Here is a 57,671-nt window from a genome sequence, read left to right as displayed (position 1 = left end):
ATGTCGAAGTATCACTGCCTCAAATGCATGCTTTTCCAGCCCCATTTCAACTAAAGCGTGATAACCTTTTGTTTCTTTCGGCCTATTAACTGCTCGCTCTACAGCACCAACAATGCCGTGACGCTTAATCATAGGCCATGTCCTCGATGCCTTAGTGCTTTTACCATTTTTTGCGCTCAGTACCTTTTCATAGGCATATACAGCTTGTAATGCTTCTACCTCTGCCACAGTTTCGGCCCCATGAGCTTCTGCTCGTATTTGTAAGATACGCTCCACAGCCTGCTTTGCTATATCTTCTCGACCATTTGCTTTCGCATTAGAAATAAGGTTTTCACACTTTTTGATTGTGTCAGCCCGTTTTACTATGTCATCCACTTTAAAATCCAAAATCTATCACAAATGAAGCCAAATATTTTAATACACTATTGTTAGATTACATTGATAATCAATACACACCTACCATGTAAATATCATATTCCTACGCCCTACAGTTTTAACCCCCAAATTTATAATCGGGAGGGTTTTCCATCCTTTTTCTTTTTCATCTCTTCTTCACATGCAGCCATAGCCTCACTAATACCTTTTTCCGTGTGATCACACGCTGCATATATCATTTTCCGGACTGCTTCTTTAGTAGTCTTTTCTATAAAATAGCCATAGATTGCATAAGCTATTTCTGATTTATCACCATAATAGAAAGTAATGTCGTTTGACTTACGGTCAATCCAACGATCATTTTCCGTGGTTACCTGCTTTACAAATTCTTTTGAGGCTGAGAAGTGGTTCGCTATCTCCTCTACTGGCCAAATATTATAGAAGTGTGCAAGAGCAATTCTAATCTCTTTACTTTTATACAAAGCTATTACGTCATCTTTCATTATCTATTCATACTCACTATCTGTTTTTACTTTCTTTGGAAGCTCTGAAAATCAGCTTCTACTCCTTCATCACGTTTTACAATATCAAAAAACGCTTATTTATTCTTCGAAACTCAGGTTTCCATGCGTATTTGCCTCCATTTTTATTGCCCAAAATCCGCGTTTTGCAGATTTTTGGCGCACTGACCCTAGGGCAGCAGATATTTTTTTCCAATTAACAAGTTGGTGAAGCCTGCCAAGAGGTACAAGCGCTGAGCGTTTTTTTCTAAATCTCGATAGCGTACTTTTCCATACCCGAAGATATTTTTTATATATCGGAATGGGTGCTCTACTTTTGCCCTAATCTGCGCCTTTATTTTTTCTACCTTTCGCAACTCAGCACGCCCTGGACGATGTTTCAAGCGACTTCGTTTCTCTGCAATGTGCCACTCCACCTCTTTAGATTTAAGCTCTTCGCGCTTTTCCGCACCCGTGTAGCCAAAGTCTCCCTTTTTTTATATCTCCATCACTCATACTCCAATAATCTCCCAATTATTTAAAAGTGATCATATACAAGCGCACTGCTACTCTTCTACGATTCGCTTCAGGTCTTCGAACCTTAAACCTAAAGGAGCATTAGAAAGATAAGTATCGATCCGTTTTAATTGACCTGGCTCTGCTATATGCATCATCTCTTTATGTTGTTGCTCTTTATAATTTTGAATCATTCTAAGCTTGGGGGTAGATGAAATAAATTTTCTAGCCTCCAGCACCTCTTCAGCATTATTGTGATAGTAAATGTAATCTACCTTTCCTTTTTTTAATACATGATCCAAAACAATTAAAGAGCCGGGAGGCTGCTGCTCAGGGTGAGATGTTTTTGTTAATGATACATCAGTCTTCAGACCATTGTACTCAATCCATGCATGTGAAGTTACACCCTCCCAAGTACCATCATTCACCCATCCAACTACAGGGATAACAGAAATCTGTTTTTCCGCCAAATAGCGAGTCATGAAAAAGGCTAAATGATAGCACCCTTCTGTGAATGACTGAGCTTGAATGAGCTTTTCTTCCAGTCTCTCAGCTAAATTAGCTATCGTCGCTTCCTCTTCAGTTAGATTGGATAACCAATTGATATGCTGTTGTTTTATTTTGATGATTTCATTCGCTCTTCTTTTTGCTTCACCCAAAATGCTTTCCTTTATATTATCTAAATCAGAATTTTATTTACTTTTATATGTATACTTTGAAATTCATATTTGAAAGCATATCCCAACAATTTCTTGATTTTGACAGATATAACCCGCCCTTTTTTTCACATTGACGTTTCTACGAACAAGGCAACCGTCATATTCCAATCTCTATATGTGTGACACTATGTGTTAAAACAAACTTCTCCAGCCTCTTCTACTATATTTCCAAAATCAGGAATGCTTATGCTGGCACACCATTTATCATCTGTTCTCCGCGGGTCTTCATCATAAAATATGAAGTACCTATTCCCATCAATCGGAGCATCCCCCTCTTTATTACGATCTTCAAATGATACATTTCCGTGAGAAATGGCATTCCTAAGACGCCTAATAATATATTTACATTTGTCTTTATCAGATTTATTTTCAAACTCACGAGTGGTAACAATAAGATTGAATTTACTTATAAAATCACAATACTTTGAGCTTGGAAATTTTGTAAGAAGATTACTTTCTCTACCAATAACAAAATATATGTACGCCGACGCCAAAATTGATCCGGGATTAAGTAGTGACCAACTCATATTTTGTGGCAAGGAACTAAGTCTTTCAACTCTTCCATTTTTAATAGCAATAGCCGAATCCCAAATATACCTCCAGGTACTATTAAAACTTTCTTGGATTACTTTTCTATCAGCTACAAATTTATCCATATTCCTACCTACCCCTTACTTTTCTTCAACAGTGGCAAGATGGGTTTTTTGGGGGACATCAGACACAACAGCATGACCAAAGGTCGTCATAAGCGGGACTCCTGCGGCCTTTAGGTCAGTCACAGTGATGACCTTGCCAGATTTCATCACCGGCATATCTAAGAAGCCGTTGTCTTCAGACCAAAAGCGAGCAGATACAGGGTGAAGAAGATCCATATCAAGCTCACCATCTGGATACAGAATAAACTCTAGCTTCCATCCGGCAGGGATCTCGGGCCATTGATAATCTGGGCTCACTGCCTGTGATAAGCGCCCAATAATCTCTTCTGTGTCCATCTTCCTAATATCCTCTAATTTTATTGAGCTTCAGTAGATCTAATCAATCCAGTTACCTTTAATTTACTACTACCGGGGCTTATCTCTTCAACATATCCAACTGCTCGGTCAACGCTTCGGAAAACTTTAGCTCCAGGGCGTCCGGTAAGCATTAGAAGATAGCGCGGTCTACTTGAATCGGAGGCATCTATTATCCATAGATGAAAGCAACGTGATTTGGCGGCCTTCTTCGGTTTAACTTCCTCTAACTCAAATTCTATATCTCGACTAGATGCGACTAACGTTTTTAGTGCATTCTGTTGTAGGCCATACTGAATTGATTCAGGCATTTTGCTTCCTTTCAAAATGAGTTGCTGTTATCCAAAGTCAACGTGATACTTTGCCAGGAAATCAATCATCTCTGACTCATTGCCGCTATCATAAAACCGGATCATTTTGGTATTGAACTCAAGCTTTGCTTTTGCCGGCACCAAAATAGGGGAAATACCCTCAGATAGCAGAACCCCATTCATCATCAGCCGACCAGTACGCTTATTCCCATCCCAGAAGAATTGATTGCGAGCCATCTGCAAAAATAGGGAGCAAGCCCGTACCTTAGTGTCCTGAATCGTCCCCAACTTGCCGATCATTTCGTTCCACTTGGCATCCAGGGTTTCTGCCTTTGGAGGGGTGTATTCAGTACCAGAGATTCGTACATTGCCAGTTCTAAAGCAGCCCCAATCCAGGGCCTCTTCTTTGGCAACCAGGTCTTGAAGACTGCACGCTACCTTTTTTGTTACTGCGAAGCGTTCAGCCTCGATCAGCCCAAATAGCTTCTCCCAGCTGGCCTTCTGGTTTAGCACCAGGTTCTGCTCGCTCAGGGTATGCCCACCAACTGTAATCCCATCTAACAGCGTTTGGACCTCTGGCAATGTGAAAGGTGAATCTTCCAGTGCGGCAGTATCAAACACGAACTGCGTCATATAATGCTTGCACTGAAAAAGTAGTTTCTTATTCATATAAAAACTCATCGTACTTTAACCTTCAGTTGCTTTTGGGCACTCTGACCTTATTAAATAGATCGCGAAAAATTTTTTCCAGCTCTCTTTCTCTTGGCCTAATCTTTCGATCCAAGGTTTCTTTCCCTTTAATCCCGCTTACGGCCATAAGATCTTTATATCCACAACCAGCCTCATACATATTTTTGATAAAAGTATCTCGGAATGATGATGGTTTAGCGCCTTGAATTGATGTTTTCGCAATTAACTGTTTCAGCTTGGAGTTCATAGATACTGGCTGACGGTCACTAGATCCTTTACTCCTAAGAGATAAACTAAATTCTTTATCTCTATCATTAAGGAAAAAATAGCTTTCGGGATCTGAATGCCGGTACCATGATTTGTTACTGCGAAATAACCGCCTATCGACCCGGCTTTCCATGTAAGCTTCAAAAAATGGGAGTACGTGATCTTCAGTGTGCAATTCCCTGGCTTCGCCATTGTATGAGACTGATTCCGGCAGGGTCCAAATCCTATAAAACTCTCCACTTTGTGCCATCACATGCTGCAACTGCAACAAACTCAACTCTGAAGGCGTTAGCCCCCAGTAAACAGCTCCGATAATCAACGCGGCATTTCTTTGCCCGTGTGGAGGGGCCGCATTCATATCAAGTAGAAGCTGTAACTCCTGCTCAGTAAATAATTTTTCTACCGCCATGACTCTCAAAGTGTCCATTATGAATATCACAGAAGTGATTATTTTCTATATTTGTGATACATGCTAGCACCCTGATCTACATATCACAATAACTTGTATAGTAACAATTGTGATAATAGGCGCTTAATTTAACGTGAATTTCTTGGCTCTTTGCTAAGCAAAACCGGGCCTTGATGGGAATGTTTGCTGACGGGCTGCCCCGGCGGAGAAATCGGGCACTGACACGTGTCAGTGCGTAAGTTTTCAGGGGTAAGGTACCAGCCTTGCGTCCATGGGGAGAAGCTCCACCAGCTTCGATGCCTCCAGCTGGACCTATATCCGCTAACCCACTGAAATACAAAGAAACTTCCTATTTGGCGTCAACCCGTAATTGCACGTTAAGTGCAAAATACCAGCGCCCACGAGCCCGGTATTCAGTGCCGCGAATTATTGGCATATCTGCCCGGGTTACCGCAAAAATGAGAGTAAGAGAACACCACCTGCGGCGCGGCCCCCCCGCCCTGTCCAGGGTTGCCCCTGCCGACCTTAAAGTAGCGAAAAAGCCCCGCAATCAGTTGACCAAATAAAGCCATCATCGCCTCAGCCTCCATAAGAAATGAGAATTTCCACGAGAGTACCGCAGACAAATTGAACTTGCAGAAATAGCCCCTAACCTTGAAATCAACTTAAAATCCGCACGCAAAATCGCCAGCTGTTAACTTGACTTTCAAGTTATAACTCGACTGCAAAACTGTTGGGTAGAGGGTTGTAGCATTTGCAGGCTGGCAGCTCCGGCGAAAAAATTGGGGCATTGACACGTGTCAGTGTGATAGTTTTTAGGTTATCGGTTAGGAGCCTGCGGCAGCTAAACTCGGCCTGAGTACCGTTTCATGAAGCTGGTAAAGTTTCGTTAGCCAATATAGAAAGCCCTGAGCTTTTCTCTCTAATAGGTGGCTGTGTAGTGGTCAACTATTTCCGGATAGTAAGTTAAATTTTTCTTCCGCTTTTGCGGGAGGTAATCCGTCATTGCGTTGGTGGGGACGCTCCCAGTTGTAGTAAGTCATCAAGTAATGGCTGATGTCTCGGCTCGCTTCTGTGATAGAGGTGTAACCGCGAGAGGGTATCCATTCTCTATGAGCCATAAAACTTGGATCTATGACTCATTTACCGGTCGTTTTGTGAGTCATAGCCCTTTCGGTCCCTAACTGCGACAACTTATGGGGGGACGAACACGCCAACTTATGGGTGCACACTCACTCTATCCGAAGCTTGCTTTCCATGCCTTGCTAGGCAGTATGATATAAAATCGGATAATCAGGGGGTTCAGCTCAAGCGTAGAAAACTCAGAAAGGGGGTTTACTACCACCATGCTGGCCGTATAGACCGGTGCGAGCGGAAATGACTTAAGTGTTACATTTATGGGCATTTTGACAGTCACACCTGCTCCCTTTAAAAGCATTTGCGGAATACTGCGTGGATCATTCCTATTGCGTCAAGTATTGGTCAAAATGATTTAGAGAGGCCTATGCGTAGGCAATTCCGGATAATTAAACGTGGTATTAAAGCGTCTGGCATACCAGCCTGGCGGGCAACTTAAGATAACAAGCGCATTTAGGCTATGGTAGTCTTTCTGTATAAGATGCCAGAATTAATTCTACACCAATACCAAATAATTACTGCTAGTGATGAAGAGGACTCCAATCAATACGGGCAGTAAACGAGTACCGAATGAGATTGACAGCTCAAGGCTAGATTCCAGATATTACTTCAACGCCACATGATAAAGGTCTTATGACATGGAATATCATCATATTAAATACGAGCAAATTGGCCCTGTAGCCATCGTTACTTTTAACCGTCCAGAGGTTAAGAACTGTATTGGTACTCGCGCTCACCGTGAGCTGGTGGATGCATTCGATCGCTTTCGTACCGATGACGGAGCAAAAGTTGCGGTAATCACCGGTGCTGGCGATTCTGCATTTTGTGCAGGGGGTGATTTGAAAAGCAATCTTGCTGCAACCGAACCCACTAATCACCCGGATCCTGACGTGGCTGTTTTATGTCCTGTAGAGCCCGCTGATATTGCCCGGCATAACCGAGGAGAAGCTCCAGGTATTTTAGGCCCATCCCGCTGGACCGATATTTATAAGCCTATCATTGCGGCTGTGAACGGAATTGCTTATGCGGGTGGCTTTGAGTGGGCATGTTTTGCCGATATGCGGATTGTAGAAGAACACGCATCCTTTGGAATGACTTGTCGTCGTTGGAATATCGGCTTAGCCGATGGTGGTACTCAGCGTTTGCCGCGTATTGTTGGTATGGGGCGAGCGCTGGAGTTAATCATCACGGGAAAAGTTATTAATGCTGAAGAAGCTTATCGCATTGGATTGGCCAACGAAGTGGTGCCAAAGGGAGCCGCATTAGATCGTGCCGTAGAGTTAGCACAGTATATCTCTACCCTTCCCCAGCCAGCGATTCACTCTGATAAAGAAGCCGCCATTCGTGGTTATGGAAAGGATCTTGATGAAGGTCTACGAATTGAGGCTGAGTGCTTCAACCGATTATTCAGCGACTCTGAATCCAGAGCAGAGCTATCCGAAGGCTTGAGACGCTTTAACGAGCGCGATCATCCTGACCGAGTACGGGGACAAGCCAAAACACCCGGCATTGTTCGTAGCGAAATGGAGTAATTGTGATAAGCCAAAAGAAGGCTGTATTCAAGAGGATGTATTGTTTAGGGGCTTAGATACCACGAATATCTCGGACAATATAGTAGAGGCCCATAGTGGCTATATGGGCCTCATTACTTTGGTGAATCAGTGGGGTTCTTATCGTCACCTTTATGATCTGGACAGGCGCCCTCTTCCCAAGGCCCAGTCTTTATTAGACGCATGAATCGGATACATGTTGTTTATTTGCTGTTACGCTCAACCATTCGAATCCATATCCTTACTCCAAGCCATGGGCAAAAACGCATCATCGAGACTGACATTCAGATTGTGGGTAGAGTAATTCGAGAGTACTTTTAGACTGGTTCCAACTATCACCTCTAGAACCGTCTCTTTCGTATAACCTGCTGCAAGAAATGCCTCAACCTCCTCTTCTGTGGCCCATCCACGTTTCTCATTGATAATGACACTGAATGCTCGGAGCGCTTCGAGTTTAGGGTCATCGAGTGTTTTACCGCTACGCAGCGCCTTGATGACATTTTCATCTACACCGGCCATTTTGCAAACGGCGGTATGCGCAGCCATGCAGTAGGTGCAACCGTTTAGGCGGCTGTTTGTCATCAGGATTATCTCTCGCTCCGTTTCGCTCAAGCGAGATTTATCAAATAATCCCATAAGTGTTAGGTAGCTCTCTACCATTACAGGTGATTCGGCCATGGTTGCCATTAGATTGGGTACAAATCCCATTTTCTTTTTAGCGGCTTCTAGAGTGGGCTTAGAGGCTTCTGGCGCTGTTTCAATTGTGTAACGTGTAAAATTGACCATGAGTCTTACCATATAAGTTGGGTTTTACGGTGCTCGATATCGATTTACATTGAGTGCTTCCACCTCTTTGGCGCTAGTCAGCGCTAAAGAGGTGGAGGTGTTTACATACTATGCAGTTGTAGACTGACTCAGCTTTTCAAGTACGGGAAATAAGTCGCTGGGTTCGGGGCGACGCGTATAGTCAGGATTCACCTCCGCATATGCGATTGTTCCATCGGTATCTATGACATATCTTGCTGGCATAGGTAAGTTCCACGCGCCGTCACGATGGATGGTCGGGAGTTCGACTTTGAACACTTTGTGGAACTCAATTACATAAGGTTGTAATGTCCAGCGGATACCAAACTCTTCAGCAAGCTTTCCACTTTGATCAGTCAGAATTGGGAAGCTTAGCTTGTTATCCCTCTGAGATTTGCGGCTTTCAGCGGGCCCCTGCATGGAAATAGCAACCAGGGTTGCGCCACGCGCTTTGATCTCTGCAGCAACTTCTTCTAACGCTTGCAGCTCAATATTGCAGTACGGGCACCACACGCCTCGATAGAACGTTAGAATAACGGGCCCTTTGGCAAGGAGTTCTTCCAGGACAAGGTCGTTACCTTCTGAATCTGGCAATGTAAAGTATGGGACTTTCTCCCCTACTTTAATCGAACGTTCAACTTGGCCACTAGCAGCCAATTCCCTGGATGATCTGGCAAAGGCTTCAAATGCTCCTTCCGGGGCCTGTTGTTTAAATACTTCTTTGAAAGCATCTAGTTTGTCTTGAAGAGACATAACCTATTCCTCTAATGGTTTAATGTTTGGAAGCGCGAGCTTTGGGTAAGCCTTCGATGTGACCTGGCTAATTCTCCAATTGGTCTCTATGCAGGTACTTACGCCAAACCACTATTGGGAAGATTAGTTACTTTGATTTGCGCTATAAACATGCTATTTTGATACTCATTGTATCCATTAGGGACACAATCTGTGTTTCAACAAGCCCATTTGAACGAAATAGTTGTATTTATTGCCGTTGCCGAACATGGAAGCTTTACAAAAGCGGCGGCATCATTGAACTCAACCAAATCAGGCGCTGGTAAGGCAGTGAAGAAGCTTGAGGAGGAATTGGGTCTTAAGCTATTCAACAGAACCACACGAAGTATCAGGCTGACAGAAGAAGGCAAAATATTTCTAGATGCCGCAAAACATGCGTTAGAAACAATCAATGAGGCCAGGCTTTTGCTGCATGCCAGGAAGGATGAGCCTGCTGGACGATTGCGTATCAATTTGCCAATAGGCATAGGCCGAAATATTGTCAGTGCGTTAAAGGGGTTCACGCAGTTGCATCCCAAGGTTACGGTCGAGGTCTCTCTTTCAGATAGCCTGGAGGACGCTATTAGAGGTGAATGGGATGTCGTCGTGAGGATTGGTGAACTGGAAGATAGTTCTTTTATCGCAAAAAAAATATGTGAAACCAGACGTATCCTGTGCGCTTCACCTGAATATCTTTCACAAAAGGGTATGCCAAAGACTTTGGAAGATTTAAAGGAGCATGATTCTCTTGTTTTCCGCGCACCTACAGGAAAATTGAGAGGCTGGTTGTTCCAAGAAGATGGAGGCCCAATTACTGAATTTTCCCCCTCACCGCTAGCAATATTCAGAGATGGACGAACTCTGATTGACGCAGTGGTAGCCGGTATGGGAATAGCTCAGGTATATGATAAAGCGCTTGGCTTTTCTGTTCAAAATAGTGAAGTTGTTGAGTTATTCCCAGAGAAAGCAGTTCCAGGACCGCCTGTTAGCGCACTGATTCCCAGTGGTCGAGCGATGCCGGCAAAGACCAGAGTCTTTATCGAGTTTCTAAAAAAGGAACTGAGTTAAGCCCCGGATTACTAGGTGGACTAGGAGCAACCTAAATTCCAACTAGTGCTGTTTCTATTGTTCTTTACTGCCCAGCTCTCGATAGTTGGCGGTTCTTTACTGTTGCAAGGCTTCAAAGTTCGATATTACTCTCTGTAACATCCAATATTAATTAATGTATCTTTGAACCCAGGCTCCAATAACATTACCGACATATTCAGCATCTGATTTTTTCATAAGCAAATGATCGGCTTTGTCTAAAGAAATAAAACTTTTAGGATGGTTCGCAGCAGCGAATATTTTCGCCGCATGCTCAATTGAAACAGTGCTGTCTAGTGGTGAATGCATTACTAGCAGCGCTTTCCTTAATTCCTTAAGGTTAACCAAGACGTCTGCTTCATTTATATCATCAATGAATTGCTTCTTTAGCGTAAACTCTCGGCCAGCCAGAACCACTCTTGCCTGACCTGTTTTATTGATGCTATCGAGTTCCTCTTTAAACATATGCTGGATGTGTTTAACATCACTTGGGGCAGCTATAGTAACAACAGCTTTAGCTGTCTTTATCATACCAGCGGCTTTCAAAACGGCAGCACCTCCAAAACTATGCCCAATTAACAATTTTGGTGCCTCGAAGCGGTTTTCGATTTCACTGTAAGCACTAAGTAAATCTTCAACATTGGATGAAAAATTAGTATTGGAAAAATCTCCATCACTATTACCCAATCCAGTGAAGTCAAACCTTAATACTGATATTCCTTTACTCGTTAATGACTTACAAATATTGCTTGCTGCAATAATATCTTTTGAGCAAGTAAAGCAATGTGCAAAAATTGCATAAGCCTTTGGGATTCCAGCAGATTCTTCTAACTTACCCTTTAATTCTACGCCATCACGATTTGGGAAGTTAAACTCCATGACGTTCTCCAATTTCAATTACTTATAGAATACTCTAATCTCAACAAGGAAAAACCCCTGTCTATCATAGAAAGGGGTATGTGAATATGTGATAGTTTTTTATATGTCAACTGATATAAGGTAGACCTGTATTTGCTTAGGCATCGATAGAATCTTCAGGCTTTATATAATCCATATTGGTTGTTCTAAGGCATTTACTTAATCCAGGTTCAGGCCTGCGACAATATTGCTAGCTAGACAGTTATCTTTCACTCTTCATGGGCCTATCGATAAGCTCTATGAGAGATTGATATTTTACCTCACTAGGCGGTACCTTTGAGAGTTGGGTTAGCATCTAAAGTCTGCGGCTTTGAGCCTTCAAAAACATACAGAAACGTTGTCGGGTCTGGGCGTCTCCGATAATTGTCGGTCTCATCACCGAATATAACCGTACCATCTTCATTCAGTGCTATCACTGTGGCCATAACGGTATCCTTAGGGTACCCAGGCATTCCTGCAGGGGAACCGTCAATATCTTCAATGCCTAGGGCTTTAGCACCCATTAAGTTGTCATCTTGAAGAATTTCAAAATGACCAGGTAGGTCAAGCTTGTCGGCTAACTTCCTTGAGTTATCGTAGCCTTGGTTAGAGATAAACTTTACCTTCACATCATATTGCTTAAGTGTCTCAGCATACTTCTTCACTTCTTTTAACTGGTTCATACAAAATGGGCACCAGTTGGCTCTAAAGAACACTAATAGTGTTTTAGATTCGTCAAAAGAAGTGGAAGACACAGCCGATTTATCTAATCGATTAAAGTTCATTTCAGGCAGTTTTTGGCCTTTTGATATGGCCTTGCTCTTTCTGCGGTTGTAAACGGAGAATGACCAGACATACCAATGAAGGGATACGAAGCCCAGGGCAGCAGCTGCAATAAGAACGTACTGAGACAAGGACATTGGAGCCTGGTTCGAATAAGTTGAATAAGCAACCAGTGCAACTCCTAAAAAGTTAACGGCTTGAATAACTGGCAGCCTTTCTGATGTTCTTGAAATGCTGAACACGTTTGTTAAGACCATCAAGAAAAATGGTAAAGGTAGGGTCGCTAAAAGTGCGCCGACCCAAACCGGATCGCCGCCAGACATATAGATCATGATGCCGGACCCTACTCCGCCAAGCATGTTTAATAGAATCATTGGTAAAATAAGTTTTGCTTTCATTTCAAGCTCCTGAAGCGTTGGGTTAATGTCCAAAACTTGCGATCTATCCTAGTACATCACATTGACTCAATAATTAGTTCAAATAGAGAAATAATGTTGCGAAAACGGATACAATCGGATTTATTTTATCGATCTATTAGTAGTGGCTGGCATGAGTAACTTACACTCAGTTCTAGCAGGATTTTAGTGTTTCTTAACAAATAAAGGAGCTAGTAAGCTGGAAGAAGGTGTAAAGATGTAGACAAGATCAGACCACGATCTGACAGATCGTCTTGAATAAGAAGGGTTTACCGGTTTTGATGAAAGTGCCTAAACCTAAAAGCAAAACCAAGGATAAACCCCATGATCCATACTAATGATCGCATCATCAAACATTAACTGCTAGGTGATTTCGATTGCAATACCACTCCAAACGTAACTATGCCTTCCAGCGTTTTGATGACGCAACGTTCGCCATCCAATATCAGCCCTCCAAACTGGTTGATCTTCATTCGGGTTATAATATTTGACTGTGGTCCCATCCTTGGCAACCAGGATATTATGGAAACCCATTTCATGAGCAGACCCAGGGGAAGGGCCTCGAAACATCATAAAAGCGCAATTGTAATAGGTGTCGGTAAGCAAGTTCCTCGGCATTCCCCCATTACTAGCTGGCTGTATGAGATTTGTAAACAACGCATTATAATCAACTCTATTGCCCGGCTGCGCGAATTGAAGGCACATGTCTTTCTGGGTCGCGTCATATAAAATCCGACCGGTACGCCCAGGGCACTGGGTATTCACATAGTTTCGCACACGCATCGGTGAACTATTGTTGGCCGCCACTAAGGGATGGTCGGCACCGTTTGGCATCGGAGGTAGGTCCCCATTCTGCCATTTGATAGCGCGCCACAGAGTGTCTTCCACAAAACTCTGTGGCCTTGGCGCACGGAGATCAAATCCTGACACTGCGATCTCGGTACAGTGAGCGGCGCAAGAATTACCGTTCTGACTCGGTAAAGTTTTAAGATTCAACATCAAAATTTCCTTTTTCGTTGTGCTTGACAGTGAGAGTAGTGAGTCCAATGTACCAATTTGATAGGCAGTAATATATAAAATGGAGTGAAAAATAAGATTACGAGTTATTACGTAACCAGCAGTAAAACCGCGTACTTCCCTTTCCTGATTTAAGGGCCATTTTTTCAATGCCACTTTCAAAGGACTTCGAGACTGAAGCAGCTCTGTCTGAGTAGCAACACAGAGATATAAGTTCTTAAATCAATCGCTATAGCAGTTCTACGGTCGTTAGTAACCATAGAGATTTTTATTAATAAAAAAGGGTAATGTTTTAGTCAGCGTTTTATCCTCCACATCCTTGGCATAATCGTATAAATTTAATAATGCCGTTAGGAAGGGCTATAGATGTTTGGTGTGGCCTCATACACTCCAAACTATTTTTTTATTTATAGATAATGCAGAAGACGGGCCCTTAACTTTTCGGGCCATCCTAATCTTCCATCTACGACAGTTACCAGCTGGAGAATAGCCTCATAAGGACGAGGTTTTCTGGAGTGTAAACTCGCTTTACTAGTGTAAAAAGCTCGGTTATCCCCTGAGCCTCTTTATTCAGCATCACAGGTTATTGGCAGTAGATCTTTTTGAGAATCTAACTGTTCTAACTTTACTGGTTGCTCCACCAGCTCCACCAGCTCCATAGTTCTGCTTATCCTCCATTAGGCTCCGTTTGCCCTAAATGCGTTTATCTCTGTTAGTGATCAGCGTATCTATCACAGGAACTTATATGCCTTTCTGATAGTCAAATTTTGCCAACTGAATTCTGGAAAGTTATTGATAGGTTCTGATTGCCATGGAACGACGTGATTTCACAAAATTATTTCTTGGAGCTACCTCTATATTTGCTGTCCCTCGACCACTCATCGCTTTAGATGCTTTATCAAGTCAACCGGTGAATGATGATGATGATTTTCAACGTCTGATTCGCCATCGTATTCTTAAGCAACACGCGGCACATGCAGCAGTTGCAGGTACCCTAAATTTTTCTGATCGTAAAATTTTTACTGTCCGAGTGCCTGAAGCCAAGGATACTTATCAACTAGGGGACGATACGATTTTTGAAATTGCGTCGTTAACTAAGATATTTACGGCCTTGCTATTGGCTGTTGAAGTTGTACATAAGAGAGTGCAACTCGATGATCCTCTCCAGGATTACGTACCAGCCGGTGTAAAAGCTCCAACTTTTGAAGGGCAACAAATCACTCTCGCCGACCTGGCTACCCATGGTGCTTCTCTTCCTCTAAGACCAAATAATCTTGCTGCATCGGCGCCCGATGCGCCCAATAAGTACGCTGGTTACTCCTTTGAGCAGCTCTATAGTGGCTTGCCAAGCTATCATCTGAAAGCTAGCCCGGGTACTCAATTCAGCTATTCAAACCTGGCTTTTGGGCTCTTAGGTCAAGGACTTGCTTTGAAGGAAGGCCGCTCTTTTGCAACGATATTGCGAGAGCGTGTGACGGGACCTTTAGGGCTAAGTGATACCACTTTAGAGGATGATCCCAAGAAGTCTGCTCGGCGAGCTCAAGGCCATGACTTCTATCTCAGCCCGATCGGCCCAACAAGCGATGGGGTGCTCTCGCCGGCTGGCGGTTTACGATCTACAGCCAGCGACCTCCTCACACTTCTCGACTTGTTTATCAACGGTCGAGGCCCTAAGGATTTGGTTGCAGCATCGCGGCTAATGCTGTCAATTGATAGGCCGGGAGGCAGTGAAATCACTCGTATGGCCCTGGGTTGGCGCAGGACAACCACCAATGGAGAGACTTACTATTGGTCCAATGGCAGCAGTGATGGATCGCGTACATTTATGGGTTTTAACCCAGCGCGGAGAGCGGGTGTTGTTGCCTTGGCAGATACTGCCAGCGGTGAAGGTCTGGATGATATTGGCCATCACTTCTTGAACCCCGAGCAGACGGTATCTACTAAGATTGTCCCTATCCCAGATTTCATCACTTTACCAGAGGAGGTGCTTTTGAGAGGTGTCGGGCGCTATGGGCACGGAACAGATGATATTGTCGAAATCAGCCGCGGCTATACAGGTCTTATAGTTTCAGCGGAATATGGAGAGTTCGTAATTCGACCGCAATCGTCCACAATCTATGCATCGAAGATGGTTCCAGGGTTGACTATTGAGTTTGAGGAGGCCAATAAGAGCCCTGCCCGCTCGTTTACTCTTCGTCAAGGCGGAAAAGCTTATTCCTATAAACGACTGCCCTAGTTTGAATAGTTGGTTAATTACTACTGGGGTGGAAGGAAAGAATACACCGCACTCGAGACACGCTGTGAATACATCCCTGTAAGCTCCTAATCGGCATCCATTCCTCATAGGGTCCCATGCGCGGTGTATTTTTCCCTTCTCCCTTTTTAGTAAGTGCAGCCTAGGGGGATATTGGACGAAACAGTTTTAACTTATTGATAAATTGAGATTTTTTATGTCTATCAGGCCATTGATGCAAATTGATTTATTAATACCACATCTTAATTGGGCTGGATTAGGCAGGGTTTCGTAGTGGCCGACGCTCAGTAATTACTAGCCGAGTTAAAAATCAGCAAAAATCAGTTAAAGTGACTCAAAATACTGCGAACTACCCCAATCCCTCCACAATATTAATCTATGAGTAATCTCCAGAAGAATTATTGCAAGACACTTTAATTCGAGGTGGATTGTTAAGAAGTGCTATTCCTGAATAATTTCAAGAATATTAATGTACAGTCGTGCTAGGTAATATTATATATTCTATTTTGCTCTGGTTTGGCATCAGAGCAAAAACAGTGAATTCCATCGCTGAAAGTAGCAGGAAAAGGCAGGAGAATAATTATGACAAAAATAGTGAGCCGCAGCATCAACCGGGAAGTGAGTTTTACCGTGTTGGTAGAGGATAATTCGCCGATACTTTTTCAAACGAAGGTCAAAAAATCACTCGAAAACTGGCTGGATGAAGCACAAACTATCTTAAAACGAGCGATAGATATGTGCACTGTAGCGATTACATACCCTGATAAGGTTCCTGATAAGTTTAAAAATTTAGTCTCCTACTACTTCGGCCTTCCTATGGATTGCCCGCCACAAAGATATTCAAATTGCGTAAATGCGATACTCCAAAAACTCAGTAAAACCCAGATAGGCTTGAGTGGTGATGTGGAGTGTGCGGATGTAAAAATGATGCCCACCTTGTGTAAGGTTCAATGCTCTACCATATCGACGATAGGATATCCATTTGGTATTGAGGACCCTTCGAAAAATGCGGCCGGGTTTGTGTTTGTGCCCTTTACGGAAAGTTGGGGCAGATCAATTTCAAACTTCTGTAAGTTGTCATGGGCTGGTGGAGGGCAACTTAAGGGGGGGAGTTTTATGAAGCCCAATCAAAACCCTATCTGCTTGAGTTTTAGTAAAATTTGGGAGAAAGGTGAGGTATTCTGCATTGTTACTCTGATCCATGAAGGAACACATAAATATGCGCAAACCGTGGATCATAAATATTTCAATGATGAAGGCATCGCGGATAAATTGGATAAAGCTATCAGTGAAGGTGGCGCTATATGGATGAAGTTCCATCAGGACAATGGTAAAACCCATGAACAAGCATTCAAGCTTGTTGTACAGCAGGCATTCAATCAGTTACGCGGACAAGATGCAGCGGCAACTCTTATGGCAGAGCTCACTGAGGTGAAAGCTGTGGAAAATGCGGACTCAGTGGCATGGTTTGCGTATGACGTAGCACAATTACCCTCTGAGCAGGAAGTTGGGAGAGTTATAACAGGAATGGTAGGTAAACGAAAAGTACACCCAAGCCTACTTAATCATTAAAGGAAAACCCAGGGGGCAGTCGAATTAATAGAGACGATTACGTTTCCTGCAATTTGGGGTCCTATCTCGAAATCAGAGAACTGTCCCCAGGGCCCAAGGATTTCTATATTTGGGGTGTAGATGCTCGGGCCAATGCGTGAGTGGTGAAGGATTGGTTGATACTGGTCACCACTTCCCGTACCCCGAGTACACGGTAACAATTTACACTGTTACTACCTAGGATTTTATCGCTGGAATTGGAGAGGTACTTTAGGGACTTGGCTAACGCGTGCGATGCAGTTGTTACCATCAAAATCAGTCGTGACCATGCCAACCCTATTGTTTCAACGGGATCTGGAAAGTTCGTAATTCGGCGGCAATCGTCCACAATTTATGCATCGAAGGTCGTATCAGCGCTAACTATTGAGTCCAAGTGAGGGGACATGAAGGCTCGCTGTTCGCTTACTCTTATAAGTGTGTATCTCTATTTGGATAAATGCGGCCCGCTAATCGCTAATACCTTGAAAGGAAAGATCAATGCCCTATCCAGAAGTTACGATGTCTAGTAACACAATCCACAACCCGAAAGAACCCCGACACCTTATGCGCGCCAAGATTGTGCCTAGGACAGTGCGTGTGCGTCGTGGTGGCAAGGTGATTGCCGAGAGTAGTAATGCTTTGAGAGTTACAGAACTCGCAAAAGATATGCTCGACCCCGTATTCTATTTCCCAAAAGAAGATGTTCTCGCTCCCCTCTCCCTTATAGAGGGAAAGACAAGCTATTGCCCACTTAAAGGAGATGCCAGCTACTTCTCAATCGATGATAGCGGAGAAGCTATTGCATGGGCCTATGAAGCTGCTTTTGACTTTGCCGGGGTGATCAACGGGCGTATTGCCTTCTATCCAGATCAAGTGGCAATCGAAGAGGTTGGAACTTCATCATGACCCTCTTCCCATAGACTCTTTTAGGTTAATGATACAAACCATGCCTAGAAGCTGGCTGCAATAACGCTCCGCCCTTTTATAGACACTTGTAGCGAAGGACTACTCCGCCCGTTTCAAGGGTATCTACCCGCATCAACTTAAAATTTTTCTGGATACCGTCAGGTTTGAAGAGAGGTGAGCCAGCTCCTAGTACGATAGGTGCTAGGCATATCCGGTACTCGTCTACTAGACCTTCTCTGAGCAGAGTAGCTACAAGATTCGAACTACCAAATACGAAGATATCCCTCTTTCCATTCTCTTTTTTGAGCACGCGAACATGTTCGGCCGCCTCGCCTTTCAGTAGACGAGTATTTGACCAATTGGCGGTTTCTAGCGTGCGAGAGATGACGGCTTTTTCAAGCGAGTTCATCATGTCCGCAATCGCCCCAGTTTCGTTTTACCAATAATCGGCCATCCCCTTATAGGTGCGACATCCGAATAGCAAGGTGCCGATTTCATCACCCTGTCGAAGAGAGAAGGCTTCTAATTCGTCACCCCACACTGTTGCGTGATGGTCCAATGACCATGGGGCGGTACCTTCAAAGCAGCCGTCCAATGACATCACATTCCAAACCACTAACCGTCTCAAAATCTGATCCTCATATATTTGTCTCTTGCATTGTCTGTTGGGACTGAGCTTGGTGAGGGCAGTGTCACTCAGCTTGTTAGGGCCTTGCGCTAGTAGCTCTGGGTTTATGAGGCGGTTTGGCCATGCGTAGTTTAAATACTCTTTCGCGATATCTCTTTGTTACTTCAAACCGAATTCGTAGCAGCTTGAATTGTCGCAATATCGATCTTTCTCATGGCCATCATCGCGGTAAAGGCGCGTTTTGCCTTGCTACGGTCGGGGTTCGTTGTAAGATCGAGTAGCAGCTTTGGCGTAATTTGCCACGAATGGCCCCAGCGATCCTTACACCAGCCGCAGGCGCTCTCTTGCCCACCGTTATCAACAATCGCATCCCAGTAACGGTCAGTTTCTTCCTGGTTTTCGGTAACAACCATGAAACTGACCGATTCATTCGGAGTAAAATTTGGGCCGCCATTCAGACCTATAAACTTGCGCCCGAGGACAGTCAATTCAACGGTTAGCTCATTGCCCTCATGGCCGCCGGGGTAGTCAGCGGCAGCCGCATTAACACGGTCGACATGACTGTTGGGAAAAGTTGCTGCGTAGAATTCCGCCGCTTTCTTTGCTTCGCCGTAGTCGAACCAAAGACAGGTAACGATTTCTGTCATTTTGATATCTCCCTGGGATTTAAACGGGTCGAATATTTACTCTGCTGAAAGGCTCTGGCATTGATAGTTATGTCGGGACATCTGGTGGGCGTTCCAGATCTGATCTTACTGCCGAGCGTATCGGCATAATGTGCGCAGCTTCCTTGAATACCAAGTCAGTGATGGGCTCCATAACTTTCGAGTTCCTATCTCTGCTTATCTATTCCAAATTGCGCTTATACTGCCGGCCCTACTCTCGTTGCAGGGAGAAATCTCCAGTCGTGATACTTCCGCCTCGAACATAGGTCACACAAATTACACCGCTATCTGTCGTCATGGCTTGCTGTACATGGAACGCTGTAGGGATCACACCTGAACCGAAAAGGCGTTTTCCGTTACCCAGGACCAAAGGAAAAATCAGTAATTTAAACTGATCAATTAAGTCCGCTTTGAGTAGAGTTTGAATAAAGTCAGCACTGCCTGGAACCAACAAATCTGGGCCATTGCTAGCCTTGATTGCACGAAGCCTCGAGATTGGGTCATCCCCCAGCCACTCGCTGCCTTCCCAGGTAAACTCAGGTTTCGTGCGAGAAGCCACGTATCGTGTTGTACCGTCGATTTTTTTGGCCAGCTGGATTTCACTTTCATCAACACCCTCAGGCGGAGGGTCAGCAGCAACTTTTGGCCAATGTGCAGCGAAAATATTGTGAGTCCGATGGCCAAGTAGTAACTCAAATGGCGCTGCGAACACATTGCCCATGAATTCACCAACACCTTTATCAAAATAGGAAGCTACCCATCCACCAAGCTCAAAGCCCCCTGAAGAGTCCTCTTCAGGGCCGCCAGGGGCCTGCATCACACCATCCAGGCTAATAAACGTGTTTACAATTATTTTCCGCACAAGTTCTTCCCTGTTGGTTCTATTGGCCCAAATGATGCTGCGGGTTGTACTTGGACTGTTACTCAATGGCTATTGAAGCCCGAAGAGAAGCAATATTGCCCTTTTCTATTCGGCTTCTACTTTTCTTGCTTCCATGTATGCAGTCAGATTAGAAAGAGCGCGCTGCCACCCATTGCGAGTTCCCTCGATTATTCCCGAGCCGACCAGGGAGGCGATTTGTATCGTTACCTTGAGTTCTGTCACGCTTTCACTATTGCCGATCTCCACGCTAATCAAAGAGATACTCAGTGGAGAGCCATCCGTAGTTACACGTTCGGTGAACAGAAGCCGATGTGGCCTTCTGATTTCGTAATAGTGTGTTTCAACCCTGAATCGCAGATCGTTACTTTGACCGCATCGATGTATGTCAATGCCTCCTTCGCGAAAGTCATTTTCGAGAAATTCAATTGTTTCATCTTCAGAAGGAGGCCCCCATATCGAGCGGGCTTGCGGGTCTTCCCATGCGGAAAATACCCGCTCTCTCGGTGCTTTGATCGTTCTACTGATCGATATGGTGTCGTAGGATAAATCTTGGCTCATGCGAATCCCTCTGCGATGTTTGCAAAGCGTGAACAGCCGAGTGCAAAAAATAACATAGTTAGCTTTTTGGATAACTATAGTTAACAGTAATTGTTAGGTCAATGGATAACCCGCGAAAGGCTCCGCGCGGTTAAAGCTTCAGTGCTAGGTGGGGTGGAGGGAGAGAAATTGGTTTACGCCTATGGGATCCGTACTGTTCGGGCATTTACCCCTTTTGTACTAAGTCATCCTGCTCTTCTGCATCGAGCGTTTCGACATAGCTCGCCATCCGAGCCATCCGGCCTTCCCATATAGCCGTTTGTGTATTGATCCAGTTTTGTGCCGCTGTCAGTTGCTTGGGTTTTATCTCACAGGTTCGCACGCGACCGGTTTTCTTGGAGTGAATCAAGCCCGCATCCTCCAGCACACCAATATGCTTCATGAACGAAGGGAGTGCCATCTCAAATGGTTCTGCGAGCTCGGTGACCGACGCTGGTCCGCTTATCAAATGCTGAATGACAGCGCGTCGTGTTGGATCAGCCAGAGCTTGGAAAACAGTATTCAGGTTGTCGTGATTTTCTTCCATCTGAATAAGTATATCGGTGAAAAATTGTTAGGCAATGGCTACTGGGTGTAGCTACGTATTAAAAGCAGCTTAAGGTTACTTGGAAACTGCTTATTCAGTCATTCGATTAGCCTTGCCACCTCAACGACAATGGATATGCTCTAGAGCGTCTGCAAGCGCTGGTTTGGCTCCCTACTATGATCATAGAATCAGGTGGAGTCGATTAAATGGTGTTATAGGACAAAGATAAAATGTTTCAGTGTTAACAGGCTGCTGGAACCCCCTTACTTAAAAGAATAAGGTGCAACAGTGATCGATTTTACATATCAAAAGGATGTTCGAACCGAACCGATCTCTTATACAGTCCGGGCAGTGCCAGAGAAGGTCTTTGATGCCTGGATCATACCCAACATGGTTGAAAAATGGTGGGGGCCTGACGATTTCACGACACGTGTACTCAACCTCACCGCCAAGGTTGGTGGGTGCTTTGCTTTTGAGATGACTGCTCCAAACGGCAGTTCCTGCATTATGTCTGGTGTGTATCGCAGCGTTGACAGGCCAAAGCGATTAGTTTTTGAAGTCCACGAGCATTGCAATCTTAATCTGCCAAACAGCACCGAGCCGCAAGAGAATGCATCTTTGGTCGAAGTTGTTTTCAGAGGCAGTGAGCTTGGTACCATCGTTACTCTGACACATACGCTTCTCAACACTGACTATGCAAAACTGGCAAAAGTCAGTTGGACTCAATCAATTCGTCAAATGGAAGCTGTACTTACCGAATCTTTCACGAGCTAGTGTTTTCTCTAATGGACTGGATTAATGAGTTAATGTAAGTTTTCTTTGGATCAACAATATAATCCAGCTAGCGATAACAAATGGTGCGGTTAATACAATAATATCAGCGCTCATAAAAGCCATTGCGATTGGAACGGTTAATATGCTCCCTGCAATTGGGGCTAGCCATCGCTTACAACCATTTGATAATGCAATAGCGCTCAAAGATGCATTGTAACCGAAGAGCCCGGCAAGAATTAAGTTTGGCGGCATAGTTAAGAACATCGCCACCAATGTGGTAAGTGTCCCACCAATTATGCTCCAAAGCGCATGAGATTTGTTCGATATAAGAATCCCAATTAAAAATAAGATGCCGCTAATAGCATTATCTTGAAAAATAATTTGGCCTATACCATCCATTATCCCCCAGGTTGAAATGTTTTCACTCATGGATATTGTAGCTGGTGCTAGATCCAGGTCAGGAGCCAATATCCATACACCCCATATCACTATAATGTATGGTGCAGTATAAGGCGGAAGGAAAAAATTGAGCATTAGGAAGCGTATGATCAAGACCGTAAGGATGCTTCCGATAATAGTTAAGCAGACAGTAAGCGGAGATGGGGCATATAATAAGAACATAACTATGCCGATCAAAGCTCCATTGTATCCAAATAGACCCTCTTCAATTTCTTTATTAGGATAATGTAAAATGCCTGCACAAGAAGTTGCGATAATAACACCAAGTATGGCCCCAACAGCCATGGTAACTGAGTTGACTGCTATTCCGAGTAAGAATAGAAAACCACTTACGGCATTCTTTTGAAGGATGACTTGGCCAATTCCCCTGAGGAGACTGACAAGTAGGTATCTTGCTTTCGAGCGTAGAGTGTAAGGCATAGGTGGCTATGGGTGCTTTCTTTCGAAGGTACTTTGGAAATACCCACCCAATTTCTTGATACTAACCCATAGTCTGAGTGCTCTTTAGTAGTTTGAAGTGATTCACAAGAAACTACTACCCGACAAAGATAGGTGCTATATCAGGAGGGACAATATACTAACTTCTTAACCTGATATAATCAGTGATTTATTCGAGCTAGTAGAGAGAGGGCAGGACGCTAATTGTTGGCACTAGCTCGGTATTTCTAGAGCGCCTCCCCTTACTTGCTCTATATTTGGAACTAATTGTGGCTGAGCTCGGTCCATCCATGGGCACCTAGACGTACCTTTAACGTGTTAGGGTCATATGTCCGCTTTAAATGGTCAGGCCCAACTGGAAAAACAGAAATATCTCCAGCTTTCGTATTTTCACGCAAGTTTTTTACCATCGTCGCATTTATCTGTGGATTGTTATAGCGATTAGGATTAGCTGGCATATCCTCAGCTGGATAGCGAGTTGAAGAAATGATCATCATGCCCACCTGCCTATTGTACAGCTGGTGAGAGATAGACCCTTGAGCGTCTGGCAAAAAATCAAAAATGGACTGGCTCTGTGGCTTACTTTGAATGGAAGTGCCCCATCCAACATTCGATATCAAGGTACCGTTGTATCTGACGGGTTCTTCAACCGCGATCTTCACTTTTGGGATCGCCATGACATATTTCGCAATGGAGGCAGCCCCACTCTGAACCTCTTCATCCTCGCTGGAGTGACGCTCCGGAAGAATGATAATGACGCCACCAGTTTGCTCCTTTACAAAAACCTGTGCATCGGGTATCTGAGCATCACGAGTTGCGGTACTCAAGCTGTCTTTATTGACAGCGCGACTGTAACTTTCAAATGCTTTCAATACAAGGCTGATTTCTTTAGCCTTTGGTAATTCATTGACACTATTCATATCAATTTCCATATGATAGTAAATTTAGAGTGGTACTATTGCTAAATACTATAATTGTACTTATTTTTTATCAACACCTAGAAGTATGGCCTATCAACTAATTTATTCTTAATTATTTAATTAGTGAGGTCGGCGCTATCATTCAATCTATGAATGCCTCGAATCTGGAACTAATGAATTAGTTGCCAGGTTGTAAAGCTGTATGGTTGGTTCAGAGCTTTGACCACCCTGCCCTTCTATAAACGGATATCGGGCAGGCATATTAGGGCTCAGGATAATAAGTTTGAAAAGTCTTTTTAAATAATTGTTTTCCGTCAATATTAAAAGCCTCGGCTATCCATTCTCCTTCGACCATCTCGTAATCATGTTCCAGTACATAATAATACCCTGATTTTTGATTTAGCTTAGGAAAGAACATAATTTGGATCGAGTTAGTTATCTTGCCGGAAGGTGTAGATAAATCAGGGGTGGTCCATTTTATCCGCGCAACAGCATATGCATCTTGATCCTCCTTTAAACTTGAACGGAGAATATAATTAACACCGAAACGCATATTCTTTCGAATTGGAATGCGATTCGTAGTCTTTTTTATGGGATATGGGGGCTCTCCTTCATAAAATTCACCAAACTCAATAGATGCAACCTCTGGGTATAGTTGATCAAAGCCGATACTTTTATAGTATTGACCTATCCTTTCAATCTGATCTTTTGAGAAAGAAACTCTATCCATAACCTCCGCCATAATCTGTTGCTGTTTGTTCCAGATTTCTTTTTCAAGAAAATCAAGCCGCTTTTTTGGTAGACTTTTGTTGCTCCAGTCTTTTTTTGAAAATATCTTTTCAATACAGGCATCTAGATTCTTTTTTACCCCCTCACCTAAACACTGATATTTAGCCATATCCAAGTAGGCTAGATGAGAGCCTGATGATTCTGCTTTCTCAAATAGCTCGTAAACTTCTTCCTTAGTTTTTCCTGAAACGACTCCCTCATCATAAAGCTTCGCTAAAGCATAAGTGGCCTTTTCATTTCCTTGCCTAGCCGCTTTTCGAAACCAATAGTTGGCTCTTTCAGGATCCAACTTGGTATTCAAATAATGATCCCCAAGTTTGTACTGAGACTCATTGTGCCCCAGCTGAGCCGATTTCTTAAGATAAGCCAAGGCCTTATTGCTATCTGGAGATGTCCAGGTGCCCTGGCGGTATGAATTGCTTAAAAACAATAAATCATTTGCTAGAATGTCCGCAGTTTTCTTGTCTTTGTCTTTAATGGAGAGTTTTCGGCGGAGAAAATCATCAATATAAGCATATTGGTGATATTCGCCATTCCAAGTAGAATGTCCATGCCCTACGCTATTATAGGCAATAAATTCAATGTCTGATTTCAATTTTTGCATTAAATAGCGCATTCTATTAGCTTGTTCAAAACCTGATATATCGTCTTCTTTGCCTGCAACAATCAAAGTAGGAACGCTTATCCGGTCAGCTAGGCGAAATGGTGAATTCCTTGCCAAGGATTCATTCATTCCTCCAACAGTCCTAGAAACTGACTCCAGATAGCGTTCCTGCATTTTCAAGTTGCTGGTATTAAAAAGCAAAGGTAAATCATAAACACCGTACATAGAAATAACACAGTCATATTCTTCAGGCCGCTTGATCGCCAACATCATCGAAGAATAACCGCCGTAACTTGTACCAATAGTGCAGGTTTTCTGAAAACTATATTCCTGCTTGACTTCCGCAACAGCAGACATAATATCATCTTCGATAAGTCCTCCCCACTGACCGACAGCTTCTTTATTGAATGTTTTCCCAAACCCAATGGATCCACGGAAATTTACTTGAAGAATTGTGTAGCCGCGGTTAGCGAGAAACTGAACTTCTGGATTATAAGATTGATATTCGCGAACACCAATTGGCCCCCCATGAGGGTGCACTAATAAAACACCATTACTATGTTTCGGAGTCGTGATGATGGATTCTATTATTTTGTTATCACTTGAGCGCGATGCTAATGAAAAAGAAGGAGCTAAGTCCTTACCATCAAATTCCGGATGCAATTGATAAAGATGTTTTGCTTCCAAATTCTTAGTGTCAAACAGATAGTAAGATCCAGGGTCATTGGAAGCAAACACGTACGCTAAGCTTTTATTGCGCTCCGGAACCCTATCAATAACTGCAATTTGCTTCCCAGGGAGTGCCTTATTAAATTTATTTTGTACATCCTTGTGCGCAGACTGAAAATATTCGGTCACCAGCCTTCCATGGTCAAAAAATGATACTGACGATAAATTGTTGTCTTTATCAAATAAAGCATCAGTGAGATCATATCTTGGGTGCTGATATAGGATATCTAAAAATTCATTATCTTTGATGTCATACTTGTAAAGGGATATTTTATCTGAGACTGCATTACTCAATACAGCCAATACTCCTTCTTCAAAATAACCCACTGGCCGAAATATTTCAGATAGGTTGGTAGAGGAGTAAAGTTTGCTCCATTTCTTCTCCCCCTCTGGAAGGTACCATGTTATTATTAAGTCATCCTCTAAAGTTGTAGCTATCAAAGCACTCCTAGCAGCATCCCACGAATAGTTAATTACATTTTTTAGAGGCTTCTTAAACAATGTGGCTTTAGATAGCTTTCCATGTGCAAGTTGCTGAGTTGATGCAATATGTACCTGATAATAATTGCCCGTTTTCTTTGAAAAAAGTAATTTGTTTTTTTGCTTCACAAGTGGGTCAACCAAAGCCCCCCTTTCTTTAATATATAGAATGTTAAAGTCGGGATTTAAGCTTGAAAAATCGAAATAAATAAATCCATGCTTCGACTCTTTTATGGATTTATTAAAATATTTAAAGTATACTGTTGACTCATCAATCCAATGATAATCGTTAAGGATTAACTGGTCGGCATCAAATAGTAGTATTGGATGTTCTTCATTTTCCTCTGTATCCACCAGTGCTAGATAATTTTTGGTCTTATTCATATGACCCATAAGGTACCGTGCATTAGGCCCTAACTTTAAGGAAAGCACTTCTGGATTTCGGAAAAATAAATTAGCAGGCAAAGTTTCTGCAATATTGATAGAAGAGAATCCAATTAGAAGTGCTAATAGAAGAAAGTGCACCCTCATAATCCATTACTTCCTTTGTGTTTGTGCGACAACATTAAAGAAATCATCTTTTCCTGGGCCAGCATATTGGATATCTTTAGTTTCTATTAGTTCTGAAAAATTTTCTTCGAGAAATTCTAATGCTTCGGTAGAACGATTTTCAAGCTCTATATGAGCCCGTAACTTGAAGAGGTTTTGATCTACTGCCCGTAACTTGAAGAGGTTTTGATCTACTGTCAGGTGACCAGCATAGCTAATCACATCTGGATTAATCTGAAAAGACCAATACTCCTCCTCCAACTCATACGAATAAAGATAATTTAGATAGATTTTATCAAATCTGTATTTGCCGGCCGGAGCTTTAAATAGGATATAGTTACTGCCCGGATGGAGGTTTTCTCTGGAGAGAAAAAAATATTTAGCTCCCTTTATTTTAATCTTATCTAAACTAAAGTTGGTGTCTATCGCAACCAAAAGAAAACCTTCATCAATCTTCAGGTTGTTTTTCTGACCATCAACAATAGGCTTTACTGCAGTAATGCAGCCACTAAGTTGAAGTGGCAACCATATACATACAATCAATATAAAATTATTTATTTTCATGTAAGACCTATTTTTATACCTATCTTCAACTCTCATCCTTGAATATTTTTTGGTAACTTGGCCTATCTCTGGATTACTAAGCGCATATAAATCTCTATCTAGAATTATTGATCTGGAGTGGTAGACACCGAGTGCACAGAAAAACGAGGCTGCATTGTCGAAGCCATGGCAGGCTCCCTTAAGCGACTTGATGCCACTAAAACACTGGTTGTACCTCAGCAGAAACTTTGAAAGTCGCTTTATAGGCTTTGCCGGTTCAGGAGAGGCTTGCTCTACAAGCTTATACCCAGATCAATAAGCGATGGGTAGGCAGCATAGGCGACTGTCGGTGCTTCCTTTGCACTACTGCCCTGCTAATTCTCCCCCTTTTTCAGGATACTATTTCTTCCGACTTTATCCAACCCTGTCATCTTACAACTCAAGGATAATTTCTCAGCATTTAACCTTGCGTTTGTACCAAATCAGGCTGTAATACCCGCTAGAACAGACGCTAGCTAAACTGCTACTACACTTCGCTAATCTATGGTTGTCCTGAATTACTTGATCGGGTGGGGGCCTCTTGTTTTGTTAGATATTTAAGAAGTAGTGCAAGGCTTCATCAAACTGAGAAAGCTCAACACTCAAGTCTTTCAGCATGTAGTCATCCATCCAAGCCGGATTGTATGTTGTCTCAAATGACAGCCCAACATCATCAACTTTTACATCGATAAACTTGCAGGTCGCATGCAAGCCACTTTTCGCTGACTTCGTGTAGGACTCACCAATAATTCCCTTTTTGAGCTTTAAAAAATTCGACTCTAGATCAGCGTTAACCTTAAATCGCTTTTCAATGAGTTCATCATCTTTAGATTTGGCGACAAAGGCCTGATCGCCTTTTACAGCGACAAAGAGCCCTTCAAAATATCCATAATCTGCCATACCTAACCGGACAAGAATATAGGCATCGGCATCCCCATATTCATGAAGAAAATCTCTAAATGCCTGCTGGAGACCGTTAGAAGGAAAGTCTTTCCACTGATTCCTGCACTCATAAAAGACGCTATTCTTTACGGAATCTCCGTAACTGCCCTCACAGGCGCTAAGGAAAAACAACGAAAGAAAAAATGTAAGCCAGTTAGCGGTAATCCTGCTATCCATAATTAATACCAATGCTGTTGAGGGGGAATCGTCATCGGGTAAGGATGAAAATTCAAAATTCTGGATATCCATAAAAGTCATCGATTTATGTGTCAGAAATATTGACATAGCAGATACTACAAGATTAAATACTGTATAAATATACATGCCACCAAAGATCAATGCCCTTACCTCGTAGCACGCAAGTCTCGTTAGACACTACCCCCTACTACCATTGCGTCTCCCGCTGCGTACGAAGGGCGTTTCTGTGTGGGAGAGATGTGAAATCTGGTAATGACTATGAGCATCGCCGCGAGTGGATTGAATCCAGAATGCATAATCTGGCCTCGATCTTTGCCCTTGATATCGCCGCCTATGCAGTTATGAGTAACCACTACCATATCGTACTTTATATCGACAAAGAGAAAGCGCTGAATTGGCCGGATACCGAGGTCATTCTACGCTGGCAGAAACTGTTCAAAGCTTCCAATTTGGCCCGTCGCTACCTTCAAGGAGACATTCTCGATCACTGTGAGATGAGAAAACTAAAGGAAGTCGTCGCTCTATGGCGAGATCGCTTGATGGATCTTAGCTGGTTTATGCGCTGTTTGAACGAGTCTATCGCCCGTAAGGCCAATGCCGAAGATAATTGTACAGGCCATTTTTGGGAAGGTCGTTTCAAGTCCCAGGCTTTATTAGATGAAAGAGCTCTTGCTGCCTGTATGGCCTATGTCGACCTCAACCCTATCCGTGCCAATATGGCAAAAACACCAGAAGACTCTAATCATACCTCGATCCAGCAACGCATTCGTTCAGCAATCTCAGGTGAGCAGCCCAAAGACTTACTACCGTTTGCCGGCAATGAGCGCCTGAATATACCTAAAGGGCTTCCCTTTCAGTTGGATCACTATTTAGAACTTGTGGACTGGAGTGGTCGACATCTAGACCCCAGAAAACGAGGTTATATTGCTGAAAGTACGCCACCTATCCTCAAACGACTAGGCATCTCACCAAAACACTGGCTATACCTCAACAGAAACTTTGAAAGTCGATTTAAAGGTTTGGTGGGATCAGTGGAGACAGTACAGCAAGCCTGTATCCAGCTCAATAAACGCTGGGTGCACGGTATAGGCGACTGTCGGCGCTTCCTTTCTAGAGCATCCTGCTAATTACCATCCAATCTATCGATACTTCTCCTTCCGGCTTGCATCCAAACCACGATTTTCCAATCCCAAGTATATTTTTTCAGGCTTTCACTGCGCCTTAACACTGAACTAGAAAGAAATAGTCGCTAGAGCTGATACTAACCACACGGCTCGCATCTTTATCTAATCTTTGGGTGTCCTGATTTGTTTTTATTCAAATGAGCCTTATTCGATCTACCATTATCAGTTGTTCCCAATTCCCCGTTACTCTCAATTATGTGCTCTCTTCCTTTGGGTCCACGAACAACAAAGCGTCCATCGTCCTGAATAAATATATCGGAATCTCTCGTATTCTGTAGATCCGAATGAGCTTGCAATGTACGCCGACCTTGAGAGGATCTCAGCTTGGCATGATCAGACTTCGTGAGCTTTGTTTTCTTTGTAACATCCTTTTTCTTTGGAGCATTAAATTAGCTAAAAGCTGAAACGCTGACTCCGACGCTTAATACATGATTAAATTCCTGTTCATTGACAATATGCTTCCATCCGTCTTCAGGTAACTTGCTTTCCACTTGCTTACTTACTCGACTCAAAGCAAACTGGTTACCAATAGAAACTACCATAGTACACATATTTGAATCTCGCACCGTAACCGTAGCTATGCCACCAATCGATACAATTTCAGTTATATAACCCTCCAACAGACCCTGATTCAACACACTTTCTTCAATCACCTCCATTCCGTTTCTTTTGTTCAATAAATCAGCCAAGGGTTTTGCCAAATCATTAGGTGGATAGTCTATGTCACTAGGCAAAAAGAATAAGGCACTATCAACACCAAAGAGACTACGTTTTAGTATTTGAGCTAGTAAATCAATATTTTCCGTTTTAATTTGAGCGATATCTGAGTACAGCGGATTTCCTTTTTCATCTAGTGAGTCGTGCTTAGATACAACATCGCCATTAGAAATCGACCAATGCCCAAAGGATCTCTTCCGCTCTAGAATTTTAGGGCTTCCAGTACCTCCAGAAAATGCAAGCCAGAAGAACCCCACAAAAGAATTAAAAGTTGTAATAATAGAACCAAGGAAATGAGATAAATCGCTTTCTTTTTCTGCACAAAACCATAAAGCCGAATAATCATCACTCAATTCTAGGTCTAATGACGATTTTAATGCTTTACAACCCTTATCAAGATACGTCGTAACCATAATTTTAGTAACTTATATGATTGGTGGATTGGCTATGATAATGAGGTAACTCGAATTCATTCTTATCCTCGAACACATGGCCATTGCTATGATGTTGAATTTCGACAGGCTTCCCATTCACATCTCTAGTTTTTATCACTTCACTAGACTCTCCATTGGGCCCTTTCAAATTAGGGTTCTTCCCATGAACTTTCTGCCGAGTGAAGTTATTTGCTTGAGAAGTTGGAACATTATTCTCTCTGAAAGCTTGCCTCCGGGCAGCTCGCTCACTAGGAGCCGTTGCATCATCGGCGTTCTGAGCCCTTCTCTCTGTAACATCGGATCATAACCGAATCGTAGACGTAAAAAAGCCCGCAAGAGCGGGCTATATTTGAATCAATCAGTTACCTTGAGCTGAAACCTCTATATCTTCACACTGTATTTTGAGGCTAATCCAATCGCCACCTTTAACTTCCGAATCACCCGACTCAATCATTATTAGGCAATCTTGGGATAAACGAAGATAAGCCATGCCATCCTCTTCAACAGATTCAATCTCACCACTTATAAGTGTAGAGTTATCCTCAAGGGAAATTGAATATCTCCCTTCGCTTTCATTGTTGCTACTTTTTACCTGACCTATAGACTTCTCAATGTCAATTTCAACATCGTACTCATAGTTTTTAACCGGCTTATTAGCACCAACCCACGTTGCAATGCCATCCCCTACATCTGAACCAAAATTGACAACTGTATTACCATCGACGGTTTCAAAACTGATTATTTTAATTTTCACTGAGGAATCCTCTGCAATACATTTTCCACTTTATCGTCATGCCAGGTTTCTTGATGATAATGAAGTTTATTTGGCTTGCTATTCATTTCATGGTCGCCAAACCTGATGCTTCTCTCGCCATCTGCCGACCAAATACGATCGGGGTCTGGCAGTCCATCTCTAGGATCTATATTTGTTTGCTTATCACCTAAGAAATTGTCCCATTCATTGGTCGCGTTCTTTTGTTTAACCGCCTTACCGCTTTTGGTTTCCACTTCAGGGCGATCATACTCTCTACTCTTTGTAACACCTGCATCTCCATTTTCGGCAATCGTTACCGATTTTGGTTCTGCTCCCCCTCTCGAAGGGTCACATACATTATGAACCCAATACTGACCCTCTCCAACAGAATAAGTATGAAATTCATCGACTTCAAAGTTATACGCATATTGTTTTTCTGAAATTACTCGAATACCAACAAGCTGCGCAGTCTCCCCCTCAAGCGTTTCTATCAAGTCCCCTTCTTTAAGAGACTCTGCTGGCGTCCAATCACCATCGAACACCATAAATGGATGTTCGGCAGTAGTAATAACAACTTCAATCTCTCCATCTAAATTTTGTATGCTAAGTTCAATTACTTCATCATGCAGGTCTTTAAATAGATGCTTTACTGGCTTCTGCGCAAGCTCTTCTCCACCTTCATCACGAGATTCAACAAGCTGACCAACCTCAACATCTTCAATTGGAGTTAGTCCAGCGGGTGTAGAGACTAGCGTTCCCGCCACAAAACTACATCCACCAGTGTTTTCTTTACTTACCTCTTTTTGAGATCCAATGTCGGAAGCTTGCTGATTACCATTCCTATTGGAAACAGAGTCATTACCGTTTGACGACTGAGATCCTCTACTACCGTTCCGACCTTTTTTACCACTTTCGGGACGGTTCTCTATCGCCCTTTCCGCAGCAACTGCTGCTGCAGTCGTAACACTAACTCCAGCAGCCACTTCTCTGATAAAAGTCTTTCCACTTTCAACAACAGCCTCTGCACTCCTAGCACTTCCCTCAACCACAGAACCATTACAAATACGACAGGCTAACTCTGCGGCAATTACCATTTCAGCATTTTCTGGTGAGACAATGCCAAAGGCCTTCGCAAGACCAATACCAGCACCGTAAGCACGATCCCCCGGGGCATATCCACTGGGATCAGTTCCTGCTAGCGGATTATTGAGGATGTAACTGTATGGGTTAAGTGCTTGTGAATCACCAGGATGAACAATAATCGGATCTACGCTGAGGAATCTACCAAGATTGTAATCGTAGGCCCGTCCATTCATATGGATCAGTTCGACATCATCCAGATGCTCATGATCGGTAAAGCCCCGGGAGGTGAACTGGCTGTCGAGGATGCTCGGCAGCTTGTCTGTGATATTACCCAGTCGAGGCTTGCCGAACGGGTCGAAGCTGTGCGTTTCTTTGAGATTGCCTCGGTGGTCGCCAATGGCGACAGTTGATCCGAGGCGATCCCGATGGGTAAAGCCTATAGCACCAGTGGTAACACTTGCGGTTTCCGTCGTAGTGATGACCGCAATATCGCCGATAAAGTAGCGGTATTGGGTTTCACCCCCTCCTGTAATCTTTTCGAACAGCTTGTCGATATACAAGGTGGTCTTACCACTGGTTTGGTTCACCTGCTTGTAGCGCATCTGGTCAGCGCCGTAGTAGAAGGCTAGGTTGGCGCCGTTGCGCTTGATGCGGGTGGGTTTATTAAAGGCGTTGTACCAGATCTGCTGCGTACCGTTTTCATGGGTGCGGTTGCCGTTCTTATCGTAGCCGTAAGTCTTGGTGCCTCCATTAATCAGGCTTACGCTCTTCACCGCGTTGGGGCCACCGTTGCTGCCGCCGGTGTAGCTGTATCTACTGGCGAAGTCATCTTTCTTCAGCAGGTTTCCGATGGCATCGTAGTCGTAGTCGATACCAGGGCCATCGGTGCGGGTGCTGTAGTCGAGGCGGTTGAGTGCATCGTAGTAGTGGTTCTCTACGTTTAATGCCAGGGATTCTGAAGGTATTTGCACCACTCGTTCAGACAGGTTACCGAAGTTGTCGTAGCTGTAGGCAATGCCCTGGTGGTTCTGCACCAGGCTGTCAAAGGTGGTACCGGCCATCTGCCCGGTTTCTGCATGGAATTCCCGGCCGATGGTGTAATTGCCGGCGGCGACATTGGCAAACTCCCATTCGCCCCAGGCATCCATCTGAGTGATTTCCCGATAGGTGTAATCACTGGCGGCATTGCTGGTGCGGAATTGATAGCCGGTGCTGTTGTAGTTGTATTGGAGGGTGAGCCCGGTGGGATAGCTGAGCCCTTTTAGTCGGCCGTAGTTGCTGTCGAAATGACTTTGCGTAACAAAGTCTTCGCCGTCGATGGCGGTAGTGACTTTATAAGGGCGGCTCAGGGCATCGTAGCTGTAGCTGCGTGTATAGCTGGCATCGCTGCGGCTCTCCTGTGCCGGCAGGCCCTTGCCGTAGGTGGCAGTGTCGTAGATCCAGCTGGCCTCTTCGGTCCCATTCACACTGCGACTGTCCATACGGCCGAGGCGGTCGTAGGTGTAGCTGGTGATATCCAGGTTGCCGTCTATCTCGGTCTCCACTTCGCCAAAGCCGGTATAGGTAAACGACTTGGAACCCATATTGGGATCATCTACCCATTCCTTCTGGCCCAGAGCGTTGTACTTGGCGGTGATGCGATTGCCGCTGGCATCCTGTAGTACGATGGGATTACCGGCACCGTCGTAGGCATAGCGGGTGGTGCCACTTAAGGCATCGACAGTTTCAGTGAGCTGTTGCAGGCCGCTGTAGGTGCGGCTCATGGTGCGGCCGTTCACCAGGATATCGGTAGTAAATCCACTGTCCTGTTCGTGGGTGTAGATTACATCCAGTTGTTGGCCATTGGTCTGATTCACCGTCTTGTGCAGGGCGCGACCGAAGGTGTCGTAATCCAGGTAGCGGGTACCGTAACTGGTGCCGCTGCTGGCATAGTGCGGCACCGATTCGAAAGTGGTCTGCCCCAGGGCGTTATAGGTGACGTTACTCGCTATCCAGTCGCTGCTGTCGAAGGCCTGCAACTCGGTGCGGATCACGCGGCCGAGCTGATCGTGGTAACTAACCTGCTCTGGCGCACCAGCTTGCTGTTGAATGGTAATAAACACCGCGCCGGGCGCACGATCACAGCTGGAATCACACCACCGCTGCGCGGTGTATCTGTCCGGTGCGGCCTTGAGGCCAAGAGCGGAGGGCGCAGTCAGCCCAGTGGGATGGCCAAAGGCATCGTAACTGTAGCGGGTGGTTAAACCATTGGCGTCGGTGACCGAGTCCGGCTGGCCGAACTTGGCGCTGGTCTCAGTAGTAACCTTATGACCCAGCACGTTTTTTATGGTCTTGGGGAAGTAGTGATCGGGGCTAAACGCAGTGGTCTCCACAATTCGGGTCTTCGCCTCCCCTTCTGCGGAAGTGGTGACTTTGGTGGCGTGGCCGTAACTGTTATAAACCGTATCCACCTGGGTCCACTTGCCACTTGAGGGCGTGGTTTTTACCCGCTTAGGTTTTCGAGTATTGCTATCCCACGATAAGTAATCCACGACCACAGACTGCTGTACATCCGTATTTGCCGCAATAGAAACCCCTTTGCGGTTTTGGATGGATTTTTTGGTAACGGTTTGCTGTTCTGGTTTATTTAACCACCAATTCGCTTCGTCTGCGGGCGCAAAATCTGTGTCCGACGTAGAGACAACGATATGGGAGCTGTTGGCCTCTTCATAGCGGCTTTCCGCCACCAATACATTGCCCCAGCGATCAATAGTGGTATTTTGGCTCTGCGTATATAAATGCGTACGGCTATTGCCGGAGCGCTTTAGGGTGCGATGAAGGGTGCTCTGCTTTTTCGGTCCGACAAAATAGGGATCGTTAGCGGAGATGTTCCACGAATCCGTGAGTGCATCCACCACCACAGGGGAGCCGTGGCCGCCTTTGGGCCAGAACTGCCAGGTAAAGTTCGACTCCTTGAAAGCCTTGACACTACTGCTATCAGAGGTGCGATCTCCCAGCGCCCACTGTCGCTGTTTATATAGTTTACCGGCCAGTGGAAATATTTGGTGGAAATCAGACTGGGTCTCAATTCCTGCGGCTAGGTCTTCCTCAATAATGGTGTGGAAGCCTTGAAAACCACGGCCCACACTGCTGTAGACTGCCCCTTTATATCGGTACTGAAGTGCATTCATCTCACCCACGCCATTGGTGCGGCGATGCTCTGCAACCACATACATACTGGAAGCAAACTCAAAATGTTCATTCTGAGTTGCTTGAGCCACAAGATCCAGGTAGGCGCCGCGCTCGTAAAACGGTTTGGCGTTACTATGGAAGCGTGTATCACCTGATGACAGTGGCCGGTATGTCCATTCATCGCGCACACCGAGCCCATTTTCTACGGCACTCAGTAGATCAATAGGCTGGTAGTTTTCATTTCCTGTCGCGGCTCCGGGATTGTAGTTAATGTAAACGCCTTCGGGTTTACCAGTGAGTGCACTGCCGGCTTTTGGGGCATTCATTTTACAGTTGGCGTTTTTGCATCCGTAACTGAAGACCAGATCCTGCAATCCCTTGCCAAAGGTATCAATGACTTCAAAGTTTTTCGTACCAGCAATCAAGTTGGTTGGACGATATTCCGCTGTAATATCGCCATTCTCATCTTCATTGAAATGCAGGGCCTTGTATTTATAGATATTGGTGTTATACGAGCCGGGTATGGTAGTTAAATATTCTCTGGTACCCCTAACTTGATGATAGTAGCCATATAAGTCACTGCCGCAGCGCCACTCGGTATCGCCTTTGTGGTAAACAATGCTACAGCCCTCAACCTCAATAGAGCCGGGCATGAGTAGTTCGCTTTTACCATCGCCATCGACATCCATTGCGAAGATACTACTTTCAAAAAGTGCTTGTTTAACTGTTTCGTCTCTATCGTTTACGATATCTCCATTTATGTAATAGTCACGAGTCGCTATCGATACACCAAGGTTAATCGGGGCTGAGAAATTCCCATTGGCTTTATTGACGCGTAAATAAAGGGTGGAGCTATTTCCCATCCAACCAACCCAATCTGGAAGGCCATCTCCATTTACATCAACGAAAGTAGAGAATGGGATACGTTCCAATGAGCTTGGTTTTCCATATTCAAATCCAACGGATTCAAACTCGATAGCGCCACTATATGCTTGTTTGGTTAGTAGTAGCATGCTGGGCCACAGCCTGTCACCTACCGAGTATTTAGTAAGGATTGCAAAATCGGGCAGTCCGTTGCCATCCATATCACCCATTGGCGAAATTGAGGAACGGGTATCGCACTCACCAAAACCATCAGGGTTCGTGCATCCATAGCCGACGGTTTGATAGGTATATAGAAGTTTCGCATCGGCTTGTCGATAAGGCGTTGCCGTATTTTGCGTGTGGAAGTAAAGATAAATTTCGGGGTTGCGGTTATTGTAGCGGAATACGGTTATATCCGGCCAACCATCGCCGTTATAGTCGGCGACTTTCAATAGCGAGTCTCTCTGATAGCCACCTGCGCCGGGCTCAGGCGCATCCAATGGGATATTGGTGCCTATCCAGTTGCTCCCTGTGCTCGTATTGTTGGTATAGCCAATTTGCAAATATCCACCTTGCACTTTCCAGCTATCAGTCTTGCCATCAACATTAAAGTCTCCTTCCACACAGTGCGTGCTGAAGGTTCGAGTTACCGAGTAACAGGTCATCAGGTCAAAATTGTTTGGAGTACTATTGCCTTCGGCATCCACAAATAGTCCCGGCCAGTCCCTGACACCGTCACCATTTCGATCCCCATGGGGTGCATGTCGTTGAAGGCTGTCTACCGGACCGGGGTGTATTTCATTACCGTTGCTGTCAGTTAGTAGCCGAACCGAGTAATCGATCGGGTTTTCTAGCCATTCAAAAGTTGTGGGCTCGCGGCAAATACTACTCAGCAGATCAAATGCACATTCAGAAATCGAGCGCAATAGGGAGCGTCCACTGGTTGCACTGTAATTGCCATATTGCAATGTATATTCACGTATCAGTGTTCCGTCGTAGCGCACTTCGATTTCTGACAGGCGTTTGTTCTGAATGGTTTTTCCGTAACGCGTATACAGCGAGCTGCGGTCACTGCGATCCGTGTAGTTAAAAGTAACCTGTCGATTGCCGCGATTACTGTTGTCACCAGTATAATAAATATTCCGTAGTACTACTCCGCTATCTAATGAATATTCATACTCATATTCAATGACATTATTCCCTGAATCTTTTTCCAGGCGCTGTAGATACCATTTACCGCCCTCGCGAGCAAAGTACTCTCGTGCCCCGCTCGGGTGGTATGCAATAAAATCATCAGTGCCCTCTATGATTTTAATGAAGCTATCTTGCTCTGTTCGGTACTCTGCACCTGGGGCCCCATAATTTCCACTTATTAAGCGCAATCGTTCGCCGTTGTAGCAAAGTTTGGAGTGGTCGCGGATGTACTGGGTTCCATCTTGTGCGTAAGTAGATTGGCATTTAGCAATTACTGAGCCAGCGGAGATATTCCACCCTACTCCAGCGATACCATTACCTGCACGGCTGGAGTAATTCAGGGAAACTGCGGGAGTGACTTTATTCCGTCCTGGTGGGAGAGTGATGGGGATAGAGTAGTTGCCAGCGCCACCACTGACGCTGCCCGAACCTGCGAGCACGCCATGGAAATTACTATTCTCAGGGGAGATTCCGTTGTAACTGGCATCGGGAATTGTCCCGCCCTGGAATGCCCACTTAAATAGGTCGATTTCAACTTTAACTATTGAAGATTGGTTACTACAGCGATCAGAATTACAGGCTAAAACCTTGTACTCCCAGGTTCCATCTTCATCAAAATCAAGGGACTTCTCTGTACTTGGGCCCCGGTAGATTTCTCGCCATTGGCCATCGGGAACCCTCTCGAAAAGTACAAAGTCATAAGTGAAGGCGTGGGAGATATCATCCCACTTGAGAGTAACGTTACCGTAGCCATCCGGGCCCGATTTTATATGAAAATCAGCCGGGGTAGCCGGTTTAGGTTTGCGGATGTAAACAGAATGAGAGGAAGAACGATTGCAATGTTCCGGGTCAGTATCGACGGCACAGGCACTAATAGAGTGGCTATAGCTACTTCCATGGGAGCCAGTGAATGTATATGAACTGGCAGTTTTAGCCAGAATCGTTTCTTCACCGTCCCTCTCAATAATATAGAAGTCAACCGGTTCTGGAGGCGCTGTCCAAGTTAAGGTATAGCTGGTGCTATCACTAGTTGGTGGGTTGTTTGTAAAATTTTTAGGGGCTGAGGGGATAGGCCATGGTCTTACAATTACAGTGAGCTCATCTGAAAGAGCACAGGCGTCAATGTTGCAGGCTTGTACCTGATAGGTATGGGTTGTATCTCCTGGTCCCATATTGTCAGGTTGATCATACTGGTTTTGACCAGTCTGTCGATCAAAAATATCCTGTGTTTGACCATCCTCCAACAATTCGGCACTCACCACTTCCTGGCTGTCCACCTGCCATGCAATAGTATATTGACCATAATAGCCGCTATTGTATGTACTTTGCTCTGGAGCCTGTGTCACCACTACCGATAAAGTGGGGGGAGGATATTTAACAAATATACAGGCAGGATCGGAAAAATCGCCAGCGCTGTCTACATTTGTGGCACGAACTTTAAAGCAATTTTGCCCCCTTTCCAGGTTGCCCAGTGTTTTTTTCAGGGATGCAGTATCTTGAATGGGGCTCCAGTCTGCATTTGGGGTTTTCTGAAGCAATTCATAGCTATCCACTGTCCCTGAAGCTTCACTCCACTGTATGTCAAAGACGCTTGTCGTCAATGGGTTGCTATTGGAAAAGGTCGGCGAATCCATATCACCGGGCTTACAGTGTGGCTTTCTGATTGGATCGGAATAAGTGAAGGAACTCCAGTCACTGTAATAGCCGTTTAGATAATATCTGGCTCTGATGGCGTACTTATAATCCCTACCTGGCGCCAAGCCATCTCTGTCGTACTTTGTGGCAGTGACTGCGCTTGCCAATGTACTCCAGCTACTCCAACTACCATCGTCTGATTTAACGGACTGACGTATCTGGTAGCGGTTACCTCCAGATGCCGCCCCCCAGTTGACATCAAAGTTTGAGCTACAACTCAAGCTTGTCGGGGAAAAGCTGATACTACCGGGCTTACCGGGTTTTCGTACAACCGTCACTTTCTTTTCACTTGTATAACTCGAGCAGCCAAAGTTGTTACAAGCTCTAACTTGGAATCCCCACTTACCGCTACCCAAGTTACCGATCGACATGCTTACATCGTCTGCTGAAGAAACAAAATCTTTAGGTGAGCCCCAGCCGTTCCCGTTAATTCGCTTGCGATATTGATATTTGGTCACAGGTTGAGGCGGGCTGGACCATTTGAGGGTGACGTCACCATTTTTGCTACTCGCTGGCGCAGACATGTCACTTGGAGTGTAGGGGATAACATCTACCTCAACGGTATGGGATCCCAAAGTGTGATGCTCAAAACGTGTGCTACATCCCTGAGGAGTAACTGAATTTGTCGTTGAGCTCTCAGGAACTTCTGAACCTGGCGCGACTATAAATGGAACACCACCTCCATCACAGTATGCCACTTCTATATTCCAAACTACTTCATAGCGGTAAGAACCACCCGAAGAGACAGAGACATTCAAGGTCTTGGAAGTTGTACTCTTAAGCCTCCGGGTATAGTTATCATTCTTGAACTCATAGATATGGGATACTCCGTGTACGGTCCAACCTGGAGTGTTATAGAATCTATCAGGATAAAAACTAATAGTGTAGGTCCCGTCATAATCGCTGTCTGGACCCTTTACTCCACCAGTTCCAGCCCATATAACGGTTGAATATAGAAACCCGAAAATTAATGTAGTGAAAAGCCAAACATTACGGGTGTCCCAGTTTGATCCCTGTAGAAACAACATAACCTTAAAAGTCCAATCTTTTATCAGCAATTCCATTTGGCCGGGAAATTATCATAATTTTTACTGGTTTCTCAACGAATAAATGGGTATGTGAAAATATTCAAACTTTGGTATTAATGATTTATACATGCTTGGGAGGTTGGGCAACAAAAGTATGCTGATTCTTGGTTTTTATGGTCTCTCTTAAATAATTTTTAAGGTGCTGGAGCCTTCTTCACACTGTTCCCAAAAGAAGGGATGCTTCATCGGCTTTTATTTTCCAATTACTAGGAGGCTGTAGATGGGGGGTTAAATTTATTTCTTTCACTCAAATATATTTAAATAATAGATTTTTATAAAATAGCCTGGAGATCTAACGAGGCAGGTCTTTATCGGCTAGTTGTGAACGTGCGCGTGCATACAATCTATTTTAAAGCCTAATTGGTATTGATTGGTAGCCTTGCAATATTAGGTCAAAATATGTTGAGCCAAATATAATAGATTCATAGTTGCTCCGCAGTGCGTGCTGGAGCTTTGGGAAGATAAGATTAAAATACGGGTTAGGTGGCAAAAAGGTAATCCTAACGGTTACGGACTCTCTTCTTGTCAATATTGGGTTTAACTTTACCCATCGTATTTTCTGTCCATCAATTTAATGTGGTCAAAATAAGTGTACACTACACTACACTACCCTACCCGCTCAGGGTGAACTTCTCTCCTAAATCGAAAGGGACGTGAAATCCACAAAGTTATCAGCGAAAACATCATATGGACTCAGCTTATAATAGTGATGCCACCAAATTGACTAGCGGGTACTGACCCTAGGCTCTCTTTTAGTTACTAGTTTTGAATTGGTCCATCCTGCCTGCGGCATGTAATTCTTCTGAAACCATCTACAATTCAACACACCAGCTAAGCGCCCTGAGTGATACTTCAGAACTCTTCCGGTGTTATTTGGTTAACGATACTTTCGGTAATGAGGTAGCAAGCATGTTTAACAACGTAGGTTGGATTATCGAGGGAAAGATAAGAAAGGGACATGAAGCGGAGTTCAAAGCTGTTGTGAATGAGATGGTCGCAGCAACTAAGAAAGAAGGTGGAACCCTGAACTACCAGTACTACGTAACCGATGATGGAAACGTGCTTATCTATGAGCATTTCAAGGATTCCAAGTCCGCTCATAAGCATATTGACTCGTGGGACAACTTTGCCGATCGCTGGATAGCAGCTGCTGAACCGACTCGCTTAGTCCACCTGGGAGATATGCCACAAGATCTTCGGGAGCGTCACTCAGGCCTGCAATCAACTCTATACCACCCTTACGCTGGATTTGAACGTTCAGGCGGTAAGGCTCACTAACCTTCAAGGGAAGACAGTAAAGGTGTAATACTTTCACCAGTTGAGTTGATAACTACATATTTCAAGACAGCTGGTGAAGGTTGAGTAACTTTTCATTTAGAAAAAGTTACTCCAGCAGTTTCATGGAATCCCATATTTCTCAGCCAATCGATCGATTTCTGCTTGTGATCTGGAATTATCTGGACACTTCGCACCAAACCATGGGTTTAGATCACTATCTGTATTTGTAGCAGGTAGCTCTTTAACATCAAAACAGCGGTCTCCAACTTGAACGAAGGTTCCTGTCGAGGTCTGGTATCTGTTTTCTGTAGGCTGATATCGACGGACTTTGTTGCGTTCCCTGGCTATTTTTCTCTCAAGAGCGGGATTGAATACAGTCGGTTGTCGCCCTGACCTTGGCGCAGTTGGGAAATCCTCGGAATGGGGCCTTGCCTCTAATGCTCCTTCCAATTTGGGTGGTGGCTCTTCTGTTTTGGCTGGCTTCACCTTATTCAAACGATCAGGTATTGGCGGGCTAGTAACGGTTACTGCATCTGTCGGAGCGGTATCCTGCTCTGATACTACGCTCGGTTCTTCAGCAGTTGGCGGAGACGTAGAAGGCAGAGGAGTAAATGGGGCCAGTAAATTGACTTCTAGCGACGTGTTGGTCCTAGGAGTTGGACCTGGAGCGATTGATACTGGAACAACTATCAGTGCTATATGGGTTCCAATAGCAATAAGTACTGAGACTGCAAAGCGCCAATTTTTGGTGGTTTTGATGTTGGAGAGTGAAGGTGTCGTCGTATTAAAATCCATCTACTTCGTAGACCATATCTCAATAGACCTGGCCAAAATCCTTTTCCGAAAAACTCTGTGATTAGTGCGATAACAGGTAGGACTCCCACAGATCTTATAAGTTCTTTGGAGGCTCCAACTTCACCTGGTTGTTACTTTATGACAGTGAGGCCATCACCCTTCTCCATCTCGATGCCTAGCCTTCTTCGCTCCTGAATACACAGAGAGTCGGCCTAGGAGTTCCTAGTCGAACAAATCCTCGTAGCCTTACTGTAAGAATTTGCACTCCAGTACGACCAAGATGGGTATCTAAACAGACTGTCTTCAAATTGGGGCTTATACCCTGCCACTAAGGATATGGATTGTATGAAATTTATCCGCTTAGCTCTTCGCACCTTGATCGCCGCTACATTAGTTTTTTCTATGCCATTCGCTCTAGCATCAGAGCCATTTTCCGAAGAACGATTCAAGGAGTTACAAGCCGCCAAACGACCCATTTTGATCGATGTGAGAGCAGATTGGTGCCCAACCTGTAAAAAGCAGGGCGAGATTCTGGCGCAGTTTCAGAGGGACAATGCCCAGTGTGGCCTTACGATCCTGAATGTGGATTTCGACTCCCAGAAAAAGTGGGTTAAGCACTTCCGCGCTCCTCGGCAATCAACGCTACTACTGTTTAATGGGGAGCAACAAGTGTGGTTCAGTGTTGCCGAAACTCGTGCCGATGTAATTCAGCAGAATATCTTCGATTCAGTTAAGGCTTGCACTGACAATGCTTGAGCTTAGCGCCATCCCCCTGGCTTTGATCGCGGGTACTCTCAGTATTCTCTCCCCCTGCGTTTGGCCGTTGGTGCCAATGGTTGTCGGGGCTTCTAATAGTGCCGGGCGCAGGGGGCCGTACGCGTTGGCGATTGGGCTGAGCTTGTCATTTGCATTGGCAGGTACGGTGCTGAGCTTTCTATTGGTCTCCTTAGGATTAGACCCAGAACTCTTCCGCTATATTGCCGCGATAATGTTAGTGGCGGTTGCACTCGTCTTGTTGATCAAACCACTTTCCGATTGGCTGACCTTGCGCTTATCAAAAATCACCGCAGGGGCGAGCATTACCGGTGATGGAGCTTGGGCTGGGCAGTTTGGTATTGGCTTCCTTACCGGAATCATCTGGCTGCCATGTGTTGGCCCTACCCTGGGTGCCGCTATAGCACTGGCTTCCATGGGCCAACAATTGGCGCAGTCATTTATGGTGATGTTTGCTTTCGGACTAGGTACCGGTACAGCGCTTTTAGTGGCTGGGGGGCTATCGAGGCAGATTTATACTCGACTGTCACCATCAGCTGGGGCTTTCGCAATTGGAGGCAAAACATTACTAGGTCTTATACTATTACTACTCGGGGTACTGGTCTTGAGTGGGCTTGATAAAGTAATGGAAGCCTGGGCTTTGAATTGGATTCCCGAGTGGACTTTCAGTTTTTGATGGTCTTTTAGTGGTAAGCCAAGCCATATTGGTTTTTACGGGCCGGGTATTCTTATTCGGCCTTCTTAACTTGGAATCACAAAATTAGCCTTACGACTCATTAGGTACTCGCTCCCTTCATCGGCGTGAATGCGCACTTTTCATATTGGAGGATTTACGGTGGTAGAAATCGAGTGTCTATGGGAGTGCAATGATGGATTGGGCGAGACACCGATTTGGTCAGCGGAAGACAAGTCTATTTATTGGGCTGATCACGTTAACCCCGAACCTGACCCCGCTGATGCCCGGCCTCCATCCATAAGAAGTTTCAATATCGAAACAGGCGAACGCAAGACCTGGGAGATGCCTGAACAAATAGGCTCCTTTGGCTTCCGCCGTGGAGGCGGAATGATCGGAGGTGGATGCTCCGGTTTCTTTGCGATCGACTTGGAAAACAGACGTGTCGATACAATCGTTAATCCTGAACCCGGTATGCCTCACAGTCGTTTGAATGATGGCAAAGTGGACCGTTATGGGCGTTTCTGGTGCGGCAGTATGGATGTTCGTTTTAAAGACAAATCTTCCTATCTCTATTGTTTGGAGCCCGATCTAACCTACCGAAAGGCCGATAAGGATTTTCGCTTTGTTGTAGCCAACGGCATTGCTTTTGACCCTGAAGATACGCGAATGTACTTCGGGGATACCTTTGGACATATGGTTTACGTATTCGATCTGGATATCAGTGACGGCCGGATTAGCAACCGGCGCCCTTTCTTTTCCATAGAGGACCGACAACCAGGAATTGTCGACGGTGCAACGGTAGATACGGAAGGGTTTTACTGGTTTGCGTTGAATCTTGGAGGCAAAATCTTGCGAGTAGATCCCAAAGGAAGGCTTGATAGAGAGATCGATCTGCCGATTCGCAGCCCTACCTGCATCGCTTTTGGCGGTAATAATTATGAGACACTGTTTGTCACATCTCAGCAGTCATTCCTCACTAAAGAGGAACTGGCTCGACATCCTCAACCGGGCTGTATCTTAGCCGTTCACGGGCTTGGAGTTCATGGGCTTCCTGAGCCAAAGTTCGGCAGTTAACTAGCTCTTAATTGCAACTCTTCAAACAGGCATCCCGATTCTTGCGTTCTGTCGGGCTAGAATCTTTGTGTGTGATAAATCTGAATCGCCAATTGGACAAGAGAGGTGTCAGTTGCGTATCCCTGCCATCCCACCAGAAGAACTCAGCGAAGAACAGAAACCCCTTTACGAAGATATGAGTAATGAGATGAAGGGGTATTTCACAGGTTTCATCAAGAAGCGCAAGGATGGCGCTTTACTGGGGCCCTGGGCACCAGCACTGCAATATCCCAGGTTTGGAAAGCCCTGGTGGGACAATATCAAGGCTATTGCAGACAAACCCACGCTTCCTAAGACCGCTCGGGAGGTTGCGATTCTAATCACCGCAGCTCATTTTAAAGCGGGTTATGAGCTGTACTCCCATACGGTTATTGGTGAGAAAAGTGAGTTGGCAAGGAGCAAAATTGCCACTATCGCAGCGGGCCAGCGTCCGATAGACCTAACTTTTGAGGAAGCCGCTGCTTATGATGTCGCCGCATCACTTGCAGCTGGAGGCCGCCTGCCAAAGGCTACTTGGGAGATGGCCGTGAGTGCTTTCGGTAACGAGGGCGCCGCCGAACTGGTCTTTCTCGTGGCTGGCTATCATCAGGTCTCTGCCATTTTAAATGGTTTTGATATTTCCATACCTGGTGACGGGAGTTAAGGAAAATCTCGGTTCGGGAGGGGGCAAGAATGTTCTGGGTTTATCCAGCCCAACGACACACTCATCCCATATGTAAGTTGTGAAAAAAGTAGCGCCCTCTGAATGCTTGAAAGCAAATACCACTCTCTTCGAGAGTAATTGAGTGGAAGGTAAAGTGTGTAGTTGGGATGGGTTGCAGCGCCCTATTCCAGTGCTGTACAGATTCTATTGAGGTTACAAGATGGCATTCGCCATCTCGCAGGAAATAGCCCGTTATTGGGCGGCAACTGCTTGGGGCATATCTGCAGCCAGCTTTGACTGGGATACCTGCCTATAGATATATCTGCTCGAATAGAGGCAAATGACCCCCATTACCAGGGCACCCAGGTCAGTGAAGACCACTGGTAAGGTGATGGACTTCCAGGGGACTAGCAGACCATTCCCTGTTACCAGTGCATTCAGCAGCGGGATACCGCAAAGCAGCAGGCCTGCGCAAAGTGAGAGATCTGCTAATGCAGGTTTTATCTGGCGGCGTAACATCGCCCAGGCTATGGCTACTCCCCATACAGAGAGATACACCATTTCAATCCAGTGAAAGCGCTGATCGCCACCACCACCGGGAGGTAACAGCTTATTGGCATAGAAAGTGGCCGCGGTGGCGACAACCAAACCGGCACAAACCCCTACCGTGAGCAAACTGAGGAACCAGCCGGAACCCCGGGTATTAATATCACCAGAGGGGAGCTTTTGCCTCTGTGCCTTGCGAACCTGCCAGATAACGGTGCCCGTTACCATCATCAAACACTATGCCAATCCCAACACAAAGTACAGGGCTTTCATCAGGAAGCCACCGTAGAGTGCGTAGTGAAGTGGAGTCAGTGAAAAATACACCCGCATGAACGGACCTGAGTCCTGCACGGGGTTATTGATGTTAACTACTTCGCCATCTTCACTGCGGTATTTGACATCAACAAAGCGCACCAGCGCCTCGTTTGTTTGGCCCGCGACTTGGACAACCTGATTGCGATCCCCGTAGGCCTCCACATAAATGGCTTTGGGTTTCGCATTAGGCACTTGGTCCTGGTAGCGCAGCAGCATTTGGTTATAGCTATTGGACAGCAAAGGCTCGCCAGTTATCTCAGGATATTCCCCCACTACCGAGGCGACTGCAGCTTCCACATTACCTTCAAAAGCAGAAAATGCAGCAACCTGGATCATAATGCCATTCAGGCCAAGTATTGCGCCAGTAAAAGCAATCACTATATGGAACGGTAGCGGCCAGACCCCTAATACTTTGTGCAGGTCTGTCCATTTGAGCCGCCTGCTGCGATCCACTCGGAATTTAAACATCTCTAAAGATTTTCTTGTGAATGATGATGCCACTTAATATCGAGAGCAGCATCACCAAGCCCATCAGTCCAACCAGGTAACGTCCAAAAGGCCTGGGAAACAGTAGATCAGTGTGCATATACGTCAATAGCTCAGCGAAATCAGAGCCGCTGGGCGGCAGCACTTCACCGGTACTGGGGTTTATATGGCGTACCTCGGTTTCCTCGCTTTCAGCATCAGTCCAGAGCACTTCCAGCATAGGATGGTAGTAGTCTGGCATTGAGATCATAAAAAAGCTGTCCTCACCGATATTTGCCTCGGCGAGCACCGGAGCGACCAGTTGATCTACATCCACAGGCGCTTCAGCATCGAAGGCAATACGATGCTCGGGGCGTTCCCATTGGGTCAGCTCGTGGCCAAATAGTGCGACCACGCCGGAAAAGGAAATTACGAATAGCAGGATAGAAAATAACACCCCAATCCAGGAGTGAATTTCGTAAAAAAGGATATTGCTACGCTGTTGCATTTAAGTTGGCTAGACCGAAAATTATAAAAAAGAAAGAGCGCTTAGTCCGAGCATGACCAGCAACAGGGATAATAGGTATGCCGCTGCGCGCCAAGTGGAGGCGGCGAGTAACCCCATACTCATATACCCGACCCATAAAAGTGTCGATAACATAGATCCCGCTGCCATCCGTTCTGTTGGCTCGGCGGACGGCCAGTAAATCGACAACATCACCGTGCTGGAAAACATCAAGATAATGCTCAGCACAATGGTCAGGGCGACCTGTTGCCAACTGATTTTTATTGAAGCAGCCATAGAGTTATCCGATAGTCAGAAGAACCTGCTCTAATACCAACAAGCCCACTACTGACAGTGGAAAATGGCGAAGCAGCCAATTAGGTTTGATTGGGGCGAGCAGTGCTTGTAATAAAGCGCAGAACATCGCGACACAAAGCCAGATGGGTATCCCTACCTCCCAACCATATAGGAATCCATAAGGAATTGAACTCACCGGAAGCACCCACCAGGCAATTCTTTGTAAGCGCTTAAAACTACTGAGCTGTAGATCTTTATGTCTGGTTACAAAAATAAGTAGTACAGCCAAATAAGTAAGTAGGAAAGCCACCAGGTTAGACATTGAAGTTTTCCAGCCTTCTTTGCTTAGAGGTCGCGGATTTTTTGAACATTGCGCTTATTCTTTACAGAAATGGAGTTTCGTAGTTGCAAATATTGCCTTCAATACTGGGAAGATTTGTATTTAGCGATCTACCGGGTTTAAATTCAAGTTACAAATAATAATCATTATCAGTTGCAGTCTATCTTAAGATATATGTTTATTCAATTGGCTTGAAAATGAGACAGACTGGAAGCTTGTAAGGAAGAGGTGCTAAGTTTTTTTACCTTTCTTCCATATCTTATCGTTCTTACCGTGTGGATTATTGACTTCGAAGCCAGTGGCTTATCCAAGCAGAGTTACCCTATAGAAGTTGGCCTCTGCTCTGAAACAGTGGAATACCAAGCGCTAATAAAACCAGTGCCACACTGGTCTTATTGGTCCGATGGTGCTGAATCAATACATAACATTTCCCGGTCAAAGCTGGAATCCGAGGGTATAGATCCAGCTACAGTGGCTTATAGCCTAAACAGGATTCTTTCAGGTCAGGTTGTCTATTGCGATGCCCTGCACTGGGACAGTTTTTGGTGCAATGCCCTTTTTTCTGATACTGGTATTCATCAGGAGTTTGAACTAAGGGATATTCAGGAGCTAATAGGTGGCTCTGAAAATCACCTAAGAACATTCATTAATGAGCACGAAAAGCTGGAGGACTCTGACAAATTCACAGTTCATCGAGCGCTGGATGATGCAAAAATAATCTGGCAGGCACTAAAAGTAGCATTAGCAGGCTGATATGAGTGAGTAACTTTGGAGCTAAGTAAAACGGTCGTCCTCCTTAGACTAACTAACAGAGAGCTGTAATTGGGTCTATTACTTCTGCACCTTGTGTAGGCACTAACTTTTTGCCGCAATAAAAACTCCACTTCCTATAAGCAAAGCCCCAGAGCCGTATTTTAGAGCCGGGGTCTTTCCTGATAGACTGATTGTTGACCGTGCCTTGCAGGCAAGGTACGCATAACCGGCCATCACACTGCCTACGGCTAGCGTTGCAATTGCAAATATAATTGCAATGTCCAAAGAAGCAACACGAGTTAGATCGAGGAAGGCTGGAAAGAAGCTTACGTAGAAAAGAATAGCTTTCGGGTTACCCAGCGTGGTGACTAAGCCCAGTAGAAAACTTGAAAAGCTGCTATGGGAGTGGCTTGTTGCTATTTGGTTTTGGTCGACTTGTCTTTTCTTTGCTGAGAGAAAGATATTCACTCCCAGCCAGATAAGATAGGCTGCTCCAGCATATTTAATAACGATGAATAAGCTCCCCAAGGTTTCGGCTAGCGTTGCTAAGCCAAGCAGAGCTAACAAAATAAAGAAATAATCGCCTACAACAATTCCCACTACTGTAATTAACCCCTGGCGCAAGCCGAGTGTCACTGACCGGGAAACAACAGCTAATACTCCCGGCCCAGGTATCAGTGCTAGAACTAGCATTGAAATGAACAGAGCTAAGGATGTAGAGATTGTCATGAGGTACTCAGTGATTTTTAACTATTTTGAGTATTGATTCTATATGTTCAAATATTGAACGCAACCTAATTGGGTCTGTTCCCCAAAATGGGGAGCAGACCCAGCTAGTCAGATAGATATGGCGATGAATTAATCCTGTTGCATACCATCAACCCATTTCGGTTTCTTGGGGGCGATAGGAGCGAATCGATATAGCTCCCAACCGCCATCAGGGTTGAGATTAAATGGGTTCGCTGTTCCAAGCCACATGAAGGTTGGGTGATTAATCATCGTTCTAAAACCGAAGTTAGCTGAATTGCCCACACCGTTTATAGTTGCAGGAATAGCGCGCTGATTTGGCGAGAGAAATCGATAGAGCTTTGCGCCAGATGTTACCGGGTTGGATAGTGCGTTTTCCAGTAGCATAAGTAGTTCTGCTGGAAGTTCACCTGCGGGGTCAGTTCCACTCTCTATTAGAGCTGCAAATTGCTTACTGACATCTAGGGTACCCAGATACATATTGTCTCCAGTTACACCCAGGCGCCATGTGTATACATTAAATGGCCAACCCAATCCGGCTCTGCCTAGCTTTGGGGCCCCAGCCAGTGTCTGAGTATCCACAAACTCATTACTATCTGGGTCCCAAACCTGGACACTTTGATACCCATATAGGACATTAACCCTCGGTTTCTTCTTCCCTTTATCTCTCTTACTTTTTCTGGTGAATCGGTCACCACTGAACACAGTGGTTGCACGATGAGTTGCGATTATGGTTCCCAATTCACCAATAGGCGTATCCCAGGTTTCGCCATAGGCTTGAACATGGCTTCTGAAACCACCTAATGGAAAGTTAATCGTGCCCCAGTAGAGCTTTCCTTGCCATGATGTAATGTCTCCGCCCGCATAGGCCCGAGCACTGATGAGGTCTGGTTCGTACTCAGTGATGTTCCAGACCTCTTCCCACTCTTCAACATCACTGGGCTTAAAGCCTCCGGGAGGTATCCTGGGGCTCATTACAATTCCCGAATAGGCCAGAACTTCTCCTGTTTGAGTATTAACATTGGGCCAGGTGGAGGAAAATATACGCCCTCTATGTACAGTCAGGTTTGCAGGGGTGCTTTCCATGGTTCCCACTGCTTCAAACTTGAATGGATCATGCAGATCGCCCATCCAGCGAAGGACTTGGCCTGATCCACCCAGGTCTTCTTGTAATCGAACGCCTGTGTACAACACACCTTTGTAATTTAAAAACTTACGGATGTTTGAATACTCAGGGAATCTTTTCGATCCCAAGTACTGCCCGGTACTTGCCTGCCAAGCCATCATAATGATGCTGTTACCGCCGCCCTCGCCGGCTATACCTTCTTGGACACCGCCGGGTCCCGCAAGAAAAATAACATCGTCAGCGTAGCCTCCAGAGCGAAATCCCAATGTATCTTGCAGAAGTGGGTCATAGATGGGAGTTATTTCCGTGACTTCCAGTGTACAGGTGTCCATACGATAGGCGGTGGGTGCCCGCCAGTCGCCAAGATTTTTTAGGTTAGGATTTTCCTGTGCCAGGATTCCTTGATTAAACTCGCATACCCAACCCTGGTTTGGTGCGAAGATCGGGGTCAGAACTGCATCCGGTGCTGCCTGTGCGGTACAGGGAACATTGGCACCTGTTCCCCAATATAAAAACTTGGGTGATTCAGCCATCCCCCAGATCTGTGCACTGTTGCGTTTAGGTTCTCCCGCTGAACATACCCCGTCGACTAACTCTGGATAGGGTTCGCCTATACCGTTAAAACACTCGTCGACAGGCGCCTTAAATAGTTTGTCAAAACGGGGCTTAACCCGCTTGCACCTTTTGTCTGGATGACCGTAGGACCCAACTTCCGGTGCAGCCCATTGAGCGTTTGCAGAAATTGGAATTGTGGAAGTTAAAAGTAACGAAATTGCAAAGTACGCGGTGACTCTCATGAATATGCCCTGCCCTACTACTTACCGCTACTGCGGAACATTCAACGGTTAAAAGGCTTGTAGGTCTTATTAATCGCAGACCAAATGGGTCAGCAATATCCAAGACTAAATAGAGATTAGGATCTTGAAAGTGAGAGGAACTGATTAATTCTATGAATATTCTGCCAATAAAATCCTTAGCAAATTCTCGGTAGTTGTTCCCCTGGTAACCTTTGTAATAACCGATCGCATCCCAAGCTGTTCTTCAGAATGACTTGGGCGCAATTTCTTTCTTCAATTGTACCGATAAAACCACAGGCGCTTTCCGCTGCTGCTTCTTGAAGGATGGAAATTGCCTGCTTGGAGGCGCCTTCAGGGACAATAGCGACAAAACGTCCCTCGTTTGCAACATATAGTGGGTCGAGGCCCAAAATTTCACAAGCGCCCTGTACGGCATCGGATACTTGAATTTTGCTTTCTTCCAAAATGAAGGTTTTTCCGCAGCTCTCTGCTAGCTCCACCAGTGCAGTGGCTAGCCCACCTCGTGTGAGATCTCGCAGACAATGAACTTCAATTCCGGCATTCATCATTTGTGCAACGACACCATTCAGTGGCGCACAGTCGCTGAGGAGATCACTTTCAAACTCGAGTCCTTCGCGGCAGGCCATTACCGCCATTCCGTGGCGGCCAATATCGCCGGATAGAATGATAGAATCACCCTGACAAATGCGGTTGGGATCAATGGGTTGTTCTTTTATCAGGGTACCGATACCACTGGTATTGATATAGAGCCCATCCCCCTTCCCTTTCTCTACCACTTTGGTATCGCCGGTGACTAAGGTAATTCCTGTGTTCCGGGCAGCCTCAGCCATCGAGATCAGAACACGTTGGAGAGTATCCAGGGGCAACCCCTCTTCGAGAATCAAGCCGCAGCTTAAAAACTTGGGTTCCGCGCCGGCCATGGCCAAATCGTTGACGGTGCCATAAACGGCGAGCTCACCGATGTTTCCTCCGGGAAAGAAAAGCGGTGAGATTACAAAGGAGTCGGTGGTAAATACGAGCTGATCCGGTTTCCATGGAAGTGTTGCACTGTCATGGGCCTGGGATAGCCAGGGGTTAGAGAAGACAGGTTGAATATATTGATCGATCAAGCGTTGGGTCATCTCCCCACCGCTGCCATGGCCGAGGCGTACGACCTCGTCAGCGGTTGGTGGAATTGGACACTGCAGATTCATTCGATTCCACCTGGTTCTGGTATCGATAGTAGGCCGCGCAAGCGCCTTCAGTGGAAACCATTGGCGCCCCCAGCGGTTGCTGGGGTTGGCAGGTCTTAGCGAAGTGAGGGCAATCCCCGGGCTTCTTTAGCCCCAGCATAATATCCCCACTGATACAGCCCCTGTTTTCAGAAATGCTCAATGCTGGCAGATTGAATGTTTGTTCTGCATTAAATCCTGAGTAATCATCGCTCAATACCAGACCGCTAGCAGGAATCTCACCTATGCCGCGCCACTGTTGTGTTGCTACTTTAAAAACCTGTTTAATCAAGTCTTGGGCAACGGTATTACCTGTTTTAGTAACCGCGCGCTGATATTGGTTTTCTACTTCACTGCGACCACTCTCTAATTGACGGACACACCGGAGTACGCCTTCAAGAATATCCAGGGGTTCAAAGCCTGTGATCACTATTGGAATCTGGTGCTTTTTCACCAAGCTGCGGTATTGCCGATATCCGGTTATTGCACAAACGTGGCCGGCAGCTAGGAAACCTTGAATCCGGCAGTCTTCACGGGCACATATCGATTGAATCGCCGGTGTAACCAAAAACTGGGATATCAATGCGTAAAAGTTGTCGATTTGCTTTTGCTTGGCGAGGGACAGCGCCAGGGCATTGGCGGTAGCAGTCGTTTCAAAACCCACCGCAAAGAATACGACCTGCTTGGTGGGGTTCTGCTCTGCCACATTGAGCGCTTGCAGCGGCGAGTAGACAATACGGACATCGCCTCCGGCAGCTTTGACCTCTAGTAAATCTCGATCTGAACCGGGGACTCGCAACATATCGCCAAAGGAGCAGAAGATAACATTGGGCATTGCAGCAATCGCAATAGCTCTATCGATGATTTCCTGAGGTGTGACACAAACCGGGCAACCGGGTCCGTGTACTAATTGAATCTCCTCGGGCAGTAATTGCTGCAAGTTGTATTTTGCGATGGCATGGGTTTGCCCTCCACAGATCTCCATTAGAGTCCATGGGCGAGTAGTGACTTTCTGAATCTCTGCCGCAATTAGCTTGATGTTCTCGCCGTTGCGGTATTCCTTGAGGTATTTCATTACAGGCTGACTCAACCCAATGTTTTGAGGTACTCGAAAACCTTATTTGCTTCTTTTGCTCTCAACTTGCTGATCGCGACTCCAGCATGAACGATCACGTAGTCTCCTACTTCAGCCTCAGGTACCAATGATAAATTTACAGCTTTACTGATACCGCCGAAGGAAACTTTTCCAGTGCGCTCCATGGCTGATTCTTGCTCTATTAATTCGATTCTTCCGGGAATTCCCAGGCACACTAGGAACTCTCCTCTCCCAATGATTGCCCAGCAGCATCCATACACTGTGCGTAGTGGATTTGGCCCAGCGATATTCCGCCATCATTTGGGGGGACCTCACTGTGGCTGTGAACTGAAAAGCCCTGGCTTTCCAGGAGCGCAGTGACGGTTTCGGTAAGCCGCTTATTCTGGAAAACACCGCCGGACAGAAAGATATTCTTTTCACCTTGTTGCGTTGCTACTGCCAGCGCCATCTGCGCGAGGGTGTTGTGAAATACAGCGGCCCTTTGTGGCAGTGATCGGTTTTCATCGTAGATCAAAGCACTAATACAGGGTGTCCAATCCAGCTCAAGCAGGTCCCCTTTTTGAATAAAGCTAAAGGGGTAGCTGTCTTTAGAGCTGACGCCACGGGCACACTGTTCTAGAGCCATGGCTGCCTGCCCTTCAAAGCTGGTATGCGTAGTCAGTCCCAGGAGTGCGGATACCGCATCGAAAAGGCGGCCGACAGAGCTACACGGTGGACTGTTAATCTCACCTTTTAACATGGTGACCAGGTTTTGACGCTCGCAGCGGGTGAAGCAGCGCTTCAATTGTCGATTTTCCAGGGCGACAAACCCTGAGATTTCATACAGAAGCCCGGCCGCAGAGCGTCTGGGCTCTCGTACGGCCTTTTCACCGCCTGGCAGCGGGAATGTGCGAAAGCTGGCGATGTGTTTGACAGGAGACTGTCCATTCCAGTGAAAGAATTCTCCACCGCGAACAATGCCACTGCGGTCGTAACCAGTTCCATCCCAGCAGATTCCCAGTGCAGGTCCTGAGTGAGCGTGTTCTGCCATGCAGGAGAATAGATGGGCAATATGGTGTTGAACGCCAATACGCACAGCTCTTTGCTTCATAGCCCAGCGGTGAGAGGTATAGCCTGGATGGAGGTCGTGGATTAATTTTTTCGGGCGGCACTGCTGTAGTTTGGTGAGATCGCCAATAGTTTGGTTGAAGTGCTTCAGGGTATTGGCACTACCTAAGTCGCCAATATGTTGGCTCGGATAAGCCCACCCGGCGTGAGACAGTGCAACTGTGTTTTTCAGGTCCGCGCCCAGGGCCAGGAAGCTCTCTCGTTCACCTTCGCCCTTTGTGCCTGGAACAGGCAAGGTGATGGGAAGTGGCGCGTAGCCCCGGGCTCGACGCAACATCAGCGGACGGTTATTGACCACCCTGAGTACAGAGTCATCCAGCGGGCGCAAAATTCGGCGATTGTGAACCAGAAAGTAGTCAGCGATTTTACCCAAGCGCTCAAACGCCTCATCATTTTCTGTACAAATAGGCTCTTCTGCGAGATTACCGCTAGTAGCGACAAGAGGGGCTCGATACTTTTGCGCGAGCAAGTAATGTAAAGGTGATGCAGGCAACATCACCCCCAAGTCGGCAAGGTTTGGAGCGACCAGCGGATGTATCCTGGAGTGATTGTCATCCTTCGCTTCCAGTAGAACAATCGGCCTTTCTCGGGTCGATAATAGCTGCGCCTCTTGCTCTGAGACGCAGCAATCCTGGCAGACACTTTTCAGCTCGTCATATAAAAGCGCGAACGGCTTGTGCGGACGTTGTTTGCGCTGGCGCAAGTTGGCGAGCGCCTTACCATTGGAGGCGTCGGCTAACAGTTGAAAGCCGCCCACCCCTTTAAGGGCAATAATTTTCCCCTGGGCAAGGGCATCAAGGGCTTTGGATAGTGCCCGACTCTTCTTCGCAATAGTAACGCCGGCAGTATTACAGAAAAGCAATTGAGGGCCGCACTGGGGGCAGGCATTGGGCTCCGCGTGAAAGCGCCGATTGAGGGGGTCCCGGTACTCCCCCGAGCATTTTCCGCACAGGGGGAAGTGGTGCATGGAGGTGTTGACACGATCGTAGGGCAGTTTGTAAATGATGCTAAAGCGGGGGCCACAAAGAGTGCAGCTAATAAACGGGTAGTCGTAGCGGCGATTGTTAGGGTCTGACAATTCCCTGAGGCAATCATCACAGGGAGCCAAGTCTGGTAAGACGATGGTTGAGCTGCTGGCATCACGGACACTGGGTAAGATTCGAAAACCGTATTCTGCTTGAAGAGCCACCGGATAGGATTCAATGTGAGTGATGCGACTGTAGGGAGGCTTCTCTGAAGATAACTTATCGATAAACTTCTCGATTTCCCGGCTTTTGCCTTGGACTTCAATTCTCAAGCCGCCGCTATAGTTGGCCACCCAACCTTTTAATTGAAAGCTATCGGCCAAGCGATAGACAAAGGGCCGGAATCCTACTCCCTGCACCAATCCGGCGATTTCAATCCGGCGGCGTTCAGTGGCCATCAGTCTCCTCAAACTTTAAGCTCTCCAGGATTACATCCTGGGCTTCCTTGTGATTAATATCCTTAAGCTCATCAATTTCCAGCTTAATCCCCTCGAGAGAAGTCCCGAGTATCTCCCTGTCAAAATGCTCCCTCAGATGCGCTGCAGACATATGCGCCAGGGCACCCAAGCGTAAGCGAACGCCGATCGGCCTGCCGGGTTCATCAGAGGCCAGTTCCTGGATTTTATCGATCAGGTTTTTGATGAGATTCTGTTCGTGCATAGTGGTCTCCGCTGTATAGCGTTAGGTGCGCGATAATCATTTGCTCTGCTCGATGAGCTGCACTGGCCACTTTGGGTGATAAGCCCTGTCCTTTTGCCAGACTTTCTGAGTTGATCGCAAAAACATCCAGATGTGCCGGCAGCGAATCAATGTGCTTTCCCATGGTCAGCGCTTCGGTCAGCCCAAATCCATGGCTTGATGTATTGCACATCGAAGGAGCAAGAGCACTTTCAAGCCCATCAATGGCGACGACCTCCCCGATAGGGTGCTGATCGCTTACCATGGCATCTACAAGGCAAACCCATCGACCTTTCCATTGCGCGAGCAAATGTAAAATATCGCCGCCGCTTTCGAGGTATTCCACCGCCCCTCCAAGTTTTTGGCGAAGTCGAGCGATGATATGTGGCCCTACTCCATCATCACCGC

At 45.6% G+C, this 57,671-nt stretch carries 52 protein-coding genes and 3 pseudogenes (3 of these 55 running past the window's edge); 13 read left to right on the top strand and 42 right to left on the bottom strand.

The annotated features are described in order from the left end of the window. The 10 genes and pseudogenes from ACJJIN_RS06430 to ACJJIN_RS06385 all read right to left on the bottom strand — a co-directional run. Nucleotides 1-375, bottom strand: the 5' portion of a protein-coding gene (locus tag ACJJIN_RS06430; protein ID WP_444897366.1) for a hypothetical protein. The gene continues 75 nt to the left of window position 1, outside the view; 375 of the gene's 450 nt are visible here — the first part of the coding sequence; it begins with the start codon at nucleotides 373-375; the stop codon falls past the left edge of the window. Between the two features lie 131 nt (nucleotides 376-506). Next, on the bottom strand, nucleotides 507-878 hold the full coding sequence (locus tag ACJJIN_RS06425; RefSeq protein WP_444897365.1) for a hypothetical protein: 372 nt from the start codon (nucleotides 876-878) through the stop codon (nucleotides 507-509). A gap of 188 nt (nucleotides 879-1,066) precedes the next feature. Then, nucleotides 1,067-1,354, bottom strand: a pseudogene (locus tag ACJJIN_RS06420) (transposase); the annotation flags it as partial. Nucleotides 1,355-1,441: 87 nt separating this feature from the next. After that, nucleotides 1,442-2,050 (bottom strand): hypothetical protein, encoded by a 609-nt coding sequence (locus ACJJIN_RS06415; protein ID WP_444897364.1) that lies wholly within the window; start codon nucleotides 2,048-2,050, stop codon nucleotides 1,442-1,444. A 185-nt stretch (nucleotides 2,051-2,235) separates the two neighbouring features. Continuing rightward, nucleotides 2,236-2,766, bottom strand: a complete 531-nt coding sequence (locus ACJJIN_RS06410; protein ID WP_444897363.1) for a HEPN family nuclease — start codon at nucleotides 2,764-2,766, stop codon at nucleotides 2,236-2,238. 15 nt (nucleotides 2,767-2,781) lie between these two features. Next, nucleotides 2,782-3,102 (bottom strand): hypothetical protein, encoded by a 321-nt coding sequence (locus tag ACJJIN_RS06405; protein WP_444897362.1) that lies wholly within the window; start codon nucleotides 3,100-3,102, stop codon nucleotides 2,782-2,784. A gap of 20 nt (nucleotides 3,103-3,122) precedes the next feature. Further along, nucleotides 3,123-3,431: a hypothetical protein gene (locus ACJJIN_RS06400; protein ID WP_444897361.1), complete on the bottom strand. Its 309-nt coding sequence runs from the start codon at nucleotides 3,429-3,431 to the stop codon at nucleotides 3,123-3,125. A gap of 27 nt (nucleotides 3,432-3,458) precedes the next feature. After that, entirely contained in the window at nucleotides 3,459-4,100 is a 642-nt protein-coding gene (locus ACJJIN_RS06395; protein WP_444897360.1) for a Fic family protein, read from the bottom strand. A gap of 25 nt (nucleotides 4,101-4,125) precedes the next feature. Further along, nucleotides 4,126-4,797, bottom strand: a complete 672-nt coding sequence (locus ACJJIN_RS06390; protein WP_444897359.1) for a site-specific integrase — start codon at nucleotides 4,795-4,797, stop codon at nucleotides 4,126-4,128. A 944-nt stretch (nucleotides 4,798-5,741) separates the two neighbouring features. Further along, nucleotides 5,742-5,906 (bottom strand): annotated as a pseudogene (locus tag ACJJIN_RS06385) (IS3 family transposase); the annotation flags it as partial. A gap of 666 nt (nucleotides 5,907-6,572) precedes the next feature. Here ACJJIN_RS06385 and ACJJIN_RS06380 point away from each other — a divergent pair. Next, nucleotides 6,573-7,466, top strand: coding sequence for an enoyl-CoA hydratase/isomerase family protein (locus tag ACJJIN_RS06380; protein WP_444897358.1), 894 nt, complete (start codon nucleotides 6,573-6,575; stop codon nucleotides 7,464-7,466). 237 nt (nucleotides 7,467-7,703) lie between these two features. On the opposite strand, the gene ACJJIN_RS06375 is transcribed toward ACJJIN_RS06380, so the two are convergent. Together ACJJIN_RS06375 and ACJJIN_RS06370 are read right to left on the bottom strand one after the other, a co-directional pair. Then, nucleotides 7,704-8,270 carry a carboxymuconolactone decarboxylase family protein gene (locus tag ACJJIN_RS06375; RefSeq protein ID WP_282932840.1) on the bottom strand — a complete coding sequence of 189 codons (567 nt, stop codon included), beginning with the start codon at nucleotides 8,268-8,270 and terminating at the stop codon, nucleotides 7,704-7,706. A 108-nt stretch (nucleotides 8,271-8,378) separates the two neighbouring features. Beyond that, a complete protein-coding gene (locus ACJJIN_RS06370) occupies nucleotides 8,379-9,041 on the bottom strand; it encodes a peroxiredoxin-like family protein (RefSeq protein ID WP_413661991.1) in 663 nt (220 codons plus the stop codon). A 192-nt stretch (nucleotides 9,042-9,233) separates the two neighbouring features. Between ACJJIN_RS06370 and ACJJIN_RS06365 the strand changes: the two genes are divergently transcribed. Beyond that, complete coding sequence (locus ACJJIN_RS06365; protein WP_444897357.1) at nucleotides 9,234-10,127, top strand: LysR family transcriptional regulator; 894 nt, start codon at nucleotides 9,234-9,236, stop codon at nucleotides 10,125-10,127. Nucleotides 10,128-10,274: 147 nt separating this feature from the next. On the opposite strand, the gene ACJJIN_RS06360 is transcribed toward ACJJIN_RS06365, so the two are convergent. Further along, nucleotides 10,275-11,024 carry an alpha/beta hydrolase family protein gene (locus ACJJIN_RS06360; protein WP_444897356.1) on the bottom strand — a complete coding sequence of 250 codons (750 nt, stop codon included), beginning with the start codon at nucleotides 11,022-11,024 and terminating at the stop codon, nucleotides 10,275-10,277. A gap of 302 nt (nucleotides 11,025-11,326) precedes the next feature. Further along, nucleotides 11,327-12,223 carry a peroxiredoxin family protein gene (locus tag ACJJIN_RS06355; protein ID WP_444897355.1) on the bottom strand — a complete coding sequence of 299 codons (897 nt, stop codon included), beginning with the start codon at nucleotides 12,221-12,223 and terminating at the stop codon, nucleotides 11,327-11,329. 1,846 nt (nucleotides 12,224-14,069) lie between these two features. On the opposite strand from ACJJIN_RS06355, the gene ACJJIN_RS06350 reads away from it, so the two are divergent. The 3 genes from ACJJIN_RS06350 to ACJJIN_RS06340 all read left to right on the top strand — a co-directional run bounded on the left by ACJJIN_RS06350 (nucleotide 14,070) and on the right by ACJJIN_RS06340 (nucleotide 18,008). Further along, complete coding sequence (locus ACJJIN_RS06350; protein WP_444897354.1) at nucleotides 14,070-15,494, top strand: serine hydrolase domain-containing protein; 1,425 nt, start codon at nucleotides 14,070-14,072, stop codon at nucleotides 15,492-15,494. A 600-nt stretch (nucleotides 15,495-16,094) separates the two neighbouring features. Then, entirely contained in the window at nucleotides 16,095-17,084 is a 990-nt protein-coding gene (locus ACJJIN_RS06345; protein ID WP_444897353.1) for a hypothetical protein, read from the top strand. Nucleotides 17,085-17,600: 516 nt separating this feature from the next. Beyond that, nucleotides 17,601-18,008 carry a DUF427 domain-containing protein gene (locus ACJJIN_RS06340; RefSeq protein WP_444897352.1) on the top strand — a complete coding sequence of 136 codons (408 nt, stop codon included), beginning with the start codon at nucleotides 17,601-17,603 and terminating at the stop codon, nucleotides 18,006-18,008. Nucleotides 18,009-18,084: 76 nt separating this feature from the next. Here the strand turns inward: ACJJIN_RS06340 and ACJJIN_RS06335 are convergent, their stop codons facing one another. The 6 genes from ACJJIN_RS06335 to ACJJIN_RS06310 form a co-directional block, all read right to left on the bottom strand. Further along, a complete protein-coding gene (locus ACJJIN_RS06335; RefSeq protein WP_444897351.1) occupies nucleotides 18,085-18,420 on the bottom strand; it encodes a dihydrofolate reductase family protein in 336 nt (111 codons plus the stop codon). A gap of 24 nt (nucleotides 18,421-18,444) precedes the next feature. Further along, nucleotides 18,445-18,636, bottom strand: coding sequence for a dihydrofolate reductase family protein (locus tag ACJJIN_RS06330; protein WP_444897350.1), 192 nt, complete (start codon nucleotides 18,634-18,636; stop codon nucleotides 18,445-18,447). Between the two features lie 164 nt (nucleotides 18,637-18,800). Next, complete coding sequence (locus tag ACJJIN_RS06325; RefSeq protein WP_444897349.1) at nucleotides 18,801-19,283, bottom strand: VOC family protein; 483 nt, start codon at nucleotides 19,281-19,283, stop codon at nucleotides 18,801-18,803. Between the two features lie 229 nt (nucleotides 19,284-19,512). Further along, nucleotides 19,513-20,163 (bottom strand): dihydrofolate reductase family protein, encoded by a 651-nt coding sequence (locus ACJJIN_RS06320; protein ID WP_444897348.1) that lies wholly within the window; start codon nucleotides 20,161-20,163, stop codon nucleotides 19,513-19,515. Between the two features lie 105 nt (nucleotides 20,164-20,268). Then, nucleotides 20,269-20,742 (bottom strand): SRPBCC family protein, encoded by a 474-nt coding sequence (locus tag ACJJIN_RS06315; protein WP_444897347.1) that lies wholly within the window; start codon nucleotides 20,740-20,742, stop codon nucleotides 20,269-20,271. Between the two features lie 205 nt (nucleotides 20,743-20,947). After that, nucleotides 20,948-21,307: an ArsR/SmtB family transcription factor gene (locus tag ACJJIN_RS06310; protein ID WP_444897346.1), complete on the bottom strand. Its 360-nt coding sequence runs from the start codon at nucleotides 21,305-21,307 to the stop codon at nucleotides 20,948-20,950. A gap of 288 nt (nucleotides 21,308-21,595) precedes the next feature. On the opposite strand from ACJJIN_RS06310, the gene ACJJIN_RS06305 reads away from it, so the two are divergent. Further along, a complete protein-coding gene (locus tag ACJJIN_RS06305; RefSeq protein ID WP_444897345.1) occupies nucleotides 21,596-22,081 on the top strand; it encodes an SRPBCC family protein in 486 nt (161 codons plus the stop codon). Between the two features lie 21 nt (nucleotides 22,082-22,102). Here the strand turns inward: ACJJIN_RS06305 and ACJJIN_RS06300 are convergent, their stop codons facing one another. From ACJJIN_RS06300 to ACJJIN_RS06280, 5 genes are all read right to left on the bottom strand, one after another. Further along, the gene (locus ACJJIN_RS06300; RefSeq protein WP_444897344.1) at nucleotides 22,103-22,960 is read right to left on the bottom strand and encodes an urea transporter; all 858 of its coding nucleotides are present in this window, start codon (nucleotides 22,958-22,960) and stop codon (nucleotides 22,103-22,105) included. Between the two features lie 281 nt (nucleotides 22,961-23,241). After that, a complete protein-coding gene (locus ACJJIN_RS06295; RefSeq protein ID WP_444897343.1) occupies nucleotides 23,242-23,898 on the bottom strand; it encodes a hypothetical protein in 657 nt (218 codons plus the stop codon). 262 nt (nucleotides 23,899-24,160) lie between these two features. Further along, nucleotides 24,161-27,025 (bottom strand): prolyl oligopeptidase family serine peptidase, encoded by a 2,865-nt coding sequence (locus tag ACJJIN_RS06290; RefSeq protein ID WP_444897342.1) that lies wholly within the window; start codon nucleotides 27,023-27,025, stop codon nucleotides 24,161-24,163. Between the two features lie 12 nt (nucleotides 27,026-27,037). Then, nucleotides 27,038-27,613 (bottom strand): hypothetical protein, encoded by a 576-nt coding sequence (locus ACJJIN_RS06285; protein WP_444897341.1) that lies wholly within the window; start codon nucleotides 27,611-27,613, stop codon nucleotides 27,038-27,040. Nucleotides 27,614-28,180: 567 nt separating this feature from the next. Beyond that, entirely contained in the window at nucleotides 28,181-28,912 is a 732-nt protein-coding gene (locus ACJJIN_RS06280; protein ID WP_444897340.1) for a hypothetical protein, read from the bottom strand. A gap of 98 nt (nucleotides 28,913-29,010) precedes the next feature. Here ACJJIN_RS06280 and ACJJIN_RS06275 point away from each other — a divergent pair, with 98 nt between their 5' ends. Then, nucleotides 29,011-29,898 (top strand): transposase, encoded by an 888-nt coding sequence (locus ACJJIN_RS06275; RefSeq protein ID WP_444897339.1) that lies wholly within the window; start codon nucleotides 29,011-29,013, stop codon nucleotides 29,896-29,898. 446 nt (nucleotides 29,899-30,344) lie between these two features. Here the strand turns inward: ACJJIN_RS06275 and ACJJIN_RS06270 are convergent, their stop codons facing one another. The 3 genes from ACJJIN_RS06270 to ACJJIN_RS06260 all read right to left on the bottom strand — a co-directional run bounded on the left by ACJJIN_RS06270 (nucleotide 30,345) and on the right by ACJJIN_RS06260 (nucleotide 40,895). Beyond that, nucleotides 30,345-31,025 carry a hypothetical protein gene (locus ACJJIN_RS06270; protein WP_444897338.1) on the bottom strand — a complete coding sequence of 227 codons (681 nt, stop codon included), beginning with the start codon at nucleotides 31,023-31,025 and terminating at the stop codon, nucleotides 30,345-30,347. Between the two features lie 439 nt (nucleotides 31,026-31,464). Beyond that, nucleotides 31,465-31,860, bottom strand: coding sequence for a hypothetical protein (locus ACJJIN_RS06265; RefSeq protein ID WP_444897337.1), 396 nt, complete (start codon nucleotides 31,858-31,860; stop codon nucleotides 31,465-31,467). Continuing rightward, entirely contained in the window at nucleotides 31,857-40,895 is a 9,039-nt protein-coding gene (locus tag ACJJIN_RS06260) for a polymorphic toxin-type HINT domain-containing protein (RefSeq protein ID WP_444897336.1), read from the bottom strand. Before ACJJIN_RS06260 ends, ACJJIN_RS06265 begins: the two co-directional genes overlap by 4 nt. A gap of 969 nt (nucleotides 40,896-41,864) precedes the next feature. Here ACJJIN_RS06260 and ACJJIN_RS06255 point away from each other — a divergent pair. After that, the gene (locus ACJJIN_RS06255) at nucleotides 41,865-42,233 is read left to right on the top strand and encodes a putative quinol monooxygenase (RefSeq protein WP_108733199.1); all 369 of its coding nucleotides are present in this window, start codon (nucleotides 41,865-41,867) and stop codon (nucleotides 42,231-42,233) included. A 120-nt stretch (nucleotides 42,234-42,353) separates the two neighbouring features. Here ACJJIN_RS06255 and ACJJIN_RS06250 read toward each other — a convergent pair whose 3' ends face one another. After that, entirely contained in the window at nucleotides 42,354-43,028 is a 675-nt protein-coding gene (locus tag ACJJIN_RS06250) for a hypothetical protein (RefSeq protein WP_444897335.1), read from the bottom strand. A 345-nt stretch (nucleotides 43,029-43,373) separates the two neighbouring features. On the opposite strand from ACJJIN_RS06250, the gene ACJJIN_RS06245 reads away from it, so the two are divergent. The 4 genes from ACJJIN_RS06245 to ACJJIN_RS06230 all read left to right on the top strand — a co-directional run bounded on the left by ACJJIN_RS06245 (nucleotide 43,374) and on the right by ACJJIN_RS06230 (nucleotide 46,234). After that, nucleotides 43,374-43,784 carry a thioredoxin family protein gene (locus ACJJIN_RS06245; protein ID WP_444897334.1) on the top strand — a complete coding sequence of 137 codons (411 nt, stop codon included), beginning with the start codon at nucleotides 43,374-43,376 and terminating at the stop codon, nucleotides 43,782-43,784. Further along, nucleotides 43,777-44,478, top strand: a complete 702-nt coding sequence (locus tag ACJJIN_RS06240; protein WP_444897333.1) for a cytochrome c biogenesis CcdA family protein — start codon at nucleotides 43,777-43,779, stop codon at nucleotides 44,476-44,478. The genes ACJJIN_RS06245 and ACJJIN_RS06240 overlap by 8 nt, the downstream gene beginning before the upstream one ends. Nucleotides 44,479-44,607: 129 nt before the next feature. Next, nucleotides 44,608-45,552 carry an SMP-30/gluconolactonase/LRE family protein gene (locus ACJJIN_RS06235; RefSeq protein WP_444897332.1) on the top strand — a complete coding sequence of 315 codons (945 nt, stop codon included), beginning with the start codon at nucleotides 44,608-44,610 and terminating at the stop codon, nucleotides 45,550-45,552. Nucleotides 45,553-45,664: 112 nt separating this feature from the next. Then, nucleotides 45,665-46,234: a carboxymuconolactone decarboxylase family protein gene (locus tag ACJJIN_RS06230; RefSeq protein ID WP_444897331.1), complete on the top strand. Its 570-nt coding sequence runs from the start codon at nucleotides 45,665-45,667 to the stop codon at nucleotides 46,232-46,234. 252 nt (nucleotides 46,235-46,486) lie between these two features. Here the strand turns inward: ACJJIN_RS06230 and ACJJIN_RS06225 are convergent, their stop codons facing one another. The 4 genes and pseudogenes from ACJJIN_RS06225 to ACJJIN_RS06210 all read right to left on the bottom strand — a co-directional run bounded on the left by ACJJIN_RS06225 (nucleotide 46,487) and on the right by ACJJIN_RS06210 (nucleotide 48,684). Continuing rightward, nucleotides 46,487-47,011 carry a hypothetical protein gene (locus ACJJIN_RS06225; RefSeq protein ID WP_444897330.1) on the bottom strand — a complete coding sequence of 175 codons (525 nt, stop codon included), beginning with the start codon at nucleotides 47,009-47,011 and terminating at the stop codon, nucleotides 46,487-46,489. Nucleotides 47,012-47,017: 6 nt separating this feature from the next. After that, nucleotides 47,018-48,068, bottom strand: a pseudogene (locus ACJJIN_RS06220) (PepSY-associated TM helix domain-containing protein). Between the two features lie 21 nt (nucleotides 48,069-48,089). Continuing rightward, entirely contained in the window at nucleotides 48,090-48,362 is a 273-nt protein-coding gene (locus tag ACJJIN_RS06215) for a hypothetical protein (RefSeq protein ID WP_108733205.1), read from the bottom strand. 4 nt (nucleotides 48,363-48,366) lie between these two features. Further along, a complete protein-coding gene (locus tag ACJJIN_RS06210; protein WP_444897329.1) occupies nucleotides 48,367-48,684 on the bottom strand; it encodes a hypothetical protein in 318 nt (105 codons plus the stop codon). 246 nt (nucleotides 48,685-48,930) lie between these two features. Between ACJJIN_RS06210 and ACJJIN_RS06205 the strand changes: the two genes are divergently transcribed. Then, nucleotides 48,931-49,455, top strand: a complete 525-nt coding sequence (locus ACJJIN_RS06205) for a hypothetical protein (protein ID WP_444897328.1) — start codon at nucleotides 48,931-48,933, stop codon at nucleotides 49,453-49,455. Nucleotides 49,456-49,557: 102 nt separating this feature from the next. On the opposite strand, the gene ACJJIN_RS06200 is transcribed toward ACJJIN_RS06205, so the two are convergent. Beyond that, complete coding sequence (locus tag ACJJIN_RS06200; protein WP_444897327.1) at nucleotides 49,558-50,184, bottom strand: LysE family translocator; 627 nt, start codon at nucleotides 50,182-50,184, stop codon at nucleotides 49,558-49,560. A gap of 129 nt (nucleotides 50,185-50,313) precedes the next feature. Continuing rightward, the gene (locus ACJJIN_RS06195) at nucleotides 50,314-52,125 is read right to left on the bottom strand and encodes a hypothetical protein (protein ID WP_444897326.1); all 1,812 of its coding nucleotides are present in this window, start codon (nucleotides 52,123-52,125) and stop codon (nucleotides 50,314-50,316) included. A gap of 176 nt (nucleotides 52,126-52,301) precedes the next feature. Then, nucleotides 52,302-53,339: a hydrogenase expression/formation protein HypE gene (gene hypE / locus ACJJIN_RS06190; protein WP_444897325.1), complete on the bottom strand. Its 1,038-nt coding sequence runs from the start codon at nucleotides 53,337-53,339 to the stop codon at nucleotides 52,302-52,304. Further along, entirely contained in the window at nucleotides 53,305-54,432 is a 1,128-nt protein-coding gene (gene hypD / locus ACJJIN_RS06185) for a hydrogenase formation protein HypD (RefSeq protein ID WP_444897324.1), read from the bottom strand. Before hypD ends, hypE begins: the two co-directional genes overlap by 35 nt. 11 nt (nucleotides 54,433-54,443) lie before the next feature. Further along, nucleotides 54,444-54,668 (bottom strand): HypC/HybG/HupF family hydrogenase formation chaperone, encoded by a 225-nt coding sequence (locus ACJJIN_RS06180; protein WP_444897323.1) that lies wholly within the window; start codon nucleotides 54,666-54,668, stop codon nucleotides 54,444-54,446. Next, the gene (hypF, locus tag ACJJIN_RS06175; protein ID WP_444897322.1) at nucleotides 54,668-56,983 is read right to left on the bottom strand and encodes a carbamoyltransferase HypF; all 2,316 of its coding nucleotides are present in this window, start codon (nucleotides 56,981-56,983) and stop codon (nucleotides 54,668-54,670) included. The genes ACJJIN_RS06180 and hypF overlap by 1 nt, the downstream gene beginning before the upstream one ends. Then, on the bottom strand, nucleotides 56,973-57,245 hold the full coding sequence (locus ACJJIN_RS06170) for a hydrogenase/urease maturation nickel metallochaperone HypA (RefSeq protein ID WP_282932830.1): 273 nt from the start codon (nucleotides 57,243-57,245) through the stop codon (nucleotides 56,973-56,975). The genes hypF and ACJJIN_RS06170 overlap by 11 nt, the downstream gene beginning before the upstream one ends. Beyond that, nucleotides 57,208-57,671: the 3' portion of a hydrogenase maturation protease gene (locus tag ACJJIN_RS06165; RefSeq protein WP_444897321.1), read on the bottom strand. Its footprint extends 58 nt past the window's final position; 464 of the gene's 522 nt are visible here — the last part of the coding sequence; its start codon lies beyond the right edge, outside the window; it ends in the stop codon at nucleotides 57,208-57,210. Before ACJJIN_RS06165 ends, ACJJIN_RS06170 begins: the two co-directional genes overlap by 38 nt. After that, nucleotides 57,665-57,671, bottom strand: partial view of a Ni/Fe hydrogenase subunit alpha gene (locus ACJJIN_RS06160; protein ID WP_444897320.1) — the 3' end only. It continues 1,358 nt past the right edge of the window; only the last 7 of its 1,365 coding nucleotides appear in the window; the start codon falls outside the window, past its right edge — the gene reads right to left on this strand; the stop codon is at nucleotides 57,665-57,667. The genes ACJJIN_RS06165 and ACJJIN_RS06160 overlap by 65 nt, the downstream gene beginning before the upstream one ends.

It is taken from the genome of Microbulbifer maximicatervae (SeqCode), assembly GCF_052467505.1.
This window is presented reverse-complemented; position numbering and strand designations above follow the sequence as displayed.

Excerpts from the sequence above, each read along its gene's own strand:
- ACJJIN_RS06425 (WP_444897365.1), bottom strand. The coding sequence starts at position 878 with ATGAAAGATGACGTAATAGCTTTGTATAAAAGTAAAGAGATTAGAATT.
- ACJJIN_RS06410 (WP_444897363.1), bottom strand. The coding sequence starts at position 2,766 with ATGGATAAATTTGTAGCTGATAGAAAAGTAATCCAAGAAAGTTTTAAT.
- ACJJIN_RS06405 (WP_444897362.1), bottom strand. The coding sequence starts at position 3,102 with ATGGACACAGAAGAGATTATTGGGCGCTTATCACAGGCAGTGAGCCCA.
- ACJJIN_RS06400 (WP_444897361.1), bottom strand. The coding sequence starts at position 3,431 with ATGCCTGAATCAATTCAGTATGGCCTACAACAGAATGCACTAAAAACG.
- ACJJIN_RS06395 (WP_444897360.1), bottom strand. The coding sequence starts at position 4,100 with ATGAATAAGAAACTACTTTTTCAGTGCAAGCATTATATGACGCAGTTC.
- ACJJIN_RS06390 (WP_444897359.1), bottom strand. The coding sequence starts at position 4,797 with ATGGCGGTAGAAAAATTATTTACTGAGCAGGAGTTACAGCTTCTACTT.
- ACJJIN_RS06380 (WP_444897358.1), top strand. The coding sequence starts at position 6,573 with ATGGAATATCATCATATTAAATACGAGCAAATTGGCCCTGTAGCCATC.
- ACJJIN_RS06375 (WP_282932840.1), bottom strand. The coding sequence starts at position 8,270 with ATGGTCAATTTTACACGTTACACAATTGAAACAGCGCCAGAAGCCTCT.
- ACJJIN_RS06370 (WP_413661991.1), bottom strand. The coding sequence starts at position 9,041 with ATGTCTCTTCAAGACAAACTAGATGCTTTCAAAGAAGTATTTAAACAA.
- ACJJIN_RS06360 (WP_444897356.1), bottom strand. The coding sequence starts at position 11,024 with ATGGAGTTTAACTTCCCAAATCGTGATGGCGTAGAATTAAAGGGTAAG.
- ACJJIN_RS06355 (WP_444897355.1), bottom strand. The coding sequence starts at position 12,223 with ATGAAAGCAAAACTTATTTTACCAATGATTCTATTAAACATGCTTGGC.
- ACJJIN_RS06350 (WP_444897354.1), top strand. The coding sequence starts at position 14,070 with ATGGAACGACGTGATTTCACAAAATTATTTCTTGGAGCTACCTCTATA.
- ACJJIN_RS06345 (WP_444897353.1), top strand. The coding sequence starts at position 16,095 with ATGACAAAAATAGTGAGCCGCAGCATCAACCGGGAAGTGAGTTTTACC.
- ACJJIN_RS06340 (WP_444897352.1), top strand. The coding sequence starts at position 17,601 with ATGCCCTATCCAGAAGTTACGATGTCTAGTAACACAATCCACAACCCG.
- ACJJIN_RS06335 (WP_444897351.1), bottom strand. The coding sequence starts at position 18,420 with ATGATGAACTCGCTTGAAAAAGCCGTCATCTCTCGCACGCTAGAAACC.
- ACJJIN_RS06325 (WP_444897349.1), bottom strand. The coding sequence starts at position 19,283 with ATGACAGAAATCGTTACCTGTCTTTGGTTCGACTACGGCGAAGCAAAG.
- ACJJIN_RS06315 (WP_444897347.1), bottom strand. The coding sequence starts at position 20,742 with ATGAGCCAAGATTTATCCTACGACACCATATCGATCAGTAGAACGATC.
- ACJJIN_RS06310 (WP_444897346.1), bottom strand. The coding sequence starts at position 21,307 with ATGGAAGAAAATCACGACAACCTGAATACTGTTTTCCAAGCTCTGGCT.
- ACJJIN_RS06300 (WP_444897344.1), bottom strand. The coding sequence starts at position 22,960 with ATGCCTTACACTCTACGCTCGAAAGCAAGATACCTACTTGTCAGTCTC.
- ACJJIN_RS06295 (WP_444897343.1), bottom strand. The coding sequence starts at position 23,898 with ATGAATAGTGTCAATGAATTACCAAAGGCTAAAGAAATCAGCCTTGTA.
- ACJJIN_RS06285 (WP_444897341.1), bottom strand. The coding sequence starts at position 27,613 with ATGAAAATAAATAATTTTATATTGATTGTATGTATATGGTTGCCACTT.
- ACJJIN_RS06260 (WP_444897336.1), bottom strand. The coding sequence starts at position 40,895 with ATGTTGTTTCTACAGGGATCAAACTGGGACACCCGTAATGTTTGGCTT.
- ACJJIN_RS06255 (WP_108733199.1), top strand. The coding sequence starts at position 41,865 with ATGTTTAACAACGTAGGTTGGATTATCGAGGGAAAGATAAGAAAGGGA.
- ACJJIN_RS06250 (WP_444897335.1), bottom strand. The coding sequence starts at position 43,028 with ATGGATTTTAATACGACGACACCTTCACTCTCCAACATCAAAACCACC.
- ACJJIN_RS06245 (WP_444897334.1), top strand. The coding sequence starts at position 43,374 with ATGAAATTTATCCGCTTAGCTCTTCGCACCTTGATCGCCGCTACATTA.
- ACJJIN_RS06240 (WP_444897333.1), top strand. The coding sequence starts at position 43,777 with ATGCTTGAGCTTAGCGCCATCCCCCTGGCTTTGATCGCGGGTACTCTC.
- ACJJIN_RS06235 (WP_444897332.1), top strand. The coding sequence starts at position 44,608 with ATGCGCACTTTTCATATTGGAGGATTTACGGTGGTAGAAATCGAGTGT.
- ACJJIN_RS06225 (WP_444897330.1), bottom strand. The coding sequence starts at position 47,011 with ATGATGGTAACGGGCACCGTTATCTGGCAGGTTCGCAAGGCACAGAGG.
- ACJJIN_RS06215 (WP_108733205.1), bottom strand. The coding sequence starts at position 48,362 with ATGGCTGCTTCAATAAAAATCAGTTGGCAACAGGTCGCCCTGACCATT.
- ACJJIN_RS06210 (WP_444897329.1), bottom strand. The coding sequence starts at position 48,684 with ATGTCTAACCTGGTGGCTTTCCTACTTACTTATTTGGCTGTACTACTT.
- ACJJIN_RS06200 (WP_444897327.1), bottom strand. The coding sequence starts at position 50,184 with ATGACAATCTCTACATCCTTAGCTCTGTTCATTTCAATGCTAGTTCTA.
- ACJJIN_RS06195 (WP_444897326.1), bottom strand. The coding sequence starts at position 52,125 with ATGAGAGTCACCGCGTACTTTGCAATTTCGTTACTTTTAACTTCCACA.
- hypE (WP_444897325.1), bottom strand. The coding sequence starts at position 53,339 with ATGAATCTGCAGTGTCCAATTCCACCAACCGCTGACGAGGTCGTACGC.
- hypD (WP_444897324.1), bottom strand. The coding sequence starts at position 54,432 with ATGAAATACCTCAAGGAATACCGCAACGGCGAGAACATCAAGCTAATT.
- hypF (WP_444897322.1), bottom strand. The coding sequence starts at position 56,983 with ATGGCCACTGAACGCCGCCGGATTGAAATCGCCGGATTGGTGCAGGGA.
- ACJJIN_RS06170 (WP_282932830.1), bottom strand. The coding sequence starts at position 57,245 with ATGCACGAACAGAATCTCATCAAAAACCTGATCGATAAAATCCAGGAA.